Annotated in this window: 49 protein-coding genes and 1 riboswitch; of the genes, 18 read left to right on the forward strand and 31 right to left on the reverse strand. The window is 60.7% G+C overall.

Going from position 1 to position 57,612, the window contains the following annotated elements; translation table 11 throughout:
- Positions 1 to 82 precede the first annotated feature (82 nt).
- Positions 83 to 1,429, forward strand: a complete 1,347-nt coding sequence (locus AC3WQS_RS30200) for a T3SS (YopN, CesT) and YbjN peptide-binding chaperone 1 (protein WP_492712837.1) — start codon at positions 83 to 85, stop codon at positions 1,427 to 1,429.
- Positions 1,430 to 1,449: 20 nt separating this feature from the next.
- Here the strand turns inward: AC3WQS_RS30200 and AC3WQS_RS30205 are convergent, their stop codons facing one another.
- The 3 genes from AC3WQS_RS30205 to AC3WQS_RS30215 all read right to left on the reverse strand — a co-directional run bounded on the left by AC3WQS_RS30205 (position 1,450) and on the right by AC3WQS_RS30215 (position 5,294).
- On the reverse strand, positions 1,450 to 2,817 hold the full coding sequence (locus AC3WQS_RS30205; RefSeq protein ID WP_308370857.1) for an acetamidase/formamidase family protein: 1,368 nt from the start codon (positions 2,815 to 2,817) through the stop codon (positions 1,450 to 1,452).
- A 113-nt stretch (positions 2,818 to 2,930) separates the two neighbouring features.
- Positions 2,931 to 4,049, reverse strand: a complete 1,119-nt coding sequence (locus AC3WQS_RS30210; RefSeq protein WP_492712836.1) for a methyltransferase — start codon at positions 4,047 to 4,049, stop codon at positions 2,931 to 2,933.
- A 129-nt stretch (positions 4,050 to 4,178) separates the two neighbouring features.
- Entirely contained in the window at positions 4,179 to 5,294 is a 1,116-nt protein-coding gene (locus AC3WQS_RS30215; RefSeq protein WP_041815062.1) for a Glu/Leu/Phe/Val family dehydrogenase, read from the reverse strand.
- 219 nt (positions 5,295 to 5,513) lie between these two features.
- On the opposite strand from AC3WQS_RS30215, the gene AC3WQS_RS30220 reads away from it, so the two are divergent.
- Both AC3WQS_RS30220 and AC3WQS_RS30225 read left to right on the forward strand, forming a co-directional pair.
- The gene (locus tag AC3WQS_RS30220; protein WP_003941343.1) at positions 5,514 to 6,026 is read left to right on the forward strand and encodes an Lrp/AsnC family transcriptional regulator; all 513 of its coding nucleotides are present in this window, start codon (positions 5,514 to 5,516) and stop codon (positions 6,024 to 6,026) included.
- 46 nt (positions 6,027 to 6,072) lie between these two features.
- Complete coding sequence (locus tag AC3WQS_RS30225; protein ID WP_445388124.1) at positions 6,073 to 6,534, forward strand: 6,7-dimethyl-8-ribityllumazine synthase; 462 nt, start codon at positions 6,073 to 6,075, stop codon at positions 6,532 to 6,534.
- Between the two features lie 56 nt (positions 6,535 to 6,590).
- On the opposite strand, the gene AC3WQS_RS30230 is transcribed toward AC3WQS_RS30225, so the two are convergent.
- Together AC3WQS_RS30230 and AC3WQS_RS30235 are read right to left on the reverse strand one after the other, a co-directional pair.
- The gene (locus AC3WQS_RS30230) at positions 6,591 to 6,944 is read right to left on the reverse strand and encodes a hypothetical protein (RefSeq protein ID WP_492712835.1); all 354 of its coding nucleotides are present in this window, start codon (positions 6,942 to 6,944) and stop codon (positions 6,591 to 6,593) included.
- Positions 6,945 to 6,988: 44 nt separating this feature from the next.
- Positions 6,989 to 7,516, reverse strand: a complete 528-nt coding sequence (locus tag AC3WQS_RS30235) for a DUF3558 domain-containing protein (RefSeq protein WP_492741633.1) — start codon at positions 7,514 to 7,516, stop codon at positions 6,989 to 6,991.
- Positions 7,517 to 7,696: 180 nt separating this feature from the next.
- Here AC3WQS_RS30235 and AC3WQS_RS30240 point away from each other — a divergent pair, with 180 nt between their 5' ends.
- The 3 genes from AC3WQS_RS30240 to AC3WQS_RS30250 all read left to right on the forward strand — a co-directional run bounded on the left by AC3WQS_RS30240 (position 7,697) and on the right by AC3WQS_RS30250 (position 11,243).
- Positions 7,697 to 9,373, forward strand: coding sequence for an NAD(P)/FAD-dependent oxidoreductase (locus AC3WQS_RS30240; RefSeq protein ID WP_021334150.1), 1,677 nt, complete (start codon positions 7,697 to 7,699; stop codon positions 9,371 to 9,373).
- Between the two features lie 9 nt (positions 9,374 to 9,382).
- Positions 9,383 to 10,819, forward strand: a complete 1,437-nt coding sequence (locus tag AC3WQS_RS30245; protein WP_492713388.1) for an ATP-binding protein — start codon at positions 9,383 to 9,385, stop codon at positions 10,817 to 10,819.
- Positions 10,820 to 10,889: 70 nt separating this feature from the next.
- Positions 10,890 to 11,243, forward strand: a complete 354-nt coding sequence (locus AC3WQS_RS30250) for a UBP-type zinc finger domain-containing protein (RefSeq protein ID WP_492713387.1) — start codon at positions 10,890 to 10,892, stop codon at positions 11,241 to 11,243.
- Between the two features lies 1 nt (position 11,244).
- On the opposite strand, the gene AC3WQS_RS30255 is transcribed toward AC3WQS_RS30250, so the two are convergent.
- A complete protein-coding gene (locus AC3WQS_RS30255) occupies positions 11,245 to 11,571 on the reverse strand; it encodes a hypothetical protein (protein ID WP_007726060.1) in 327 nt (108 codons plus the stop codon).
- 41 nt (positions 11,572 to 11,612) lie between these two features.
- On the reverse strand, positions 11,613 to 12,107 hold the full coding sequence (locus tag AC3WQS_RS30260) for a DUF3558 family protein (RefSeq protein WP_397510539.1): 495 nt from the start codon (positions 12,105 to 12,107) through the stop codon (positions 11,613 to 11,615).
- A gap of 176 nt (positions 12,108 to 12,283) precedes the next feature.
- On the opposite strand from AC3WQS_RS30260, the gene AC3WQS_RS30265 reads away from it, so the two are divergent.
- Positions 12,284 to 13,339, forward strand: a complete 1,056-nt coding sequence (locus AC3WQS_RS30265) for a 2,3-butanediol dehydrogenase (protein WP_492713386.1) — start codon at positions 12,284 to 12,286, stop codon at positions 13,337 to 13,339.
- Here the strand turns inward: AC3WQS_RS30265 and AC3WQS_RS30270 are convergent.
- The 3 genes from AC3WQS_RS30270 to AC3WQS_RS30280 form a co-directional block, all read right to left on the reverse strand.
- Positions 13,329 to 13,652, reverse strand: a complete 324-nt coding sequence (locus AC3WQS_RS30270) for a 4Fe-4S dicluster domain-containing protein (RefSeq protein ID WP_020970114.1) — start codon at positions 13,650 to 13,652, stop codon at positions 13,329 to 13,331. The two genes, AC3WQS_RS30265 and AC3WQS_RS30270, sit on opposite strands and share 11 nt — an antisense overlap.
- Entirely contained in the window at positions 13,649 to 15,238 is a 1,590-nt protein-coding gene (locus AC3WQS_RS30275; RefSeq protein ID WP_042952358.1) for an FAD-dependent oxidoreductase, read from the reverse strand. Before AC3WQS_RS30275 ends, AC3WQS_RS30270 begins: the two co-directional genes overlap by 4 nt.
- 124 nt (positions 15,239 to 15,362) lie before the next feature.
- On the reverse strand, positions 15,363 to 15,608 hold the full coding sequence (locus tag AC3WQS_RS30280) for a hypothetical protein (RefSeq protein ID WP_020908376.1): 246 nt from the start codon (positions 15,606 to 15,608) through the stop codon (positions 15,363 to 15,365).
- A 223-nt stretch (positions 15,609 to 15,831) separates the two neighbouring features.
- On the opposite strand from AC3WQS_RS30280, the gene AC3WQS_RS30285 reads away from it, so the two are divergent.
- The gene (locus AC3WQS_RS30285) at positions 15,832 to 16,212 is read left to right on the forward strand and encodes a helix-turn-helix domain-containing protein (RefSeq protein WP_003941392.1); all 381 of its coding nucleotides are present in this window, start codon (positions 15,832 to 15,834) and stop codon (positions 16,210 to 16,212) included.
- Here the strand turns inward: AC3WQS_RS30285 and AC3WQS_RS30290 are convergent.
- From AC3WQS_RS30290 to AC3WQS_RS30310, 5 genes are all read right to left on the reverse strand, one after another.
- Complete coding sequence (locus AC3WQS_RS30290) at positions 16,209 to 18,002, reverse strand: AMP-dependent synthetase/ligase (RefSeq protein ID WP_492713385.1); 1,794 nt, start codon at positions 18,000 to 18,002, stop codon at positions 16,209 to 16,211. The genes AC3WQS_RS30285 and AC3WQS_RS30290 overlap by 4 nt on opposite strands.
- Positions 17,999 to 18,442, reverse strand: a complete 444-nt coding sequence (locus AC3WQS_RS30295) for a MarR family winged helix-turn-helix transcriptional regulator (RefSeq protein WP_007726042.1) — start codon at positions 18,440 to 18,442, stop codon at positions 17,999 to 18,001. Before AC3WQS_RS30295 ends, AC3WQS_RS30290 begins: the two co-directional genes overlap by 4 nt.
- 103 nt (positions 18,443 to 18,545) lie before the next feature.
- Positions 18,546 to 18,677, reverse strand: coding sequence for a putative transporter small subunit (locus tag AC3WQS_RS30300; RefSeq protein ID WP_492713384.1), 132 nt, complete (start codon positions 18,675 to 18,677; stop codon positions 18,546 to 18,548).
- Between the two features lie 27 nt (positions 18,678 to 18,704).
- A complete protein-coding gene (locus tag AC3WQS_RS30305; RefSeq protein WP_192804481.1) occupies positions 18,705 to 20,357 on the reverse strand; it encodes a sodium:solute symporter family protein in 1,653 nt (550 codons plus the stop codon).
- A 388-nt stretch (positions 20,358 to 20,745) separates the two neighbouring features.
- The gene (locus AC3WQS_RS30310) at positions 20,746 to 22,002 is read right to left on the reverse strand and encodes a plasmid pRiA4b ORF-3 family protein (RefSeq protein WP_492713389.1); all 1,257 of its coding nucleotides are present in this window, start codon (positions 22,000 to 22,002) and stop codon (positions 20,746 to 20,748) included.
- Positions 22,003 to 22,382: 380 nt separating this feature from the next.
- Between AC3WQS_RS30310 and AC3WQS_RS30315 the strand changes: the two genes are divergently transcribed.
- Positions 22,383 to 22,988 (forward strand): T3SS (YopN, CesT) and YbjN peptide-binding chaperone 1, encoded by a 606-nt coding sequence (locus AC3WQS_RS30315; protein WP_070385701.1) that lies wholly within the window; start codon positions 22,383 to 22,385, stop codon positions 22,986 to 22,988.
- A 414-nt stretch (positions 22,989 to 23,402) separates the two neighbouring features.
- On the opposite strand, the gene AC3WQS_RS30320 is transcribed toward AC3WQS_RS30315, so the two are convergent.
- From AC3WQS_RS30320 to AC3WQS_RS30330, 3 genes are all read right to left on the reverse strand, one after another.
- Positions 23,403 to 23,993: a hypothetical protein gene (locus tag AC3WQS_RS30320; RefSeq protein ID WP_225989302.1), complete on the reverse strand. Its 591-nt coding sequence runs from the start codon at positions 23,991 to 23,993 to the stop codon at positions 23,403 to 23,405.
- A 622-nt stretch (positions 23,994 to 24,615) separates the two neighbouring features.
- Positions 24,616 to 26,439, reverse strand: a complete 1,824-nt coding sequence (locus AC3WQS_RS30325; protein WP_492713383.1) for a lipase family protein — start codon at positions 26,437 to 26,439, stop codon at positions 24,616 to 24,618.
- 1,319 nt (positions 26,440 to 27,758) lie between these two features.
- A complete protein-coding gene (locus AC3WQS_RS30330; RefSeq protein ID WP_070385699.1) occupies positions 27,759 to 28,859 on the reverse strand; it encodes an LLM class flavin-dependent oxidoreductase in 1,101 nt (366 codons plus the stop codon).
- Between the two features lie 296 nt (positions 28,860 to 29,155).
- Between AC3WQS_RS30330 and AC3WQS_RS30335 the strand changes: the two genes are divergently transcribed.
- On the forward strand, positions 29,156 to 30,157 hold the full coding sequence (locus tag AC3WQS_RS30335) for an MBL fold metallo-hydrolase (RefSeq protein ID WP_124569539.1): 1,002 nt from the start codon (positions 29,156 to 29,158) through the stop codon (positions 30,155 to 30,157).
- Between the two features lie 42 nt (positions 30,158 to 30,199).
- Here AC3WQS_RS30335 and AC3WQS_RS30340 read toward each other — a convergent pair whose 3' ends face one another.
- Both AC3WQS_RS30340 and AC3WQS_RS30345 read right to left on the reverse strand, forming a co-directional pair.
- Positions 30,200 to 31,120, reverse strand: coding sequence for a universal stress protein (locus AC3WQS_RS30340; protein WP_021344934.1), 921 nt, complete (start codon positions 31,118 to 31,120; stop codon positions 30,200 to 30,202).
- Positions 31,117 to 32,562 carry an amino acid permease gene (locus AC3WQS_RS30345; protein ID WP_003940657.1) on the reverse strand — a complete coding sequence of 482 codons (1,446 nt, stop codon included), beginning with the start codon at positions 32,560 to 32,562 and terminating at the stop codon, positions 31,117 to 31,119. The genes AC3WQS_RS30340 and AC3WQS_RS30345 overlap by 4 nt, the downstream gene beginning before the upstream one ends.
- Before the next feature lie 160 nt (positions 32,563 to 32,722).
- Between AC3WQS_RS30345 and AC3WQS_RS30350 the strand changes: the two genes are divergently transcribed.
- Together AC3WQS_RS30350 and AC3WQS_RS30355 are read left to right on the forward strand one after the other, a co-directional pair.
- Entirely contained in the window at positions 32,723 to 34,516 is a 1,794-nt protein-coding gene (locus AC3WQS_RS30350; RefSeq protein WP_492713382.1) for an alanine racemase, read from the forward strand.
- 31 nt (positions 34,517 to 34,547) lie between these two features.
- The gene (locus AC3WQS_RS30355) at positions 34,548 to 35,390 is read left to right on the forward strand and encodes a hypothetical protein (protein WP_020970148.1); all 843 of its coding nucleotides are present in this window, start codon (positions 34,548 to 34,550) and stop codon (positions 35,388 to 35,390) included.
- On the opposite strand, the gene AC3WQS_RS30360 is transcribed toward AC3WQS_RS30355, so the two are convergent.
- The 5 genes from AC3WQS_RS30360 to AC3WQS_RS30380 all read right to left on the reverse strand — a co-directional run bounded on the left by AC3WQS_RS30360 (position 35,391) and on the right by AC3WQS_RS30380 (position 41,590).
- The gene (locus tag AC3WQS_RS30360) at positions 35,391 to 36,365 is read right to left on the reverse strand and encodes a TauD/TfdA dioxygenase family protein (protein ID WP_400823106.1); all 975 of its coding nucleotides are present in this window, start codon (positions 36,363 to 36,365) and stop codon (positions 35,391 to 35,393) included.
- A gap of 64 nt (positions 36,366 to 36,429) precedes the next feature.
- Complete coding sequence (locus AC3WQS_RS30365; protein ID WP_400823108.1) at positions 36,430 to 38,130, reverse strand: dipeptide ABC transporter ATP-binding protein; 1,701 nt, start codon at positions 38,128 to 38,130, stop codon at positions 36,430 to 36,432.
- A gap of 36 nt (positions 38,131 to 38,166) precedes the next feature.
- Positions 38,167 to 38,970 carry an ABC transporter permease gene (locus AC3WQS_RS30370; RefSeq protein ID WP_492713381.1) on the reverse strand — a complete coding sequence of 268 codons (804 nt, stop codon included), beginning with the start codon at positions 38,968 to 38,970 and terminating at the stop codon, positions 38,167 to 38,169.
- Positions 38,971 to 39,017: 47 nt separating this feature from the next.
- A complete protein-coding gene (locus AC3WQS_RS30375; RefSeq protein ID WP_020970152.1) occupies positions 39,018 to 39,977 on the reverse strand; it encodes an ABC transporter permease in 960 nt (319 codons plus the stop codon).
- A gap of 8 nt (positions 39,978 to 39,985) precedes the next feature.
- Positions 39,986 to 41,590, reverse strand: a complete 1,605-nt coding sequence (locus AC3WQS_RS30380; protein ID WP_492713380.1) for an ABC transporter substrate-binding protein — start codon at positions 41,588 to 41,590, stop codon at positions 39,986 to 39,988.
- A gap of 381 nt (positions 41,591 to 41,971) precedes the next feature.
- Here AC3WQS_RS30380 and AC3WQS_RS30385 point away from each other — a divergent pair, with 381 nt between their 5' ends.
- Positions 41,972 to 42,397: a nuclear transport factor 2 family protein gene (locus AC3WQS_RS30385; RefSeq protein ID WP_492713379.1), complete on the forward strand. Its 426-nt coding sequence runs from the start codon at positions 41,972 to 41,974 to the stop codon at positions 42,395 to 42,397.
- A 3-nt stretch (positions 42,398 to 42,400) separates the two neighbouring features.
- Here the strand turns inward: AC3WQS_RS30385 and AC3WQS_RS30390 are convergent, their stop codons facing one another.
- Entirely contained in the window at positions 42,401 to 42,634 is a 234-nt protein-coding gene (locus AC3WQS_RS30390; RefSeq protein ID WP_283385462.1) for a hypothetical protein, read from the reverse strand.
- Positions 42,635 to 42,914: 280 nt separating this feature from the next.
- Here AC3WQS_RS30390 and AC3WQS_RS30395 point away from each other — a divergent pair, with 280 nt between their 5' ends.
- Complete coding sequence (locus tag AC3WQS_RS30395) at positions 42,915 to 44,408, forward strand: stealth family protein (protein WP_020970156.1); 1,494 nt, start codon at positions 42,915 to 42,917, stop codon at positions 44,406 to 44,408.
- A gap of 51 nt (positions 44,409 to 44,459) precedes the next feature.
- On the opposite strand, the gene AC3WQS_RS30400 is transcribed toward AC3WQS_RS30395, so the two are convergent.
- From AC3WQS_RS30400 to AC3WQS_RS30410, 3 genes are all read right to left on the reverse strand, one after another.
- Positions 44,460 to 45,827 (reverse strand): NtaA/DmoA family FMN-dependent monooxygenase, encoded by a 1,368-nt coding sequence (locus AC3WQS_RS30400; protein WP_264613078.1) that lies wholly within the window; start codon positions 45,825 to 45,827, stop codon positions 44,460 to 44,462.
- Positions 45,828 to 45,847: 20 nt separating this feature from the next.
- A complete protein-coding gene (locus AC3WQS_RS30405) occupies positions 45,848 to 47,194 on the reverse strand; it encodes an LLM class flavin-dependent oxidoreductase (protein WP_151531919.1) in 1,347 nt (448 codons plus the stop codon).
- Positions 47,177 to 47,290, reverse strand: a riboswitch (SAM riboswitch). It overlaps the preceding gene by 18 nt.
- Before the next feature lie 78 nt (positions 47,291 to 47,368).
- Positions 47,369 to 48,274 carry a phosphodiesterase gene (locus AC3WQS_RS30410; RefSeq protein ID WP_020970159.1) on the reverse strand — a complete coding sequence of 302 codons (906 nt, stop codon included), beginning with the start codon at positions 48,272 to 48,274 and terminating at the stop codon, positions 47,369 to 47,371.
- A 339-nt stretch (positions 48,275 to 48,613) separates the two neighbouring features.
- On the opposite strand from AC3WQS_RS30410, the gene AC3WQS_RS30415 reads away from it, so the two are divergent.
- Both AC3WQS_RS30415 and AC3WQS_RS30420 read left to right on the forward strand, forming a co-directional pair.
- Positions 48,614 to 49,987 (forward strand): dicarboxylate/amino acid:cation symporter, encoded by a 1,374-nt coding sequence (locus AC3WQS_RS30415; protein ID WP_003940669.1) that lies wholly within the window; start codon positions 48,614 to 48,616, stop codon positions 49,985 to 49,987.
- A gap of 172 nt (positions 49,988 to 50,159) precedes the next feature.
- Positions 50,160 to 50,519: an excalibur calcium-binding domain-containing protein gene (locus tag AC3WQS_RS30420; protein ID WP_133729007.1), complete on the forward strand. Its 360-nt coding sequence runs from the start codon at positions 50,160 to 50,162 to the stop codon at positions 50,517 to 50,519.
- A gap of 52 nt (positions 50,520 to 50,571) precedes the next feature.
- Here the strand turns inward: AC3WQS_RS30420 and AC3WQS_RS30425 are convergent, their stop codons facing one another.
- Positions 50,572 to 51,690 (reverse strand): alpha/beta hydrolase, encoded by a 1,119-nt coding sequence (locus AC3WQS_RS30425; RefSeq protein ID WP_019749282.1) that lies wholly within the window; start codon positions 51,688 to 51,690, stop codon positions 50,572 to 50,574.
- Between the two features lie 111 nt (positions 51,691 to 51,801).
- On the opposite strand from AC3WQS_RS30425, the gene AC3WQS_RS30430 reads away from it, so the two are divergent.
- Both AC3WQS_RS30430 and AC3WQS_RS30435 read left to right on the forward strand, forming a co-directional pair.
- Entirely contained in the window at positions 51,802 to 54,984 is a 3,183-nt protein-coding gene (locus tag AC3WQS_RS30430; RefSeq protein ID WP_492713378.1) for a DEAD/DEAH box helicase, read from the forward strand.
- 113 nt (positions 54,985 to 55,097) lie between these two features.
- On the forward strand, positions 55,098 to 55,673 hold the full coding sequence (locus tag AC3WQS_RS30435; RefSeq protein ID WP_003940660.1) for a TerD family protein: 576 nt from the start codon (positions 55,098 to 55,100) through the stop codon (positions 55,671 to 55,673).
- Positions 55,674 to 55,755: 82 nt separating this feature from the next.
- Here AC3WQS_RS30435 and AC3WQS_RS30440 read toward each other — a convergent pair whose 3' ends face one another.
- Positions 55,756 to 57,024: a plasmid pRiA4b ORF-3 family protein gene (locus AC3WQS_RS30440; RefSeq protein ID WP_492713377.1), complete on the reverse strand. Its 1,269-nt coding sequence runs from the start codon at positions 57,022 to 57,024 to the stop codon at positions 55,756 to 55,758.
- Positions 57,025 to 57,612 lie beyond the last annotated feature (588 nt).

The raw sequence follows: 57,612 nt of genomic DNA on the forward strand, positions 1-57,612 counted from the left end.
CGGTCGACCGGAAAAGGACAGCAGCATTGTCGGGACCTCGCGATACCGTATAGGTCTGAGCTTTTGCGGAAGGAGGTGGCTGATGAGCGCAATGGGCTTCGATCTCGATGTCAGTGTCGACCGGGCATGGGCAGAATTTCAACGTCGCCTCGGCGATCACATTTCCATCATGGTCGACGGCGACGTGCTTGCCGTGGAATCGTCCACCGGCGACTTCGATCCAGCTGACGGCGCAGCGCCATGTGTTCAGTTCCTCGTGTGGGACGAGAACACAGTCCGCTGCGAGGTTCCTTCCAACGACTTCCTTCATCCGCGCTATCGACTCGAAGATGCCGACGAACAAAAGTTGATCGCACTCGGCTGGAATCCGCCTTCCGAGAATCTCGACGATCCGAACAACTCCCCCGCCTTCTGCGTCGACAAGGCGCAGAACTGGGCCGATCAGCTCGCAGCGATGACTGTCGCTGCGTTCCGTGATGTGTTCGGTGTGCAGCACCCGGCTTTTCTATCCAGCGATCTCACCGGCAACGAGCAGACTCCGGATTTCGATCCGTCGGTTGTCGAGTCGACAGAACTTCCGACACTCGACCCCACCGCGGCCTACATGCCCAACGACGTCGACCACCTCAAGGAGTTGGTCACTCTCGCTTTGCTTCCCATGCTCGGCACGCTTCCCGAGCGGGACAGCGACGGCGACATACCAATTCGGGTCGGTTCGACGGTCATGTTCGTCGGTCCGCTTTCCGAGTCCATGGACGTGCAGTTGTTCTCGCCGCTCGTTCAGGACATCAGCAACCGCACTCGTGCAGCCGAGGTCATCGCCGATCTCAACCGCAAATGGTCGCGCATCAAGTTCGTCTTGATCGACGACCGTCTGTCGGTGTTCCTCGAGGTGGCGGGCTCACCATTCGTTCCCAAACAACTCACCGATACGTGCGCAGCCTTGACGTCGTTCCTGCGTACCGTGGACGACGAGTTCGCCGCACGCGTCGGCGGAGACCTCTTCTTCGTGAACAAGAGCGGTGACTCCTCCTCGCTGCAGCCTGATCTGACGGCCGAGGACCTGCCTCCCGAACTCGAGACCCTGCTGCATCTCGATCTGGACGTGGCCGAGGATCTCGACGCGGTAGCCGATGTCTGCGGGCGCGATCGCGATCTGATTCTTCAGCTCCTCCACATCAGTAACGAATGGCAGATTCAGCTCCGCAGTCAGGCGGTGGACGCCCACAGTCGCGGGGACGCCGAAGAGGCTGCAGGATACGAGGATCAGGTCGGCGGGTGGGAACTCATGGTCGACCGTCTTCGGGGGGCTTTGCGACTGGTGGTCCTGCCCAATTCTCGAACCGAGACGCCGGCAAAGCCGCAACCTGAGCAGATGGGCCTGTTTGCCGATCCCTTGCAACAGAGTCTCTTCGACGATCCGTCCTGACACGACGGATCGCCTTCCCTCTATTCGAAGTGGGATTTGAAGATCTGTCCGTGGACGCCCACGGTTCGATCGACTACCTGTGAGACCGTGAAATCGGCTGCGGCAGAAAGATAGGCGTAGGCCGTCGCTCGATCCATACCGCGATCGTGCTCGAGGAAGTCGAGTGCGTTGACCACCGCGCGCCGCATGGCGCCGTTGAGGTCACTGTTCTGCCCATCGACCGAACCGTTGGGGTCGGACAGGCCGATCGGAATCCAGGCCTCCTCGGTCTCGGCGAACGGGTATCCGAATGCCACCGATGGGGCGTCACCGGAGTTCTTCTTGCACACGCTCAGTCGGAACGTGCCGCGCAGCGATCCTTCCATCGCCGTCAGCGCCGCCTCACCGTCGCCCATGGCCATGTGTGGGTCACCGACGTAGAAGAGGGCGCCTTCGGCAAAGACCGGCAGGTAAAAGGTTGATCCGACGCCGAGATGCCTGATGTCGATGTTTCCGCCGCCCAGCGCCGGAGGAATGGAGTTCGACGACGGGGACGTCGGGTCGGGATCCGAGGAATAGGCAACTCCCATCATTCCCATGAAGGGCCGCAGGGGAAACCGCACCTTCGACTGTCCGAAAGGCATCACGCCCTTGCCGTCTTCGATCGCCGTGAAAGTGGAAACACCGCCGTACTTCAGCGGGTCCTTTGTTGCGCGCCCGTCTGTGGCGACCGGCGGCATGACTTCGTCCAGAGTGATTCCCGCTGGAGCGGTTCCGTCTGCTGTGACGGCGAGAGCGCCCTTGCCATGTCTGCTCGACACAACGCCGTACGGCACGCGGGGAATGGCTTCGAGAGTCTCGATCTTGAGTACGTCTCCAGGCTGGGCGCCTTCGACGAAGACCGGGCCGGTGACGACGTGCGGTCCGTCCTTGTCGAAGTTTCGTTCGGTTCGGTTGTATTCGGCCGCAACGGCAATCGCATCTTCGAGCACGTCCTTCTCGGAAACGCCTTTGCTACCGAAGTATTCGAGAGGATTGCGCCCTTGATCCTCGAGAATTCCCTCGTGCGAGAGGGCGTCGATCGTGACGGTCTGGCCCGACTTCATCCGCATCACCTCGCGGGTGTGGATGTTGGGCACGTAACCCCACATGACGTCCGACGGATCCGAACTCAGATAGTGATCGCCACTGACGTTTCCACTGCCCGGTTGCAGAATCGGAATGCCATCGGCGAACGGTAGTGCAGAGGAGGACGATCCAGCCGGTGACGCGTTCGAGTGCGCGCATCCCGAAGCCACACCGGCAACTCCTACGCCCGCACCGAGGGCAGCGACTGCCCTCATGAATCCGCGTCGGCCAAGACCTTTCGTCAGGTCCTCGGCTGCGTTGCGGGCAAGAGTGTTTTCCATCGAGATTCCTCCGGAGTGCGTGACGATGTGCGACTGCGAAGAAAGCTAGACCCGATTTGTTACTCGTTCATTACCATTTCATGGCAAGGAAATACCGCTGACTGAGAATGAATTCAGCGACGGCGAAGCCGCCAGAGCGAGGTCGTCTCTCGTGCCCGGGCAGCGTGAAGCGCATCGGTTCGGTCACTGACCTTTGCGTGCGTCGGTTTGACGTCGATGCGATCGACAACAGTGAGCCCACCGGCCGCAATCAGGTCGTGTAGTTCGGATCGCGTTCGGAGACCGAGGTGTTCGGCAATGTCCGAGAGGATCAGCCACGCTTCTCCCCCATCGTCCAGATGCGCTGCGACACCAGTCAGGAAGCCCTTCAGCATCGCTCCAGCAGGGTCGTAGACGGCGTATTCGATGGGCGAGGTGGCCTTGGCCGGAATCCAGGGAGGATTGCAGACCACCAACGGAGCGGTGCCTTCGGGAAAGAGGTCTGCTTCCACCACATTCACCTGATCGCCGTAGCCAAGCCGCGACAGGTTGGTGCGCGCGCATTGCAATGCCCGGGGGTCCTGGTCGGTGGCCGTCACTGTCTGAACTCCACGCCGCGCCAGGACGGCAGCAAGAACGCCGGTACCTGTTCCGATATCGAAAGCAGATTCCGTCGACGGTAGCGGAGCAGACGCGACAAGATCGACATACTCCCCGCGGACGGGTGAGAACACTCCGAAGGCGGGATGCACTCGTGCGTCGAGAGCCTCGATGAAAACACCTTTGCGGTGCCACTCGTGAGCGCCGATCGCGCCGAGGATGTCACGCAACGAGCGGACCGAAGGCTCACCGGTAATCCCGAAGGCTTCGGTCAACGCTACTTGCGCGTCCGGGGCTCGCCGGAGTGGAATCGACAGATCTGCATCCAAGGGAATGAGCAGCATGCCGAGGATCTGCGCGCGGCGTCCTTGGGTCTGCCGGTGGAGATGGAAGGCTTTGGCTGGGTCGTCGGACGCTCGGCGCGGCTTGCGGTCGATGCGCGACGCGACGGCCTTCGACAGTTGGCGAGCGTTCTGAAAATCTCCGCGCCACAACAACGCCGTGCCTTCGCATGCCAAGCGATATGCGTCGTCGGCCTTCATCGTGTCGTCGGCGACGACGATGCGCTTGGGCACCGGGGCGTTGCTCGTCGAACCCCAACGGGCCGATTGCTCGCCGTCGTTCTCGGTCCACACTGCGAATTGTTCAGTCATGTAAGCCCTTCCGGCGTCCGACGCATAGCGGCCGGTCTACCGGCTGATGTGGTCCAGATCTGCAAAATCTGCTCGTCTGGTGTCCACACTAGTCGGGACCGGCCGCGCTACATGACTGCGAGAGGGATGTCAGCCCTTGGCTACGCGAGCTGCCTCGGCGATCCGAGCCTCGGCGACCGCGTCAGCAGCCTCGCCGGCGAGGATTCCGTCCTTCTTCGACTTCGCGAAAATCTCGCTGACCGTGTCGAAGATCTTCTCGACCTTGAGCTTGACCTCTTCGGCCGAGTTGCCCTTCAGCTCGCCGGCAACCTGGATGAGGCCGCCGCCGTTGGCGACGTAATCGGGGGTCCAGGTGATGCCGCGGTCGCGGAGGATGTTCTCGACCTCGGGCACGGTGAGCTGGTTGTTGGCAGCGCCGCAGACAACCTCGGCCTTGATCGAGCGTGCGGTCGTGTCGGTGAGGGTTGCGCCCATCGCGCAGGGTGCGTAAACGTCGAGATCGGCGTCGATGATGCTGTCGACGATGCTCACCTGCGGGAAGTCAGCCTTGACGCGGTCGAGCGCTGCGGCGTTGACGTCGGTCGCGAGAACGGTCGCGCCGTCTGCGAGGAGGAGCTTGATCAGCTCGTAGCCGACCTTGCCTGTGCCTTCGACACCAACAGTCTTGCCTGCGAGCGACGGAGTGCCCCAATGCGACTGTGCCGCGGCGCGCATCGACTGGAATACGCCGAGGGCCGTCATCGGAGCGCTGTCGCCGGAACCGCCGACCGTAGCGTTGCGGCCGACCACGAAGTCGGTGTTACGACCGATGATGTCAAGATCGTTGGAGTTGGTTCCGACGTCACCAGCGGTGATGTAGCGGCCGCCGAGGGTCTGGACGAATTTTGCGTAGGCGCCGAGCAATTCGTCGGTCTTGGCCGTTGCGGGGTCGCCGATGATGACGGCCTTGCCGCCGCCGAGGTCCACGCCGGCAACCGCAGCCTTGTAGGTCATTCCGCGCGAGAGACGCAAAACGTCTGTGACTGCGGCGGATTCGTCGGAGTACGGGTAGAAGCGCGTTCCGCCGAGCGCGGGGCCGAGCGTCGTGGAGTGGATGGCGACGATGGCCTTGAGGCCGCTCGCGGGATCCTGGAAGAAGCTCACCTGCTCGTGGGGGTAATCGCGCAGGTAGTCGGCGCGATCGAACACGCCCGCAGTGTCGTCATGGGAAACAACAGAGTTCACGGGCTCGGCGGTGAGAGTCATTGTGGGATAGACCTTTCCGAAGGATAAACGGGGTGCAGTCGAAATACTGGGACGAAATGGCCGTTGGGTACTATTGGGGACAAATAACCCAAAGAGAATCCCGCTGAGCAATTCGTGGAACCAATGCTCTGCCTGAGCTACGATTTGGTCAATGCAAATCTCTTGAACTAGTCAATTCGATCATCCAGTGACCCATATCACTGAGGAGAGGTTCACAAAGTGCTCAGCATCGACAAGCTCGACGTCCAGTTGCTCGGACTGCTCAGCAAGGACTCGAGGATGAGTGTGGCCGAGTTGGCCAACTCGTTGGGCGTCGCCCGCAACACCGTCCAGTCGCGAATGAAGCGCATGGAATCCAACGGACTTCTCACCGGGTTTCGGCCGAATCTCAATCTCCCCGAGGTCGGTATCCCGATTCAGGCATTTGTCGGTCTGGAACTCGAGCAGGGCAAGATCAGCGCAGTCGCTCGGAGTCTGACCGAGTTGCCCGAGGTGATCGAAATTCACGCCACAACCGGTCGCGAGGATTTGCTCGTTCGCGTCGCCACCTCGACGCACGCGGCGCTGCAGAAGTTGGCCGAGCAGATCGTGTCACTTCCAGGCGTCACGCATTCGACCACGACCATCGCTCTGACCAATCCCCTTCCATATCGAATTCAGCCTCTCCTCGAGCACCTCACCAATGACGCCGGCTGGGGTCGTTCGACCGCCTTCCCCCGTCAGCAGGACTAGGACGGGTGGTCGCGTCGATGCTTCCAAATGCGCTAGTTTCATGGTTATGAGTGAGATCCAGGGACAGCGCATCGCGTTCATTCAGGCGACGTGGCATCGCAACATCGTCGACCGTGCACGCGACGGATTCACCGACGCGATCGTCGAGCTCGGCTACCCCAAGGACACGGTTGATTTCTTCGAGGTACCGGGAGCCTTCGAGATCCCCCTGCACGCCCGGCGGTTGGCCAAGACCGGCCGCTACCAGGCGATCGTTGCCGCAGGTCTGGTCGTCGACGGCGGTATCTACCGGCATGACTTCGTGGCGACGGCTGTCATCGACGGTCTGATGCGCGTGCAGCTCGACACCGACATTCCGGTTTTCTCGGTGGTCTTGACGCCGCATCACTTCCACGAGCACGCCGAGCACGTCGACTACTTCAGCGCGCATTTCGTGAAAAAGGGCGCCGAGGCTGCTCGCGCGGTCGACGCCACCGTCAAGTCGTTGAAGGCCCTGCCAACCAGCTAGTCGTTACACAAGTCTCGCTGAGTCGAATGCCATCGACTCAGCGAGATTTTTTGTGTCTATCGAGGGGTGTCGACGCTTGCCAGTGCGGAGGCATTCGAGTCGTCGACTTCGCCGTAGCGGTCGACGCATTGCTGGAAGAAGTCCCGCATCTCGGTGACCACCTGGATGTGGCTGGTCAACGACTTCTCCAACGAATCTTCACCGCCGACGGCCTTCTTGGAGAATTTCGCGGCGAGGTCCTGCCCTGACTTGAGTGTTCCCATCGCATCGAGAAACTGGAGTGACGCTGCCTCTCGTTCGACGGCCCACAATTCGGTCAACAATTCAGAACACGACGCGACCAAACCTTGTGCCGCCTTGAAATCAACACTGATCTGATCTGCCTGCCAACCGCCAAAGAATCCGGTCATTTCGTTCCCCTCTAGTGTTCCGCTACCCGCAGTCAGTCCTCGCTCTAGCGTGGCAAGGCCCCCTCCAGCGCCTCGGCATATCTGGAAGCTATGGAACACATTGAATCCTCTTGTTGCTGAGAATTTTTTGCGTCGGCCGCTATCCAAATCGAACCAAGTGATACGTCCAGACCCACGTAACAACGATCGATATCTGGGTCACTGGCACTGTGAAACCGAAGCGCCGGCCGACCACCGATCGACAAAGTCTCAAACCCCGTAAAGCTTGCATTTGCCTTCGCATCGTCAAGAGAGTTCTCGCCGGAGAAGACGATCACGTAGTACCCGGACTGAGTCCACGAGCAAATCTTCCAACCCGGTTGCTCGACGCCGGCGATGTCAACTTCCTCGGTAGTCGGATCAAGCCCGACTTCTTCCAACACCGAGTCCGGAATGTCCTTGCACGGATCGAACAAGCCCTCTTGGCCGGATGCAGGCTCAGCCGCCCCCTCCACGACTGAGCTGCATCCTGCCGCAGCCCACACCAACATCCCAGCCATGAGCAGTCGCCCAACCCCCACCGACCCCCGCATGGCACCCCCTGTTGATGTGGACCCACTCTATTGGATGCATCGGAGGCCGGATCGGTTCCCGCAATCTTGAGATTCCCAGGTCACGATCGCTGGTTCACTCAGAGCGCATCTCCAGCGATTGACGCTCAGCTCAGCAGTCGCATACTGGAGAGGTTGACTACAACTTCGGGAAGGCAACGAGTGAGCGCACCGAAAGCCCCGGCCAAACCAGCGATCCTCAGCGTCGACGACGATCCTGGTGTTTCGCGTGCCGTCGTTCGAGACCTCCGCAAGCGGTACGGCGAGAAGTACCGAATCATTCGTGCGGAGTCCGGCGACCAGGCTCTCGAGACCTTGCGCGAAATGAAACTTCGCGGCGATGCAGTCGCTGTGATCGTCGCCGATTACCGCATGCCCGGTTTGAGTGGAATCGAGTTCCTCGAACAGGCAATGGACCTGTATCCCGTAGCTCGTCGCGTTCTCCTCACCGCGTACGCCGATACTGATGCTGCGATCGACGCCATCAACGTAGTCGACCTCGACCACTACCTCCTCAAGCCGTGGGATCCGCCGGAAGAGAAGCTGTACCCCGTCATCGATGCGCTGCTCGATGCCTGGGCAAGCTCGAGTCATCACCCCGCCGAGGAAACAAAGGTGATCGGCCATCGTTGGTCCGAGCGATCATCCGACGTTCGAGAGTTCTTGGCACGCAACCAACTTGCCTATCGCTGGTACATGTCGGACGAGCCGGAAGGCCAACGACTGCTCTCGGCTGCCGGTACCGACGAACTGCGGCTTCCCGTCGTTATCGCACCCAATGGAGATGTCCTCGTCGAGCCCACCGACGCCGAACTTGCCGACAAACTCGGGTTGAGTACCACTCTCTCCGAAGACTTTTACGATCTCGTTGTCATCGGCGGCGGCCCTGCGGGTCTGGGAGCTGCTCTGTACGGCGCTTCGGAGGGACTTCGGACGGTCCTCATCGAACGGCGGGCGACTGGCGGTCAGGCCGGCCAGAGTTCACGAATCGAGAACTACCTCGGCTTCCCCGACGGAGTTTCCGGCGCACAGTTGGCCGATCGCGCAAGACGCCAGGCAACCAAGTTCGGCGCCGAAGTCATCACCGCTCGCGACGTCACCGGTTTGGAAATCAACGGCTCGGCCCGCACAGTGCGTTTCGACGACGGTTCGTCGGTCGACGCCCATTCGGTCATCTTGGCGACCGGTGTTTCCTATCGCCAGCTTTCGGCGCCGGGACTCGATACATACACCGGTCGAGGGGTTTACTACGGCTCGGCCGTCACCGAAGCTGCACGGTGCAGCGAGCAGGATGTGTACATTGTCGGCGGCGCCAATTCGGCAGGCCAAGCTGCGGTCTATCTCTCCCGCGGAGCTAGGTCCGTCACCATTCTCATTCGCGGCAACTCGCTCGAAGCCTCGATGTCCTACTACCTGATTCAGCAGATCGAAAAGAATCCGAAGATCACCGTGCGCACGTGCACGGAGGTAATCGGCGCTGAGGGTGACGATCACCTCGAACGAATCACACTGCGTAACAGAGCCACCGGAGAAGAAGACACTGTCGATGCTCAGTGGTTGTTCATCTTCATCGGTGCCGCTCCCCTGACCGACTGGCTCGGAGACGTGGTGGTCCGCGACGGAAATGGCTTCGTTCTTGCCGGCCCGGACCTTCCGTCCGAAGGCGTCACACCGGACGGGTGGCCGCTCGACCGCGCACCACATCATCTCGAAACCAGTGTCCCCGGAGTATTTGTCGCCGGGGACGTACACGCCGAATCGGCCAAGCGCGTCGCGTCGGCCGTCGGAGAGGGCGCGATGGCCGTGATGTTCGTCCACCGCTATCTCGCTCAACAATAGGGAGATTCGATGTCCATTCCTGAATGCAGCCCAGACTTGCTTCGCACCCTGTTCCTGTTCGAGAAGCTCACCGACGATCAACTCGAATCACTGTGCCAGGCAGGCCATATCACCGAGATCGATCGAGGTCAGGTCTACCTCGAAGGTGAGCCTGCCACCTGCTTCTACGTCCTCATCGAGGGCGAGGTTGTGCTGTCCAAGCTGTCGGGCGGCGAAGACATCGAGATCAACAGGACCACCCAGCGCGGCGTCTACTCGGGAGGCTGGACGGCGTATCTCGGCGATCGTGTACCGCAGGTCTACGCGGGGTCGATGCGAGTGACGACTCCTTCGACGTTTTTCGTCCTGGACGCCGACAAGTTCGGCAACGCGATGCGCGAGTGGTTTCCAATGGCGGTCCATCTACTCGAAGGTGTTTTCTTCGGCAAGAAGAACACTCAGCAGATCATCGATCAGCGAGAGCGACTCCTTGCACTCGGATCACTGTCGGCCGGGTTGACTCACGAGCTCAATAACCCTGCAGCCGCAGCGGTTCGAGCGACAGCCTCTTTGCGCGAGCGTGTCGCAGGCATGCGTCACAAACTGGGGATGGTTGCATCGGGCACCTACGACCGCGATGCCCTCGTCACTCTCATGCGACTTCAAGAGGAAGTTGCAGAGGTTGTCGCCAAGGCGCCGACGCTCACTCCCCTCGAAGCCTCGGATCGAGAGGATTCGTTGGGTGAATGGTTCGAGGATCATTCGATTCGAGAGGGTTGGGATCTGGCTCCGACCTTCGTGCAGGCTGGTCTCGACACCGCTTGGCTCGAGAATGTTGCTGCAGCCGTTGACGAGTCCGTACTCGAAGGCGCAATTCGCTGGCTGAATTACACCATCGAATCCGAACTCCTGATGAACGAGATCGCCGACTCCACAACGAGGATTTCGACTCTCGTCGGTGCAGCGAAACAGTATTCACAGATGGACCGCGCTCCCTTCCAGACCATCGATGTCCACGAATTGCTCGACAGCACGTTGATCATGTTGGGGCAAAAGATCGGAAGCGGAATCGAAGTCGTCAAGGAATACGACCTCGCGCTGCCACCGATCGACGCCTACGCCGCCGAACTCAACCAGGTGTGGACCAACCTCATCGACAATGCGGTGTCTGCCATGGACGGATCGGGAACACTCACCGTTCGGACAAGCCGCGACGGTGACCGCGTGTGCATCGAGATCCGCGACACCGGCGCAGGGATTCCCGATGACGTTATCGACAGGATCTTCGAACCCTTCTTCACGACCAAGCCTGTCGGTGAGGGAACCGGTCTCGGCCTTGATATTTCATGGCGAATTGTGGTCGGCAAGCATCGTGGTGAGCTGCGGGTCACGTCGGAGCCCGGTAACACCCGGTTCAGAGTTTTGTTGCCCATCGCGGGCCCACCGCGGGATACGCGCGACGACTAGTCGCCCTTGCACGGCCGGTAGGCAAAGCGCACGATGAAATGACCGACTTCAGTCAGCGAGAGGGTGGACCATGACCGACGGACTTCCAGCGGGGATCGATCCGAGCGTGCCGCCCAGTGGCGCGGGATGCGTCGAATGCGATGCGAGCAGCGGTTGGTGGGTGCACCTGCGTCGATGCGCGCATTGCGGTCACGTGGGGTGTTGCGACTCCTCACCGTCACAGCACGCGAGCAAGCATGCGGCCTCGACAAAGCATCCGTTCATGCAGAGCTACGAACCCGGTGAGGATTGGTTCTGGAGCTTCGAAACCAACGAGGCGTACGACGGACCTGAATTGGCGGCGCCCACTTCACATCCCGTAGATCAGCCGACGCCGGGACCTAAGGGTCGTGTCCCAGCCGATTGGCAGCAACACATCCACTGACTCAGTTCGGTTGGTCGATCGACCTCAAAGTCGAGACGTTCGACGACTCCTGATCCAATGCGTTGTCGATGCAGGCTTGAAACTGAGCCTGCATTGCCTCCACGACCGCGATATGACTCGCCAACACATCGACGAGCGCATCCGGGCCGCCAACCGCCTTTTCCTCGAACTTAACCTGCAGTGCCCGGGCGGATCCGAGAGTGCCGAAGCCTCCCACTTGCCCGAGATAGTTCGCATCGTCCGACAGTGACCTGAACAGCGAAATTAGATCATCACACGCCTTCGCCAGATCCTCTGCGACCCTCTTCTCCAGATACAAACCGGACATCACATACTCCAATTCACTACGAGTCGAATCTCTTCCGAGCGTTATTCGGGAAGCAGCGGTAACACGGTCAGACCGACCCGCTCAACCAGTTCACACGAAGTTTCGGGGCGCTGGTCACCGACTTTCGCACCCACTCGAATCATCGCCGTGGACTGAGCAGTCGCGAAGGCGATATTGCACGCGGTGTCCGCCTTGTCATTGTGTTCCTGGAACATCAGGACCTCTCGGCCGGCAAGTTGAATTCGATGTAGATCGCGCATCACCGGATTTGCTTCGACGTCCGCAAGCGAGTGTGTTGTGGAAGTCAGACGGAGGAAGAACCAAGATCCTTCCCACTTGCATATATTGAACCCATCGATATGGGTGTTGACTATGTCAACCTCTTTTGTTGCCGGGTCAACTCCGACTCTCTCCAATTCCTCATTGCTGAGAACCTCACACGGATCAAACATCCCAATCACATCGACAGGGAAAGCCTCGCCCTCCACCGTCGAGGAACAACCCCCAACCACCAGCGCGGCCGCGACCAAGACCACTGCACCCCTCACTCCCACAGCACTCCCCCTCATTCGCGGCCCGCTCACAGTATTGGACGCTCCCCAGCACCGATCGGTTCCACCCCATTGCATTCCGTTGCAACCCTTCACCCACGCCGATAATCGGCCTAACGTCGATCTACCAGGGGATTCACAACGAAGTGAGGTGCGGATCAATGAAGGCAGCACGGTTCCACGGGCAGAAAGACATCCGGATCGAAGAGATCCCTGAGCCTGAATTGCGGCTAGGAACAGTCAAGCTGAAGGTCGCATGGTGCGGAATCTGCGGCACCGATCTCCACGAGTACCTCGAGGGACCGATCTTCATCTCCGCACCCGGACACCCACATCCTCTCTCACACGAGAATGCGCCGGTCACGATGGGCCACGAGTTCTCCGGCACCGTCGAAGAGGTCGGCGAAGGTGTCACGGACGTCGAGGTCGGTGAAAATGTTGTCGTCGAGCCGTACTTCGTCTGCAACGAGTGCGCCCCGTGCAAGGCGGGCAACTACCACCTGTGTACGAAGATGGGGTTCATCGGCTTGGCTGGCGGAGGTGGCGGGCTCAGCGAGAAGGTAGTCGTCGACCGTCGCTGGATCCACAAGATCGGCAACATCCCGCTCGACGAGGCAGCTCTCATCGAACCGTTGAGCGTCGCCCATCACGCAGTCGTACGCAGTGGAGCCGAAAGCGGCAACGTCGCCATCGTGGGCGGAGCCGGACCGATCGGACTCCTCGTTGCGGCAGTTCTCAAGGGTCTGGGTGTCACGACGATCGTCACCGAACTCAGCGAAGCCCGCAAGGCCAAGGCCCTCTCCAGTGGAGTCGCCGACTACGTCATCGATCCCACCACCGAAGACGTCAAGGCGCGCGTCCTCGAACTCAGCGGAGGCATCGGCGCAGACATCGGCTTCGAGTGCGCAGGCGTCAACGCGGTACTCGACACCATGCTCGACACGGTCCGGCCTGCCGGAGTTGTTGTCAACGTGTCGATTTGGGGCAAGCCCGCGACCATCGACTTGCAGAAGCTGGTCCTCAAGGAAATCGACCTACGCGGAACCATCGCGTACGTACGCGACCATGAAGCGGTCATCAAGATGGTCCAGGACGGTGTCGTCGATCTGGCGCCATTCATCACCGGTCGTATTCAGCTCGAAGAGTTGATCTCCGAAGGGTTCACCACTCTGATCGAGCACAACGACACTGCAGTCAAGATTCTCGTCAGGTCGTAACCGGACGGGGCACCTCGGGACCCACCGCAGTCAGCGACCCGGGCGCCCTCCCTTTGCCCCATCCGATTTTCTCTCGGTAGCGGCCGATGTGATCTTCCTCGATCACATCGGCCGTTTCCAGCGGTGTGGATTGCGGATGCACATACAGCGCATCCGTCGGGCAATATGCCTCACACATGAAGCAGGTCTGGCAAGCCGATTGGCGCGCAATCACCGGGACGCCCGACGGCGTCCGATCGAAAACATCTGTGGGACACACATCTACGCACTTGTCGCAGCCGATGCAGTCAGGCGCAGACACCAGCTCGATCATGACGCCACCAGTGCAGACCCGGCAGATTCAGAAGTTCGGGTCCACACCGAATCCAAACCGCCGGTAAGAACGTGATGGTGCTGTGTCACATCGAGTTCGGGATAATCGTCCCGCTTGCTCATTCCCCGAGTCTCGGTCCGCGCCAACGTCGAGTGATACATCCAGCGACCGACGGCCGTGATCGCGGCAGCCTGCCGCGCCGCCATCCGACCTGCTGGATCCGCGCCCAGATCCGCACTCACTGCACCCCACAGCGATTCGAGCTCAGCGAGCGCTGCGGATACCCGATCACCGCTGCGGAGGTAGTTCTTGTCGAAGGGAATCAGCTGCGCCTGAGCAGCTTTCACCACATAGTCGGCAGTAAACCCGGTTCGTGCCGGATTACGCAATGCGACGGTTCCGGCTCCGCGTAGACCACTGGTAGACCCACGTCCGACCGACAGCGCATAGCGCGCAGCACCGGTTCCCGCCCACGAACCAGAAGACATCGCCCACGCGGCGTTGTGACTTCCCCCGCCGGTAAACCCTCCGCAGATCCGCTCTCGGGTCGCAGCGTCCCCGGCGGCAAACAGACCTGGAACGGATGACGCGCAATCGTCATCGACGACGTTGATTCCCCCAGTCCCGCGCACCGTGCCTTCTGCGAGCATGCCGACCTCGAATTTGTCGGTGAAAGGATCGATTCCGCGGCGATCGAATTGCAGGAAGAAGTTGGGTTGCCCCAGCCTCATTCGACGCTGCACCTCAGCGTCGGCCCGATCGATCTGCGCGAAGACCGGCTCGTTCCGCAACGTGCTGGCGATGACGGACCTCCCCTTCGCCGAACCGGCACCTTCGAGCACGCTTCCGTCTGCGTGAAAGAACGTCGCGTACGCGTAGTAGGCAGTTTTGGTGATCGTCGATCCGGCCGCTGCGATTCCGTACGCGTTGGAGAACTCCATGCCGGAGAACTCGGCTCCGACTTCGGCTGCCATCAATGCACCGTCACCGGTATCGACATTGGTGCCCAGCGCACCGGACAGAAACGCACAACCTCCGCTGGCGACCACTACCGCGCCTGCCGAGACGCGGTAGTCCTGATGTTCGTGACGCTGGTATCCGGCGACTCCGCGAACTCGGCCCGCGCCGTCCACCAACAACTCCAGTGCCGGCGAATGGTCGAGGATCCGCACCCCGGCTCGACGAATCCAGGTGCGCATCCGCCGCATGTACTCAGGCCCCTGCAAGCCGGTGCGTATCTGCTTGCCCGTGCTGGGGTCGACGGGGAACGGATATCTACCCTCCACCGCGAGGAGATCCATGTTGGAGTAGGTCTGCTCGAGGACGCGGTCCATCCAATGGTGGTCGGCCAGATATCCGCCGAGCGCCTCACGACCGGCCTTTGCCCGCTCACGGGCAGTCGTATCCGGCTCGACGTACCAAACACCCGTTCCGGATGGGGCCGTCGCGCCACTCGTTCCGCAGTATCCCTTGTCGACCAGGACGACGTCTGCACCGGCCTTGGCCGCACGCAACGCCGCCCACGCGCCGGCGGGGCCACCACCGATCACCAATACATCGGTGGAGAGTTCGAGGACGTCCGTCACTGGCCAGCTCCTGTCAGAGGTCTACGCAACACTTCTGTTGCCGCAATATTCCTCGAACGAACTACCCAGCGCCACAGTCAGAATCACTGTGAACTCAACCAGTCACCGCCGCATCGGCAGAGCGCTACGACGCTTCCCTCTCCTCATCGGTGCACAACGCGGAGTACTTGGCGAAGGCTTCCTGCAAGGTCAGCGATTTGCGTCGCTCGGCGATGTCGCGGGGCTTTCCCTGTGCAACACATCGACGAGCATGCTCGATCACAGCTTCACGAATGACGCTGGAAATGTCCGCGCCCGTGAGCTCTTGGAGGGTCTCTAGGGCCCTCAGTTCCTCTACGTCGAATCTCACCGTTACCGATCGTCTAGCCACGCTCAGGATGTTACTTGCGGGTACACCAAATTTGGTGAGTTACATATGCGTCGAGTCCAATATCTTTGGGCGCCAAAACCTTCGAATTCCGATCTACGTGGGTAAATAGTTTTCCACTCACGGCACTCATGTAATGCAACGCACACGGCGCTAGCCAGCGTGCCGACGGACACTGTCGCTGTCTATGCTTGCGAAACACTGCCTTCGATCGGAGATATACCGCGTGAGCATCGACCACATCGTTTCCGCAGTCGACGGCGACGCTGCCGAGCGAATCAAAACGGCCCTGGCCGAGAGAGCCGCAACCTCGACGGACACGACCACGCTGGTGTTCGACGGCGTGAGCATCGAGATTCCGCCATCGGTCGGCGACGCCGTCGTGCAGCTCCTGACCTACCTCGCTGCCGGGGACAGCGTCGCCCTCGGGCCAGTTGCAGAACTCCTCACCACCTCGCAGGCAGCAGAGATCCTCGGCGTTTCGGACACGTATGTGCGCAAACTCGCCGACGCCGGGAAACTCCCGATCGAACTACGCGGCACCCACCGCAGGTTCCGCCTCGATGACGTGATGGCTTACCGCGAGCAGTTCCCCAAACGCGCCTAGCTCTTCGCGTACATTCCTTCGATCTCCTTCGAGAACCGATCGACGACGACATTGCGCTTGATCTTGAGCGTCGCTGTCATCTCACCGTCTTCCTCGGTCAGATCGCGATCGAGAATTACGAACTTCTTGATCGACTCCGCATGCGAGACAGCGGCATTGGCGTCGTCGACGGCCTTCTGCAGCTCCGCTCGAAGGTCCTTGTCATCACGTAGTTCGGCGACGGTGGCGCCGGAAGGCTTGCCGTTCTCCGCCTTCCACTTCTCGAACACCTCGGGGTCGACGGTCAGCAGCGCCGTGATGTAGGTCTTCCCGTCGCCGACGACAACTGCCTGCGAGACGATGGAATGCGAACGGATACGGTCTTCCATCGGGCCCGGCGAGACGTTCTTGCCACCCGCCGTCACCAGAAGATCCTTCTTGCGTCCGGTGATGGAAAGGTAACCGTCGCTGTCGAGTTCACCGAGATCCCCGGTTCGCATCCAGCCGTTGACGAATGTCTCTTCGGTGGCCTTGTCGTTCTTCCAGTAACCCTTGAAGACAACCCCGCCGTTGAGTTCGATCTCGCCATCCTCGGCGATGCGTACCCCGTTGCCGCCCATCGGCTGTCCGACGGTTCCGATCTTCTGAGCACCCGGCACGTTGACGCAGTGCGCTGCTGTGGTTTCGGTGAGGCCATAGCCTTCGTAGATCGGAACTCCGAGCCCACGGAAGAAGTGCCCCAACTCAGGAGTGAGGGCGCCGCCGCCGGAGATCGCGAACCAGCACTCGCCGCCGAGAGCCTCACGAAGCTTCGAGTACACGAGCTTGTCTGCCAGTGCGTGCTTCGCCTTCAAGATCAGCGAGGGACCGCCCTTGTCGAGGGCTTGGCTGTATTCCTTTGCAGTGACTTCTGCGAAAGCGAAGATCGCGCCCGGAATCTTTCCACCGGACTCCGCCTTGCGTGCTGCGCCGTCACGAACTTTTTCGAAGACACGCGGAACACCGAGGATGGTGTTGGGCTTGTAGCGCTCGAATTGAGTTGTAATGGTGGCGAAGTCGGACCAGTGTGCCTGCGAAGCGCCAGCTTCGAACGTCGCGAGGGACACCGCGCGAGCCAGCACGTGAGCGAGCGGCAGGAAGGTCAGGACTCGGTTTCCCGGAACCGCCACCTTGCCGATCGATGCCGTGAGAATCCCGCGCACCTCGGACAGGAAGTTGCGGTGCGTGAGGATGCATCCCTTGGGACGGCCTGTCGTGCCGGAGGTGTAGACGAGTGACGCAAGATCGTCGGCCTTGATGCCCGCGAGCCGCCTCTTCAGCTCGGTGTCGTCAACGTCGGCACCCTGTGCGGTCAGCTTTTCGACTGCTCCGTCGTTGATCTGCATGACGGCCTTGAGAGAGCTTGGCGCGTCCTGGAACAGCTGCTCGTGCGCGCCGGTTTCGACGATCGCGATGACGGCCTCGGAGTCTTCGAGGATCCAGCTGACCTGCCCCTGAGACGACGAGTCGTAGATCGGAACGGTAGCCGCGCCGGCGGCCCAGATGGCGAAGTCGAACAGCGTCCACTCGTATCGGGTCGCAGAGAGGAGTGCGACGCGGTCGCCTGCCTGCACGCCAGCGGCGATGAGCCCGTTTGCGACGCCGGTGACCTGCTCGGCGAACTCTTTAGCCGTTACATCTACCCAACCCTCGCCCTTGGGTCGGGAGAACACCGTCAGATCTGGCGTGCGCTCGGCGTGAGTGAAGACGGTGTGCACCACAGACTCGTTGTCGGAGATGGCGAACTGGGCTTTGGCGCTGTACTCACTCACAGGGTGTCATCTCCGTTGGTCTGCGATTCGATGCTGATTCTGAAGCGGTGGAGTGCGCGGGCGAAGTCTGCGACCTCGGACTCGGTCCAATCGTGCAGCCTGCCGGCGACTTGGTCGAGCCGACGCGCGTCGGCGGCGTCGAGGTATTTGCGGCCAGCCTCCGTGAGATGCAGCGGATTGCCCTGACGAACGGATCCCGGATCGGCATACACCCAGCCAGCCTCGATGCACCCGCGCACTTGGCGCGAGATGGTCGAACGATTGACGCCGAAGACTTCGGAGATCTCCGTGGCCTTACAGCCGTCGTTGCGGCCGATGAAGGAGAGGAAGGAATGTTGCGCGATCGACGGGTGGTCATCGGAATGCCGATCCCCCGTCATCAGCTGCCGCGTGAGGTGCACCAGCTCGTCATGAACGGCTGGTGGACCGGTGAGCGCCATTGCTCCGTCGTGTTGCACTGAGCAACTATAACGCCGACCCCTGTGTCCGACGCAATATGACCGCCGCCACCGACAAGAAGTCCGTCGGTGGCGGCGTGAAGAGTTAGACCAGATCCTCACCGTTGCGGCGAGCAGTTGCCCACTCCTTGAAGAATCCCTTGCTGATGACTCCCAGCACGACCAAGACCAACGCCGGCCAGATCAGAACATAAATGGTCAGTAGGGCTGTACTCATTCGTATTCCTTCTACTTGTCTCGACGGTTACTTTCCGGAAGCTCCGACAGCAGGAAACTCCTCCTCGTCGAAGTCTCCGGTCCGCTGCTTGATGAGTTCGAAATCGAACGTCTCACGCTGATTGACGGACATCGCAAAGCACACGACGGTACTGACGGCATAGGCCACCAAAGATCCGCTGAGCGTTGGGTAGTCGTGCAGGAAGCCGATCGCGAACGGCGCGGACAGCACGATCGCCAGGCCACCGACGATCTGCGCAACCTTCAGACCGAAGAATCCAAATGTCATGAGCCCCAGTACCACTCCGATACCGACAACGGCAACGATGTCGGAGAGAATCCCGAACATCCCATCCATCGGCACCCAACTGAATCGGACGGGCAAGAAGGCAGCAAGAGCCACCAGCACCGACACAGTGAAGGCCTTGTTGGTGACCTTTCCCCAATAGAAGCTCGCAATAACCGGGAACACCAGCGCGCCCCACAGCGCGCCGACGAACACCAACAGATCCAGAATGCTCAGTTGCAGACTTGCCAAGGAGATAGCCGCCGCCGTGGCAACTATCATCGTTACTCGGCCGATGAGCAGCATCCGGCGAGGGTTCGCATTAGCCTTGCCTGCGACGGCTTGTCCGTACACGTCGGTCATCACGATGGACGAGAGCGCAGCAAGGTCCGAGTCCGCCGTCGATGACAGCGCGCCGATGATCATGACAAAGAAGACAGCCAGCAAAATTCCGGGCAGGTACGACGCGGCCATCTGCGGAATCAGGTTGTTGACGTCACCATCCATCGGCTCGATTCCGAGGTATAGAGCGAGAACACCCAGCATTCCGACGCCGATGACCGTTGCGCCGTATCCCACGGTTGCGGTGATGAAGGTGGGCTTGATCAGGTCTTCGCGGACCGCGAACAGACGTTGGGCAATGGTCTGGTTGCCGATTGCGTAGGCAAGAACTGCCGCGATGTACGGCGCCCCCTGTTCGAAGAAGGCAACGCTCGAGAAGAAGTTGCCCTGCTCAGCAGTAAGGTTGCCTGCCCCGGATTCGAAGGCTGCCGGGAACCCCGCCGCAAAGAAGATGAACGGCACCAAAACCGCTACCGCACCGAGCATTCCGATCAGCTGAACGAAGTCGGTCAACACCGAAGCGCGGAAGCCCGACCACAGCGTGTACAGCAAAACGCCCAGCGCAACGATGAACACACCCTGGATGAAGTTGAACGGCGAAAGCAACGCGATCAGCAGACCACCAGCGAGGAAGTTCGACATCAAACTGATGAGACTACCGACGATATTGGAGCCCGCGAGCATCAGCTGACTCGAGCGTCCGTGCCGCGCGTACATGACCTCAGCCAGTGTGTGGGCTTTCGGCGCTACTTTGCGAATTCGCTGGCCAAACGGATAAATGAAGAGAATCATCAACGCGCCCCATAAACCGTAGTGAATGGGGCCGGAGATTCCGTAGGTGTAGCCAGAAGTGGCGGATGCATACATCGACGACGCCCAAATCCAGGTGGCCGTCATACTCGCGGCCGAAACACCAAATCCTAACTTGTTTCCGGCGGTCATAAAACCGTCGGCGTTTTCCTGCTTCTTACCAATACGAAGAGAAATCAGAAAAGTTCCACCATAAAAAGCAACAAGCAGTGAAACAATCACCAATGTACTGAACTGGACCATGTCGGACCCCGTCACATGCCACATCCTTCGCACATAATCGGCAGAACAAAGCACAAAACCCCTGTTCAGGATCCTTGCGCTTCGTTTCTGCACGCCCTAGGAGCGACCGTCATACCAACACCGGTCACATATTCAATTGACTAGCAACACGCACTTCGTCTTTTCGGAAACCCAACCTCCACAAAATATATCTTCTGCGCAAGCTTTTGGCTCGACCACGCAATTCAACAACTGAGAATGGACCATAGCATGATGGCAATTTCTAACAAAAACTCCAACATTTTTCCACCCGAAAATATTCATGTTTCCGCCGCAGGAAAATCATGCGCTTCCAGCACATATAACAACTCCGCATCGATTGAAATCGATGCTCGATTCGATCGCTTACCTACATCGACAGGACCATCCTGGCGAACCGTCGGCCCCACTCGGGATCGGCGGAAACATGCTGGTCCAGCGGATTGGAGACAATCGCCCCGATCATTCGCAGGTACAAGAGGGTGTCTCGCACCATCCACGTCCAATCGTCGTCGCCGAGGCGGGTTCCGTCCGTTGTCGACCAACCCAGTGCCGTGAGTCCTTCGATCATGACTTCACTACGTTCGGACTCCGACAAGCCGGCAGCCAACGTAAGGAACAGAATCCGGCCGGCTTCCTGTGCCAACTCACCCTTCCCCAACGGCATGGCCGTCACGATATGACGCCACAGCTCGCCTTCATATGCAAGCACTGACGCGCCGAGTCGAGTCAGAATCAATGTGCCTCGGAGTTTCCGGACAAATCCCAGTGTCTTTGCTGCTTCAACGAGTACTGCTAATTGCGAGCCGCTCCCTGCCGTGACACCGATCCACTCACTGTCCCAATCGAGTTCGTCTCGGGCAGACGCAACAAGGTCGGGAGGCAGTGACCCGAACGCCGTCAAAACAATCCCACCACCTCGCGCGGAGTTCAGCAGCCACAGCAGTTGACGGGTTGCTCCTTCACGCATCACCTCGAAGTAGTTGTCGTATCCGCCACGAAGCTCCGATTTGGCAACTGCGGCAAACAGTTTCGGTGCGGAATGAACCGACAGGCGGCGCAAGAACTTCTCGAACAACGAGCTTCCCACAGGTGGTGACTTATGCAGTGCCACTGCAATGGTGACCGCTGCATTGGACTCTGCGGGAACAAAACGTTCGGGATCGAACAGTCCATTACTCGCCTGCCCGTTCAGGAACTCGCGATACCCGATCGGACCGCCAGAATCCTCCGGCGGGCACGCCCTCGCACCGTCAAGACAAGATGGCTCAGAAATCGGCTGGTCTTCGACAATCTGCTCGAGAACCAACGTGTGACTCCACCTTGCGCGGGCGTTGTACTCATAACGGACGTACTCCCCGACCGCGGTAACTGCCTCGTCGATCCGGACTTCGTCCTCACCAAACTCGTCTTCCTGGTATCCGTCGCGCTCGATCACCTCTGGCGCGATATACCGATCTGGGCCATTGTCCGCTGAATGATGGACACTCACCCACTGATGAGCGTGTTGATCTCCCCATCCCATCACCGCCTGCACAATCGAATGAAGCTGGTCCAGTTCGATATTCGACGGAACCGAAAACCGTCTCCAAATAGGCGGCGTGATGCAATCGAGTTCGATCCGCATGACAAAGTTCGCCGCCGTCGGCCGTCGACGCTGATTCCGTATCTGCCTCGGCGTAAGGACCTTCATCTGGCTTTGCGCCGCTTGATATGCAGCTACCAAACGCAGATGTGAAGCTCGCCGAACTCGCTGACCCGTCATGCATGGAGGCTAGATCTACCTACCGACAGCCGAGATACTCACTGCCACAAGGTTGCCCGATTTGTCGGGGCTCGCATCTCTTCGCTGGTCGGCTGTCAAGTCCAGATCAACACGGACCTACCCAGGCATCTTTGATCATCCACTGCGCGGACAATAGTGTGCGCCGATTACCGTAGACCTGACAGCTACCGCACGAAACAGTGCCCGGCGCCTGCTCGGACTGGCACAGAACATGAGGATCCATGAGCGACCAAGACACGACCGCCGACCAGCCCCTCCATATCAACGGCGCAATTGCCTTGGTGACGGACGAGCGCGACGAGTTGGTTCGCCTGTGCGTCCAGACCCTCGCCGAACTACTGGGCAGTGAGCCTGCCACCGATGACGACGGCGACATCGTCGTGCCGGTTCACGGATTTGTCGTCTACGTGACCGTCGCCGACGACGGACCCCAGATCAACGTCTGGTCCTCGGTCCTGACGGGCCTCGGCAATCCCTCGCACGCTGCAACCCGGTTGATCGAACTCGCGCAGGAATGGCCGCGCCTGCGCTTCGCTTTCAGCGGCGACCACCTGCTGGTCTCCACGATGCTCGACGCGGACCCCTTCGCCCCGCAGCATCTGCTGAACTTGATCGACGAGGTTCACGACTTCACTCATGAACTCGACGACGATTTTGCTGAATCCTTCGGAGGGTCCCTCGACTGTGACGCGGATGACGACAGCTACGCCGGAGACTGCAATCCCGGCGGTTGCGGCGGAGACTGTGACTGTGCGTGCGGCGATGAAGCAGACGCCGTCGACGGCGAGCTCGTCATCAGGGCAGTCACCTCGACGTCCAACAAGTAGGCAACAAGCCACGGCCAGTACTGCGTGCGTGCATCTCTGCGATTGCTGAGATGCACGCACGCTTACGTTTGTCATCGCTTCTCGGGACGACCGAAAGCGACCGAATGAAATTCGACTGCGCGGCAGGAACGACGACGGAAAGATCGTCACTGCCGGTTTCGCTACTGTGCAGCGCAATGACCTTCGGCCTGGCAGCGAAACTCATCAATCAGACCACGACGGGCTGGCCTGCTATTCCTTTGTGCGGCTCGGCAGAGCGCTCATATCAGTCGCCGATTTAGACGCCGAACGCGCCTGAATCGCGAAAATCCCTCGCCTACAGCTACTTTCGTCGGTGTAATCCAACGACGCAACGCCCCTAGATGTCGCTGTACCAACCAGACGACTGGGATTGCGGGCGAGGCCACCCCAAGATCAGCCTGAGTACGGCTCGCAGGCAGGTCCGGTGATGTAGCCCTGCTCGCAGCCGTGCTGCGTTTGGATATCACCGCTGGTCGGCTCCTTGCCACACTTAACACCACAGCGTTCGTATCCGTTTACGACACCATCACCGTTCCGGTCTTCGTCAGGATCATATGGGTAACCGCCTCCGGGATTCGTGTTCGCCTCCGCACGCATCTCCGCACAGGCCGGATCGGTCGTGGAGTACGAGCCATCGGTGTAGACCGCAGTTCCCGGGTAATCGCAGTAGCGTAGAACCCTTTCCGAAGCTTGTGTAGTTGCCGGAGGCACATAGGTGTCGCAGGATGCCTCGTAGCCAGTGGTGCCATCGGAGTACAACGCGGTACCCGACTGGTACAGGGAGAGATCGCCGCATACGAAGGTGATCGGCGCGACCTCGGGTGTACTGCTTGGGGGAGGTACTACGGACTCAGTTGCCGGGACGGCTGTTGCCGATGAGCTTGATGGGGTTGTCGACGGCAAGTCTGTGCCTGGGCCGCCGCAAGCAGAAAGACCGAACGACGAGAGCAATGCGCCAACAGCGAGGATAAGCGCTCTCTTCATGTCAGTCTCCTGTGTGTTCCCGCACGCTGTTGTGTCGAACGAGCAATTCCGGCGATCATCGCCGTGAGCATTCTCCGCATCGTGCCGCCTTCACGCGGTAGCGATTCGACTCACATTGATAATCGGCAGACGAGAAAACTCGTTACGGAGTTGCGAGTTCTCTCGCCTGTGATCGACAACATCGCAGACGAGAAAACTCGTTACGGAGTTGCGAGTTCTCTCGCCTGTGATCGACAACATCGCGCCAGCACCGAGCCCCCGAACGACCGCCCGAACGAGAAGTTGAGCGCAGCCAGCTTTCCCGCTTCGGATTCGGCGTTCACCAGTTTTTTCGGTAGCACTCCTTTGTGTTTGCGGTACTCGCGACAGTGGTCGGCGTATCGACTAGTTCCGACGCTGATTGACCGATCGAGAGCCTTGACGGGAGGAAGCGAGTGCGCGTTACTGCGTATCCGTACTGACCAATGGCCCAGTGCGCTTCATTGATCTTTGCGCAGACCGACATTGGCTCCGCGACCTGTCCGCCGGTAATCGAAGCAAAAGTGTGGTCAATTCCGTATCACCAGTAAGTGAGGCAAGTACCCTCGCGACTGAAATGACGTTAACCAGCCACTGAAACGCATCACGTCAGCACTGTGAAGTTGACGAGTTCCTTTTCAATGTCAGCTAAGGGCTTCTCTCCAGTTGCTGCTTCGATGGCTCGCGGCGCCAATCCTCGATCGAGCATGAATGCCATCAGTTTCGTGATTGTCGACTTGGCCGCCTGCAGCTGAGCCAACTGCCCCGACTTCGGATCGCTGAACGCCGTCAGGCGGTTGATTCGGGCGGAGAGTTTCGTCTCCACATCCGCCAACTGGTACCAGAGCGCTTCATCATGAGGAAGGCCGAGCATCTTGCGTGCATGCTCGGTCGATACCCGCAGGATCAACGTGGTCGAATCCGTGATCGGCTGGTCGGGGGCACTGCCGCCTACCGCCGCGCCCGCGGCCACCGCCGCGCCCGCTCCGGCCAAACCACCAAGCATTCCGAGACCACCGATCATCCCTCCCGGCCCGAATGCTGCAAGCCCGCCGACGATAGCGGCGCCACCTGCCGCGGCAGCCGGCGCTGCGAGCATAAGCCCGACCGGTCCGGCCGCGACCAAGGCGAGACCGACTGCGGCTGTAATTACCCTGCCCCAGGGGACGCCACCGCGACTGTCCAAGCATTTTTGGACGTCTTCGAGGGCGGTGCTCACTGTCTTTCCGAGCTGACGAACGAACCCCAATTCGACGGCGATGTCGGCGAGTGCGTCGCGGGGGGCGTTGCCGATTTCGAGTTCATACGGATCGATGATGTTCGTCAGCGCGAGCACCACCAACTCGCCGACCACTTCGTGTATCTCCCATCGATGCGGAATCATCGGCAATTGACCATTGCTCAGTTGCTGTAATTCGACTGCGACGGGCTGTCCACTCACTGACGCGGCCTGCTCTATTTGAGCGACGATGTTGTCCTGGACGATGTCGAGTGCATGTCGGTAGCGTTCGGCCAGCGCTTTGTCTTTGAGGTTGCGGTGGACCGCATGCGCGTAGTGCAGCATCAACAACACCGAGGCCTCGTTGTCATTGAGACGAACCGCGATATCCGATGTGCGGATTGCGATTTCCTTCGAGGGGTACAGAAGATCTGCAACCAGCATGGCGAGGGCGCGATGTCCGAGATACGCACCGGAGGCATGGGATGCGCCGTTGTCGATGACGAAATCCTGGGCGCCGGGAAAGGTGGTCGCCAGCCCCCTGCCGCCGGTGACGACGTCGCCGACATCGAGGAAGTTCGACCAGTCGTCGACCCGGCCGTACGGAAACTTCTTGAGCAATCGCTCGCTGCTTTCGTGAACGGCCTGCACATTCGCCGGGCTACCGATGGTGATGAACCTGCGGACATGGACATTTTCAGGAAGGTGGTCGAGAAGATCGATCGCGATGACGCTGCCCAGGCTGTGGCCGATCAGAATGATCTCGCCAGAGGTGGGCAGATGGTCAAGGATGTGCCGCAGGATCGCTCCGCGGACCGGTTCCTCCCGAACGTACTTGCGTACTTGCTGCAGATCCAAGAGTGATAGCGATCCGATCGCGGCCTGCTGCAGTGGAGCGAGAACCTTCCCGGGCACACGATGGAAACCGAAGGTGCGGACCCCGCCCTCGAGACCCAGAATCCGCTGGACTCTCGCCTGACGCCGCTCAAAGCCGCGGCGACTGGCCGAGTCGTCGCGCGGTTTGTACGTCACCGGGGGCAGCTTCTCACCAATACCGTTTGTTGTGAGGAACGAACTGTAGTGAGGTGCGATGACCATATCCCGATTGACCACGCCGAAACCGGCCTGTTCGAGACCGCGGTCGAGACCGTCGAGCCAACTCGATTCCGGGTCGCCGTCACCGATTCCGTGCAGAAAAACAATCTTCACAACCATGTCCCTCTCGAAGGTCGAACCCTGGTATCACCTAAACCACTACTGTTATTCGCTACAAAGATTCGAAAAAGATGAGCACCGCCGAAAATCTCGAACGGGTTCTCTGCGCTAACTTCGCAATACCGTACAGAGGAGGACCGACACCTCCGCGACCAGCTTGCCAAATTTGGTTCGCGACCACAGCATTAGGTCAGCCAATTATCGAGATCGGCTTCGCTCGAATGGGGTCCTCGCGATTATTTGCGGGTATGTCGCGGCATCCGTCATGCGGCTACGTCAACGATCAAGTAATCGGGGATCGCAAACCATCCACAAGCATAAACTGTGACAATGGTTCGGATCGTGCGATCCGAACCTGAACATTCCCGAACGTATATGTGACAGCGCCCGATGCGGCGGATCTGAAGGCCGATGCAGAAAATCAGTACTGAATCTCGGGCAACCCTTGAGATCTGCGACGGCGAATTCTATACCGGCTGGTTATATCCGGCTTGCGGTGCCACTGGCAGTAACCGGGTAATCAACTCCATGCAACGTGACCGCTCCGGAACTGCTCTGAGCTTGCTCACCAAGACCCAACGGCACCGGCACCTGCCTGGTTCTCGCTTTGAGAGCCGAGGTTTCGGTGTACTTGCAGGCTCCGCAGTTGTCATCGTTGTCGTAACTTCAGTCGACGCGTTGTCAGTGTATGAGCCACGCTGTCAACGCCAGGGCCTCGATGCTGAGCGGCGCAGCCGGCTATTTTCGCATGGCGGTATATCGGCGAGCTCCGAGTCGTTTCGGCTGGCCCGCACTCGCTGCAATGCGGCTGGATCTCACTTCACTTTTCAGAGAACGAAATCGAGGTCAGTCGCCCACCTCGACACCGTAACCGGGACAGCAATAGCGCCAAGTCCGTGGTTATGCCCCTGACCTGCCGCCCGACGGCGCCAAACATCTGCGCGGCGGATAGATCGGCAAGAACCATCGTTCGTTCGACGGTCACGAGGCCGAGTACATAAATGGCAAGTTTCCGTCGGGACCCTAAGCCGACTGAGACTGCTCCTAAGTCGCCGAAAGAATTGTCGCCGTCGACTGCTGCTGCGGGGACAACAAGTTGGCGACCCGCAGGTAGAGCATCGAAATCTACGCGGACACTCGGCCCCTATCACTCGCACTGCCGACGGAGAGTTTGACTGCGCCGTCCTCATCCACGGTGTTGCTGTAGAAGACAGAATCCTGATCCGAAGCGGCTTTACTGCCTCCGCCCGGGAGGAAGACGACCATATGCCGCGCAAACTGAAGCACAAATGGCACAACCGAAATCTGACGGCTCAGGCGACGGCGGTAAAACCCTTCGCCCGATCTTTGTCGGCCGAGGTCCACAGCGTCGTCGACAGTTCGGCCTTCACCAGCGGCATGACCTCTTCCGCAAAGCGGCGCAGAGTGTCCTTCTGCTGCTCGAAGTCGAGCACGTGATTGACCGACACCGATTGGAAATCGTGGCCGTAGCTCTGGTGGTAATCGATGATCTTCTCGGCGACCCGCTCCGAAGACCCGACCAACGCCGGCCCGCGGTCGACGGCTTCCTCGATCGTCCGGAAGCTTGTCGACTTTCCGACCGCTTTGGGGTCGTGCTTGCGTTTGTCAGCTTGTGCAACGGCGCCCTCGTAGATCGGACGGAACTCTTCGATGGCCTGCTCGGTGGTATCGGCGAGGAACAATCCGCCCGAACCCGATCCGACGTACGCCTTGGACGGGTCGTGCCCGTACGCCAGGTACTGCTCGCGGTAGTGGTCGATCAGCACTTTGTAGTTCTCACGAGGCTGGAAGGCGTTGGCGGTGACGATGGGGTCGCCCCACTTCGCCGCGAGTTCGACGGCCTCGAACGAGGTAGCCGATCCATGCCAGATACGGAACGGTCCGTCGTAGGGACGCGGTAGCGTCGTCGCGTCCTCGAGCGATGGTCGGTGAGTCCCCACCCACTTGACGTTCTCCTCGCTGATCAGCAGTTTGAGGAGTTCGTAGTTCTCGGTGAGGTATTCGTACTGCTTGGCGATATCCAGGCCGAGGAGCGGGTATTGAAGGACCTCGTTGCCCTTGCCGATCACAATCTCGAGACGTCCCCGGCTCAGCTGATCGATGGTTCCGAAATCTTCGGCGACTCGAATCGGGTCGAGTAGCGACAGAACGGTGACACCCGTCGAGAGCAGGATTCTGTCTGTGGCCTGCGCAATTGCCCCCAAAACGACGGTTGGCGCCGACGAAAGAACCGGCCCGGCGTGGCGCTCACCCACCGAGAACGAATCGATACCCAGTTCTTCGGCGAGAACCGCCAGTTCGACGACGCGGTTGAGCCGATCGGACGGGGCAACTTCCTCGCCGGTCACTGGATGGGGTGGGTTGAAAATGATGTCCAGAACCTGAAAACGCATAACCCGTCTTTCTCGATAACCGCACAGCGCGCCTGTCCCTCGGAGGCTAGTGCGCGGCGGCTCGACGGATCTGCCATCCGAGGACGCGCCCAACGCAACGAACTCGCGAAACACTCTATTCAGCAACATTTTTCGCCTCAATGAGACCATTCAGTCGATAAAACTCTCACCGATCCGAAGTCGACCGAAAACATGCCGAACTCCCGCCAGGCAGGACCTGTGTCACCGACCAATCGAGCGCACGGTAAACATGAAGTACTAAGAGTGCGTTCCCTTATCGTTAAGAGGTACTTGTTATGAACGGTGCGGCAGCCATCGGTGATGGCATATTTCAGATTCCTGTCCCGATCACGGACAACCCGCTCGGCCACACGCTCGTCTACGCCATGGAATCCCCCGGCGGACTGATCTTGGTCGACGCCGGATGGGGTGACGACAACGGCTGGCAGGGCCTAAACGCAGGGCTCGCCGAGATCGGGCATTCGGTGACCGACATCGAGGGCGTCGTGGTCACGCACTTCCATCCGGACCACACTGGACTGTGCGGCCGGGTCCGCGAGGCATCCGGCGCCTGGATCGCCATGCATGAGGACGACCACTACCTGTTCGATCAGATGTCGACTGCACGCGACGACGAATGGATGGCCTACCAGCTCGAGAACATGGAACGCGCTGGAGCCCCCAAAGCCGACCGTGATGCATTCAAATTAACGGCCGCAGGCGAGTCTCCAGTAGGCCCCGAGTCGGCCCCCGACCGCCTTCTCGCGGACGACGAGATCATTGCACTCACCGGCCGCGGCCTCCGCGTTGTCTACACCCCCGGCCACACGCCTGGGCATGTCTGCTTCTACCTCGACGACGCCGACGTCATGTTCACCGGCGACCACGTCCTGCAGAAGACGACACCACACGTCGGCAACTTCGTGTACCCCCTCGACGAACGCGACGCCCTCGCCGATTTCCTCGACTCGCTCGCACGAGTGCAGAACATGAACATCACCCGCGGTCTCGGCGCTCACGGCATTCCGATCGACGACGTCGGAGGTCGCGCCGGCGAGCTGATCGAGCATCACCAGGAGCGACTCGATCACCTGCTCCAGGAGTTCGCCGACGACAAGCTCACGGTGTGGGACGTCGCGGCAAAGATGAAGTGGTACAAGCCGTGGGCCGAGATCTCCCCGATGGGAAAGACGATGGCGCTCTCCGAGGGCGCAGCTCACCTTCGCCATCTGGTTGCCCGAGAGCAGGTCTCTCAGGTTCCCGGCTCCGAGCCCGCGCTCTTCGCTCGCTCCGTCTGAAAGATCAGGGCCGACAAGCACTCCGCTCGTCGGCCCTGATCTCTATTCCGCTTCGGCCTGATCGACTATTCGGGTCGACGCCGATCGCGGGACCACCACCACCGGAACCGGTGAGTACCGCACGATCTTCGCTGCCCGACTGCCGAGGAAGACCCGGGCCAGTGGACCTGCCTTGCTCGAGCCGACTGTCAGAACGTCACCTCGATCCCACTCGACGCCCTCGAGCGCCTCGGCCCAGTTACGACCATGGCTGATAACCGATTCCATGACGTCGGGTATTTCGGGCAGTGCACGCACGCGCTCGAAGGCAGCGTTGGTCTCGCGCTCGACCACCTCGGCCCACTCGGAGATGACCGGTGAATCCCCCTCGGTCCCGAGCGTTGTCGTGTACTGCGTGTTCGCACGAACTGCAAACGCCGCCAATCTGAGTCCGGCATCGACACGCGCAGCCACGGTCGCGGCGGCGAGCACCAGATCGTCTTGATCGGGTGTGCCCGAGTATGCGGCAGTGACGCGGCGGACCACCTCACCGGGCTTGGTTCGAAATCCCCTCGGCGCCAGCGCGACCGGAACGTCGGAGCTGTGCAGCAAGCGTGAGGTGACACTGCCGAGAGCCACGTGACCGAACACCCCGGCTGTGGACGAATCCAGGACGATCATCTTGGCTTCGTGCTCGTGAACGAGATCGAGCAGGCCACTCGACGTCGACTGAGCCTCATGTACGACATAGGTCACGTCGACGTCGGAGGGCATGTCTGCCCGCGCTTTCGCCAGCGCCGCTTCGGCTTCTGCTCGCAACTGCTGGTGGTATTCGGCGTCGACACGCGCCATTCCGGGCGGTGGCGGCGAGGGAATCACCGCGCAGATCACCAGCGGTTCACCGGACGAGCGCGCCAACAGCGTTGCAAGATGGACGGTTCCGGAACTGTCACCGTCGGGTGCGTATCCCGCGAGCAGCGTCATGACTCGGACTCCGATCCCAATTCGGCGCGGTTCTTCGCACCGAGGCGCGAGTGCTTCATACCGTAGGCGAAGTACCAGATGATCGCGACGGTCACCCAGATGAGGAACACGTAGATCGTGACGGTTCGGAGGTCCTTGATGATCCACAGGCAGCCCAGGATCGAGAGGATCGGCGTCACCGGATAGCCGGGAACTTTGAAGCTGCGCGGCAGGTCCGGGTCACTGCGCCGTAGGATGATGACCCCGATCGAGACCACGAGGAAGGCCACCAGGGTTCCGATACTGGTCATTTCGGCGAGGAAGTTGATGGGAATGAAACCGGCCAGAATGCTGATGACGACGCAGACGATGATGGTGTTGGGCACCGGCGTCAGAGTCCGCGGGTTCACCTTGTGGAAGATCGACGGAATCATGCCGTCGCGTGACATCGCGAACAGAATGCGGGTCTGACCGTAGATGACCACGAGCGTGACGCTGCAGATCGAGATCACCGCACCGGCGGCCAGAAGTGTTCCCGGCCAGGTAGATCCGGTCACCTGTTCGAGGATGGCGGACAGCCCGGCTTCCTGACCTTCGAACGATGCGGAATCCTGTGCACCGATCGCCACGGCGACAACGGCGATGTAGATCGCGGTGACGGACACGAGCGCAATGAGGATCGCGAGAGGGAGATTGCGACGAGGGTTCTTCACTTCTTCGCCGGCAGTGGACACGGCGTCGAGGCCGATGTACGAGAAGAAGATGATTCCGGCGGCGGACATGACGCCGCTGAATCCGAACGGTGCGAAGTCGGCGAAGTGATTGCTGTTCCATCCGGCGATGCCGACCACGATGAAGAGCAACAGAATTGCGAGCTTGATCGAGACCATGATGGCGTTGGCCTTGGCCGATTCACTGGCGCCGCGGATGAGCAGAACACCGCACAGGCACACCAGGATCACTGCGGGCAGATTGATGATGCCGCCCTGCTCCGGCGCTTGTGACAACGCGTCGGGAATCTGGAACCCGAAGAGGTTGCCAAGCAGCTGGTTCAAGTATTGCGACCATCCGACGGACACCGCCGCGGCCGATACTCCGTACTCAAGAAGCAGACACGCTCCGACGGCCATCGCCGGAAGCTCTCCGAGCGTCGCGTAAGCGTAGGAATACGACGAGCCCGACGCCGGGACAGCTCCGGCCAACTCCGCGTAACAGATCGCCGTGAGTCCCGCGACGACACCGGCAACAACGAAGGAGATGATGACCGCCGGACCCGCAACCGGGACTGCCTGCGAGAGGACGAAGAAGATACCGGTGCCGATCGTGGCGCCGATGCCGAACATGGACAACTGCGCCAAACCGATACTGCGGGTCAGCTCGCCGCCGTTGGTATCTGCGCCGGTCTCCTGGTCTATCTGCAAAGCCGGCTTGCGCCGAAGTACGTGTTTGACGAGAGTAGCCATCGACGCTCCTCTAGAGTGCCTGGTAGGAAACTGTTGTATCCTCATACTGCACGCAAGTGTCCTGCGACACAACTGTTGGAGCAAAGTTGTCCAGCTCACGCCAACCGTCCGGTCTGGAAAGCCCGGATCGTGAACCGCCTTCGGAGAAAACGGGGAGATCATGACCGGACCGACCATCACCGTCGACCTGCGTCGTATCGAACAGAATGCGCGCGTCCTCGTCGAGGCGTCCAGCGCTCACGGTATATCGGTGGCCGGTGTCAGCAAATCTACGTGCGGATCCCCCAAGGTGGCACGAGCAATGGTCCGCGGCGGCGTCACGCAGATCGCCGACTCCCGCCTGGACAACCTGGCCCGCATTCGCCGCGACGGCATCACCGTTCCCCTGATGCTGATCCGCGCACCGTCGCTGAACGAGATCGACGACACGATCCGCTACGCGGACATCAGCCTCAACTCCGAGTTGACGACGATTGCTGCTCTGGGCAGAGCAGCACAAACGCGAGGCGTAGTCCACGACATCGTGCTGATGATCGACCTCGGAGATCTCCGCGAAGGAATCCTGCCGGCGGAGGCGCTGGACGTAGTCGCTGAAATCCTTCCTATCGAGGGCATCAGACTGATCGGAATCGGCGCGAACCTCGCGTGCGTCGGTGGCATCCAACCGACCGTCGACAACCTGACGAATCTGGTCTACCTAGCCGACGAAATCACGAAGCGGTTCTCGATCGAACTGCCGATCGTTTCCGGCGGCAATACGTTCTCGCTGCCACTACTCGAGACGGGCACGATGCCCGAGGGGATCAACCATCTGCGTTTGGGCGCCAGCATCGTACTGGCCGAATCACCCACTCCCCCCGGACTGTACGAACTGCTGAACAACGATGCCTTCACTCTCACCGCGGACATCATCGAGGCCAAGGTCAAGCCGTCGCGGCCGTATGGAGTCTCAGGGGAAGACGCATTCGGCCGACGCCCCGTCTTCGACAACGAGGACAAGCCGAGCCGACGCCTGATCTTGTCCATCGGCCGCGAAGACATCTCGCCGGAAGGCTTGACCCCGATCGATCCGCGCCTGAAGGTGATCAGCGCCAGTAGCGATCACCTCCTCGTCGACGCCGGAGAAACAGGCGACGAATACCGACTGGGTGGCACCGTCGACTTCACGATCGATTACGGCGCGCTCTTGATGGCGATGACATCGCCCTACGTCGAAAAGCACTACGTCCTGGGCACCGAACCGATCGATGCCAATGCGAGCGTCGAATTGATCGACCTCGAAACTAGCGGGCTGGCAAGCCATCTCCTGGATCACGGTCTGCGCGAGGACATGTCCGGAATCGGTTTCAGCTGCATTCAAGGAGAGAACGCCGCCGCGGATCTCACGACGTTGCCGCTGTGGCTCACTGCCGAGGCCTGGCAGAACACCAAAATTCCGATCGCCACCGAACCCGGAACTGATTTGGGTGCAATTATTTTCGCCTCCCACGGCGATATCGAACAATTGCTGTCGTCGGCGGTGGTTCTGCACGGCCCCAGCTTGGAGAACACCGTCTTGGTGGGCGTCAAGAACGCCACGGTCGATCACAAGCGCGCACTCGACGAGTACGGGGTATTGCTGGTGACGATCGACGAGATCGATCGCCGTGGCATGGCGGCCTTGATGCCTCGCGTCCTCGCCGCGGCGGGTCAGGGTGTGAACGGCGTCCACGTCCACTTCGACCTGGACATCATCGACGGGCGTGTTCTCGGCGTCGACGACACGACGCATCTGGGCGGCCTCACATTCCGAGAAGCGCACCTCGCCGCCGAATTCATCAGCGAGACCGGCCTGACGAGATCGATTTCGATCGGCAGCGTTGCGGGAGCGGATTCCGATCCTCTCGGCCGTCAGGCGACCTTCGTCGACGGACTGGTTGCATCGCTGCTCGGGCGCAAGGTGGTCAAAGCCTGACGTTGTCGGCAGCCCTTGCGAGAATCGTTCGATGATCACGCGGAGCTCCGGTCAGCACGTATTCATCGCACTCGGCACGCCGTGGCTCGATGCCGTGGTCGCGTTTCTCGAACCCCGTGCCCGTGTCGATCCCTGGATCATGCGCGGAAAGATGGCCATCGGCGACCTGCTGATCACTGTTCTCGACACCACTCCTCGCACGCTGCTCTGCATCGAGACCGTGGCTGCGCCCTTCGACGGCACGTCGCGGATGGAAGTCGATGAACGCCCGTACGAACTCCACGGTTTGCCCACCGTTCCAGAACTCGAACAACGATGGTCCATCACATTTCCCACGGATCCAGGGCCGGTCGACGACGCACTGGCCGACCGGATTCTCACGGCCGGCCAGTCACACTATGCGCACTACTTCGGCGACATCGACACGCTGGATCCGACGTCCACAGCTGCCCACGCCCGAACGTTGATGAACGAGCGGGGCAACTGCACAGGTTGCAGCTCACCGATGCCGTTGCGAAAGTTCAACAGCGGCGATCGCCTTCACTTTCATTCCGCATCACGGATCTTCAGGCAGGCTGAACCTGGTGACGACTACCCAGCCGTCCTGTGCCGCAAATGCACCGGAAGGATGGCCACGTCCGGGCACACCAACTTCATCGACTACATGCTGTCGAAGAATCCGTCGTGCCCACTCTGCGGTGCACACAGAACCGCTCAGTGTTCCCCGGGGATGCCGGTCCATCCATTCGATCACCTACCGTGGCTCGCCGGAACAGGCTGCGTCGTGGGACCGGACACCCCGGAATGGACGTGCCGAGCATGCAATCACTCATGGGGACAGATGTTCCCGCCGGATCACCCGCAGCAGGACTGATCAGTTCGCGGCAAAGCCGGGAAGCCGGTCGATGTCTGCAACGATCGAGAACTCGGATGCATCGCCCTTGATGATGCGGCTCTGCTCACCGTGGACATCGACGGGAACGTCACCGGCCAACGTCACGCGATGCACGCTGCGCGCCTGTGTCCCGTAATCGGAAATCCCGTAATGCTGGGTTGCCTGGTTGTCCCAGATCGCCAGATCACCGGGAGCCCATGACCACCGAACGGTGTTTTCCAACTTGATGATTCGTGCCTGCAGAAGCTGGTAGAGAGCAACCGACTCCGACGACTTCAGTCCGACGAACTCCTTGACGAAGTGACCGAGAAGCAGAGTCTTCTCCCCTGTCGCAGGATGGACCCGAACCACCGGATGCTCCGTCTCGTAGATTTCGCGAGTGAATTCGGAGTAGTTCGTCACGCGCTGAGCGTCGCCTTGCTTCACCTTGTCGATAATCTCGGCGTAGTCGTATGCATTGGTGTGGACAGCGCGCAGATTCTCGACCAATACCTTGAGCGAATGCGGCAGTTGGTTGTACGCAGCCGTGGTAGACGCCCACGTGGTGGCTCCGCCGTACTCGGGAATTGTGGTCGCGCGCAGGATCGATGCCTTCGGGATGCGATCGATGAAAGTGACGTCGGTGTGCCAGCTGCTGGCAGCGCCGTCGAGCACCAACAGCTTGTTGTCCTTGGACTTGAGAGTGGGATGCGTGGTGGTCTGGCTGCCGAGGGTTCCGGCGAATTCGTACTGCGACGTGTCGTCGAGATGCTGCTGCCCACGGAAGAACACAACCTTGTGCGCTGCCAGCGCATAGTTGATCGCGTAGGCGGTCTCTTCGGACAGATCCCCAGAGAGGTGTACGCCGTCGATGCGGGCGCCGATCAGCTCACCGACCTTGTGGACAGTGATTCCGCCGGCAGCGTAGATCTGCTCCGGGGTCTGAGTGACGCGTTCGAGTTCGGTGATGGACATGTCAAGCTCCTATGAGTCTGCAAAAGGTTGAGGTGGTGGTAATGCTGTTTGATGTCGAGACGGGTCAAACGGCAACAGTCAGGTCGGGTACCAGTGATTCCCGTTCCCGCCCGGCGCGCTGACGACGCGGATCTGGAACAGGCACCGCGGCAACCAACTGTTGTGTGTAGTCCTGCCGTGGCGAGTTGAATACCTCTGCAGCGGGGCCCTCTTCGACCAACTCCCCGCTGCGAAGTACCGCTACCCGGTCGGCTACCTGATTGACGACTGCAAGATCGTGGCTGATGAACAGACATGCGAAGTTGTATTCCTCCCTGAGATCGGCAAAGAGTGAAAGAACATCGGCTTGGACGGAAACATCCAGAGCGCTGGTCGGCTCATCGGCCACCAGCAGTCTCGGTCCGAGGGCAAGTGCTCGGGCCAGCGCAACACGCTGGCGTTGACCACCGGAAAGTTCTCCTGGTGCCCGGTGAGCAAAAGACTTCGGTAGGCGAACTGATTCGAGTAACTCCCCCACCCGGTTTCGCAGCAGGGCTCCGGTGGCAAAGCGATGGACTTCGAGTGGCTCGCCGACGCTTTGTCCGACCGTCCGACGCGGATCGAGAGATGCCGCAGGGTCCTGATGAATCAAGGCCATTCCCTTGCGGAGGCCCCGAAGATTCGCGGCGGAGATCTTTCCGAGATCGGTTCCGTCGAAAGCAACGATGCCGCTACTGGCCCTGATAACACCGAGCGCGGCCCGGCCGAGAGTTGTCTTCCCTGATCCCGATTCACCGACCAGTCCGACAACCTCGCCGGCCTGAACCGTCAGGCTCACCTGATCGACCGCACGAAACTCTTTGTTGCCCAGCCTCGCCGGGTACACGATGGAGGCCGCGTCGAACCGCAGGATCGGCGGGACTTGCGCGTCGCCTTCGCTATCGACCAGAGCAACCACAGGCTTCGGCTGGTCGGCCTCCGGCAGACGTGGCACGGCCGCAAGCAACGCCTGTGTGTACGACTCACGCGGCGTCGCAAAGAGATCGAAAACGGACTGCTGCTCGACTACCCTGCCCGATCGCATCACCAGCACGCGATCTGCGATGTCCGCAACGACACCCATGTTGTGTGTGATGAGCAGTATTGCAGTGCCCGAACGATCACGCAGATTACGCAGGAGTTGCAGAATCTCGGCCTGCACGGTGACGTCGAGCGCAGTAGTCGGTTCGTCGGCGATGAGTAAATCAGGAGAACCCGACAACGCCAGCGCGATGACAACCCGCTGCTTCTGTCCACCCGAGAGTTGATGCGGATACCAGTCGACCCGACGCTCCGGTTCCGGAATCTCCACCATCCGTAGAAGATCGATTGCGCGAACTCTGGCGTCGGCACGCGAGATCTTGCCGTGTGCCCGCAGCGCCTGCGCGATCTGCCAACCCACCTTCTGCACTGGATTCAGTGCAGTCTGAGGCTCCTGGAAAACCATCGCGGCCCGAGTCCCCCGCAATTGATTGAGCGTCGCCTCGTCGGCACCGAGCACCTGCTGGCCACCGAGTTGGATCAACCCGCGGGCCTGCGCGCCGTCCGGTAACAACCCGAGAACAGCGCGAGCGGTCAACGACTTACCGGATCCGGACTCGCCGACCAACGCCAATATCTCACCGAAACCCAATTCGAGGTTGACGTGGTCGACCACAGTTGTCGACGAGCCACGGGAACCGTCGGCATCGAACTCGATCACCAGATCCCGGATGGCGAGAACTGCCTGTGCGGGTGTTGTATTCATGACTACGTCCTTGAAGTGGTGGTGGCGGTGTCGATTTCAGATTCGGCGGGCCTTGCCCAGTCCCTGGGCGATCAGCAGGAAGCTCAGGACCAGCGCCGAGACGATCACCAACGGTCCGATCGCGTAGGCCGGATTGGCATCGAGGTTCGGAATGGCGCCCGCGATGATCGAACCGAGAGACGGATCCGGCGGGCGCACGCCGATTCCGAGAAAGCTCATCGCACTTTCGGCGAACACCGCAACCGACATGGAGAGCGCAATCTGCACACCCAGCGGTTCTACGGCGTTGGGCAGCACATGCTTACGCAGTACCCACCACCGCCCCGCACCGATTACCTCGGCCGACTCCACGAACGGGAGTTCGCGCACCTTCAACACCGTCGTTCGCACCAGGCGCCCGAACAAGGGTATTTCAGCAGCCACGATCACCGCGATCACCGGCGCTACTCCCGGCCCCGTGATCGCGACCAACGTGATCGCCAGAATCAACAGCGGGAAGGCAAGAATCACATCGAAGATCCGCTGTGCGATGACATCTGCCACCGAATTGATACTCGACACCAGGCCTGCGAGCGAACCGATGATCGCGCCCACTGGCACCGCGACGAGCACGATTACGAGGTTGATCCGGATTCCGTAAAGAGAACGGGCGAAGACGTCACGGTTGACCTGATCTGTTCCGAACCAGTGCTGTGCACTGGCCCCCAGCAGATTTGCACCCTCGATCTGCTCGTTGGGCCCGTAGTGGGTCAACAGTGGAGCAGCAATTCCCGCTACTGCGATGACCACCAGGATCAACACACCCGCCAGCCCCTGACCGTGCGCCAGAGCAGCGCCCACAGGACGAGATCGCCGAACCCTTTCGTCAACAGACTGATCGGCCACCGTCATTGCTGCCCTCCGATTCGGATGCGTGGGTCGAGGTAGGCATGCACGATGTCGGTCAGAAGTTGGATCAGAACGAAGATCGTGACCGACAGCAGGAGCAGCACCTGCACCACCGGGTAATCCCGCCGACCGATTCCCTGCTCGATCAATTGGCCGATGCCAGGCCAGGCAAAGATCGCCTCAACCAGTACGGCTCCGCCGAGAAGGTGCCCGGTCTGAATTCCGAGCACGGTGAGCATGGTTGGCAGTGCATTGCGTAATGCACTGCGTGTAACCAAGTTCCACCGTGGCACACCGGCTGCGCGAGCGGTTATCACGTACTGCTGCGCCATCTCGGTGCGCAGCGCTTCGGACAGGAACCTGGTGAGAGCGGCCGCGACAGGAAGTGCGAGGCACAGTGACGGCAGCAGCAGGTACTGGAACGTGATGTCGGGACGAGCGAGATACCCACCTGGTGGAACACCACCGGATGGCAGAACCGGAATCAGCACCGCGAAGACGAGAACCAGGAGGACACCGGTCACGAAGTTGGGCAGAGCAACCGAGAGAGTGTTGAGAAGGTTCACCACCGAGGTCAGCCATTTCTTCGGCCACACCACCACCGCAACACTGAGCACCAGACTCAACACGACGGCCAGCAGCAACGCACTTCCCGCCAGAACTGCGGTGTTCCCCAACCCCGCCAGCACCAGATCGGAAATCTGGCCCCCGAGAACGAACGAACGCCCGAGATCCAATGTCAGTACGTCGCCGATCCAGGTCAGGTACTGCGCGGGAATCGACTTGTCGAGACCGAGCGAATGACGAATGGCTGCAATCGCTTCCGGAGTTGCATCGGGGCCGGCGAGAGCCAACGCGGGGTCGCCAGGCACCAGACGCATCACCGAGAAGATCAATATCGACGCGAGGAAGAGAACCACCACCGCCGACGGTAGTCGCCCCGCAATGTAACGAATCATCGAATCCCCTACGCCAGGAATGTGTTGGCGAATTGTGGCTGGCGACCCTTTGTCCAGGCCAGACCACGAACGGTCTCGGCCGCCGATACCTGCGGCACGACAACACCGATCTCGATCAAGAACAACTCGTTCAACAGTTGCGTGCCCAATTCGGCATACAGTTTCTTTGCCTCATCGCTCGAACCGTCGGGAACCTGCCACGCACCCTCCGCTGCGGCGGAATACGCCGGCGAACTGAACTTCGAGGCATTGTGTGCAGCGTTGAACGGGTAGGCGCTGACCGTCAGGGTTGACGGAACATATTGCGCAAAAGTGTGATTGGTCAGCCAAAGTCCTTTGAACTCAGCGCCGATCAACTGCTTGACGAAGATGGATGCCTCGACAGGATCCAATTCGACGCGGATCCCTGCCTCGGCGAGATTGGCCTGCACGATCTGCGCGGCGGCTTCGAAATCCGGGCTCGCTCCTGTGTAGGTCAACGGAATGGTCGGCAGTGCACCCAGATCGCCGACCAGGGCGCGCGCCTTGTCGACATCGCGAGCGTAGGTCGCGTTCTTGGCAGCGTCGTAGGCGGGCGACGACTTCGGCCACGGCAGATTGACCGCATACCCCGTATCGCGATACACCTCACTCATGATGCGGTCACGATCGATCGCGTAGGCCAACGCCTTTCGTGCCCGCACATCGGTCAGCCCGTCGGCGGTGACGTTTGCGCCCAGGTATATCTGTAGTTCCGCACCCTCGATCGAGGTTGTCACGAACCCGCTGGTCTTGGCCAAGTTCTGTGAGTCACGGAAGGGCAACGACGCCGGAGCAACAAGAGAGACCTGTCCGGACTTCAGCGATGTCAGGCGCGCTTGGGCGTCCGGAACGATCCGCGCTTCCACGTGATCGAGGTACGGCCGCTCGGCGACCCAGTAGTTCGGGTTCCGATCGAAGGAGATGGAACTGTTCGGGGTGCGTGAGGTGAATACGAAAGGGCCCGTACCAACGAAGGATTCACCGGTCACCGCCTTGTCGAACGTTTCGGGGTCGAAGATCGGCGCTAGATCGAGAAGATCGAAGATGTTCCCGGTTCGGTGTGCGAGGGTGAGAACCAGCGTATTGGGATCCGAAGAGTCGAAGCCGGCGATGGCGGCCGCAGTACTCCTGAGCTGGGCCGAGAATTTCGGGTCCGCATAGGTGCGCAGCGAGAACTCCGCATCAGCGGAGGTGAAGCGCCGGCCGGAGTGGAAGGTGACGTCATCGCGCAGATTGAGCGTGAGCGTCAGCCCGTCGTCGGACAGCTTCCAGGCCTTGGCCAGAACTGGCTGTGGCACTACCGAATCGAGTGGATAGCGGGTCAGGGTCTCGTACACGAGCCCGGATATCGTGACACCGGCAACGGTGGTGCTGGTCAAAAGTGCCGCAGGGCTGACGTCGTCCGGTATCGCCAGTGTGAGCGTCCCACCTCGAACCGGCTCAACTGATTCACCTGCGTCCGAGCGTTGTTCGCCGACTGCAGAGGAGCACGCGGCCAGTGAGCCGCTACCGAAGATGGCGAATGCGGCGATCGCACTGCCACGGAAGAAGGCACGGCGGTCGAGACCGGCCGTCGAAAGAGACGAGTTCACGGAGGTGTTGCCCTTCGTAATAGGTGCGCAGCTGTGCACTCTCAGGGCACACGCTTGCGAGAATGGGAAAGAGTGTCGTTCCGACATGCTCACTCCCGGGAATTCAGAAAAGCGAGCTGCTACGACAGTCGTTGTGGCGCTGAAGAAGTCAGAGCCGACATCGAGGAGCGACGGACACGGTGTGAAACCTCCCGGTCGGAATTAAGGCTTTTGCCTTCAGGGGATACTCAACCATTTCCCCTGATATCGGGGAAATAGTTGAACTCACGGTGATCTGAATTTCTCTCAACTGCTGCCACTGACTGGGACGCCTCGGTGTTCGGTCAGTCCACGGGCAATATCCTGCGATCCACCACAGCACTCACACGTACGGAGAACAGCATGCAACCCGAGAGCCTTGCCGAACAGATTCGTTCAACGCTCGCTCGGATCGCCCATCTGGCTGACACCGGCTCTGTCGAGGACTACGTCGAGCAGTTCACCCGCGAGGCCGAATGGAACATGCCGGCCAATCCCGATCGCGGTATCCCCGCACAGGTACGACGTGGCCGCGAAGAAATTGCTGCTGGAGTAATCGAGCGTCGAGCCGCCGGCATACAAGGCCCGGGCACGTTCACACGTCACGTCACCACAGCGATCGCCGTGGACGTGACGTCGGAAACTACAGCCCGCGCGGATGCGGTGTGGACGTTCTACGTCGACACGACCACAACTCCCAAGCTCAGCGGCGTCGGGAGCTACGCCGACGAGTTCGAACTCGAAGACGGGCGGTGGCGACTGTCGCGACGAGTGATCTCGCGCGGCTGACGTTCAGTCTTCTTCGCCGGTGATCAACTCACACCAGTCTTCGACCTGATCGATCCCCTCTTCCGCCCATTCCGGGCTCATGTCTTCCAGTGCATCGAAGACCACCTCGCAGGTCAGCATCTCCGGTGAACCCTCCGACCCCGCCGTCTCGGCGCCTTCAGCAGAAGCTGTGGCAACTGGGCCGGCGGCCAGCGCAACAGCCATCGCGCCTGTTCCGACCATCGCTTTCACACGCATCGGTTCTCCTCCTTCACTCTCGCTTCGGTCCTCGGGGTACCCGACTCGCCCCGCCCTACCCATCGCTGTCACTCATGTCCGACTTTCGGCGCCGACGGCATAGACTGAGCTCGTCGCCACCACGCTCTCGCAGCGTCGGGGGCGACAGATACACAGCTGGATCAGAATCGGAAGGCATCCCATTACAGAATCTCCCGCTCCGCACGACATCTACTTCGTACCCCCGGAGCAGGACAGCCCCAATCCCGTGGAACCGGCGTCGGCCGCGTCACGCGCACGGATGGGCGAGCTACCCGAGACCGTCCGATTCAAGAATCGTTTTGCCCTCGCGATCACGACCACCACGCCGCTCGAAGCGATGGTCGAAGATCTCCTCTTCATCCGCGACATCCTCGACGCCGCAGGAATCGAGTATCTACTCGTCCGCGGAAACGACGAGCGCCCCGTGATCGCGGTGAGCTGGACCGAGCGCAAAAACCTGCGGCAGGCGCTTGTCGAGGGATGCGCCAACGCACCCTTCTATTCCAAAACCGTCGACGCGAAGAAGAGCCCAGCGCTCCTTGTCGCGGACGGTGCCCTGTCGAAAACCAACAAGTCACGGATCTTCCGCTTGTTCCGTCCGCGGGTTCACGTCGCAAGCGGCATGAACTACGGCGCGAACATCGGCGTTCAAATCGAATTGTGGTCGATTTCCGACGAAGAAATCGTCCTACCCGTCGAGAACTCACTGACACGACGAACCGTCCTCCCCGAAGAAGCTGTCCGGGGAACCGTCGAGCGATTCGGCCGGATCTGGCCGACTATCGAGAACATGTTCGCCGATCATGCCTCCGATATCAGCTTCGATATCGATCTGGTCTTTTCCTGGGTCGACGGCTCTTCCAAGGAGTTTCAGGCTCAGCGCGCCAAGCGCATGCAGAACTACATCGTCGGAGAGGGCGACGAATCAGAAGCGCGCTTCCGTCAGATCGACGAGCTCAAATACGCGCTTCGATCCATCCACATGTACGCGCCGTGGATCCGGCGGATCTTCGTCGCAACCGATTCCGATCGTCCGGACTGGCTTGCCGACGATCCGCGAGTCACGTTCATGCCCAGCGAAAAGTTCTTCGCCGATCCAAGTGTGTTGCCCACCCACAATTCTCAAGCTGTCGAGTGCCAGCTGCACCATATTCCGGGTCTGGCAGAGCATTTCCTCTACTCCAATGACGACATGTTCTTCGGTCGCCCCGTCGGCCCGGACATGTTCTTCTCCCCCGGTGGGATCAGCATGTTCATCGAGGCCGACACCAGAATCGGATTGGGACACAACGACAACGACCGCAGCGGGTTCGAGAATGCGGCCCGCGTCAACCGCCGTCTGCTGCAGGACCGCTTCGGTCTGATGACCACCAGGCATCTGGAGCACGCAGCGACGCCACTACGCAAGAGCGTGATGGCCGAGATGGAACGCGAGTTCGCCGAAGACTTCGCGGCCACTGCAGCAAGCACCTTCCGCGCGAGTTCCAATATCTCGGTGACCAATTCGCTGTATCACTACTACACACTGATGAGTGGACGGTCGGTGGTACAGAAGTCCGCAGCCGTCAAGTACGTCGATACGACGGTCAAAGCCGGTTTGCGCGACATGGACTCACTGCTCGCCAAGCGCTCCATGGACTTCTTCTGCCTCAACGACGGCAGCGCTCCGGAGATCGATCTGGAACTTCGCACACGCAAGATCACGGAGTTTCTGGAGAGCTATTACCCCATCCCGGCGCCCTGGGAAGCCTAGACGAAACAAGGGCCCAGCCGATTTCGGCTGGGCCCTTGCTACTTCGGTCGATCAGCGTGCTGTCGCGCGCTCCCGCTGCACAGGGATGGGCAGTCCGAGATTTTCACGCAACGTCGTTCCTTCGTAGTCACTGCGGAGAACACCCCGATCCTGCAGCAGCGGCACCACGTCGTCGACGAACTCGTCGAGGCCGGTTGGCACGAGGTGCGACCCGAGGATGAATCCGTCCGAACCGTCGTTGCTGACAAACGAATCTATTTTCTCGGCAACCTGCTGCGGTGTACCGACGATCGGTCCACGCTCGAACTGATCGATCACCACTTCGCGCAGATTCAACTTCTTGCTCTCGGCTACCGCGCGAAGTTTTGCGACGGTCGCGAAACGATCTTGGTGAATGAAGGCGCGGCCCTGGATGATCGGCGGAGCCTCGGGATCCGGAGCGATGTCGGGTAGTGGTCCTTCGGGGTCGTACTTCGACAGATCGAGATTCCAGATCTGTTCGAGCAGAACCAAAGCGGTCTGGCCGGTGACCTGCTGGTCGCGAATCTCTCGGTATTTCTCGATCGCATCTGCCTCCGAGGTGCCGAGAACAAAACTCGCCGACGGCAGGATCTTGATGTCACCCGGGTCACGTCCGGCCGCGACGGCACGTGCTTTGATATCGCGATAGAAATCGGCCGCCTCGGGCAACTGACCGTACGGTGAGAAGATCGCGTCGGCATTGCCGGCAGCAAAATCGCGCCCCTGCGGCGACACCCCGGCCTGCAGAATAACCGGGCGCCCTTGCGGGCTACGCGGCACGGTGAATCGGCCGTTCACGTCGAAATGCGATCCATGAAAAGCGAATTCACCGGCATCCGGTCTCGCGAGAAAGCGCCCTGATGCCTTGTCGGCCACGATGTCGTCGCTTCGCCACGAATCCCACAGTTCACGCACCAGCGCTACGGTCTCCTCCGCACGCTCGTATCGTTGCGCGCGGTCGAGGTATCCGCCGCGGCGAAAGTTCTGGCCGGTGAATGCGTCGAACGAGGTGACGACGTTCCAGGCGGCACGCCCTCCGGACAACTGATCGAGCGTCGCGAATTGGCGGGCCAGTTCGTACGGCTCGTTGAACGTGGCATTGATAGTGCCGGCCAATCCGAGGTGTTCGGTTACCGCCGCCAACGATGCAAGGACCGTGAAGGTGTCCGGCCTACCGATGATATCTTGGTCGAAAATCTGTCCCGCACGCTCACGAAGGGCGAGGCCTTCGGCGAGGAAGAAGAAGTCGAACTTCCCACGCTCGGCGGTTCGAGCGGTGTGCTCGAAAGAATCGAACTCTATCTGGCTGCCCGCCTGCGGATCCCACCATGCAGTGTGATGGTTGACGCCGCCGAGGTAGGCACCCAGGATGACCTGCTTACGCTTCTGAGAACTCATGAAAATCTATTCCTCGTCTGTCAGGCGGCCGGAGTGCCGGCGGCGTAGCGGTTGGGAACGTCGATGGGTAGACCAAGGAGTCCGCGAAGATTCGTCTGCGGATATTCGGTGCGGAATACGCTGCGTCGCTGCAGTTCAGGCACCAGCTCACCTGCGATGGCGTCGAGGTCGTCCACGAGGACGCCCGGCCGCAACCGGAAGCCTTCGATTCCCAACTGCTGCCACCGGAGCAGGAGATCCGCCAACTCCGCAGCAGAGCCGGTGAAGGTCAGCGCGTCCGAACGGTATTCGGCGCCGGCCTGCGCGTCGAGGCGCGCGAGCCGTTCCTTTCCGGTTTCTTCCGGCGCATCGAAGAAGACGACGATGTCGGTGAAGACCCGAAGAGGTTCGCCGGTGCGCTGCACGTGTTCTTCGGCGGCTCGCACTTCACCCAGGATTGCCGTGACCTGCTCGTCGTCGAACGGCGTCACGAACACCAGATCGGCCGTCCGCGCCGCCAGCTCGTACGCGACCCGCTGATGTGCCAACGCGGTAACGACGGGATGCCCCTGCGGCGGGCGCGGAGTCACCGACGGTCCACGGACCGAGAGGTACTTTCCCTCGAAGTCGATGTAGTGCAACTTGTCTCGGTCGATGAACCGGCGCTGCTCCACATCGCGGATCTCGGCGCCGTCCTCCCAGCTGTCCCAGAGTCGCCGGATTACGTCAGCCGCCTCCGCAGCTTCGTCGAACAGGTCGCGCACGAAGTCCGGGAGGACGCCTGAAACGATCGACTGACGGTCGGCATCGGTGAGCGCTGGGATGTCGCGACGCCCGAACTGTGCTGCCTCGGATTCCGACGCCGAAACCTTCACCTGCCATCCGGCGCGACCGCGCGAGGTGTAATCCAGCGTGGCAACGGCTTTGGACACGTGAAACGGCTCGGTGTGAATGGTGGTGATGGTCGGGATCAAGCCGATGTTGCTCGTGATCGGTGCCAGTCGGGCGGCCACGAGATGTGCGTCGAGCCGAGCGCGCACCCGATCAACCGCGTCGTCGACGGGCTCGAGTGGGTTGGCCGGCACCGAGAGACTGTCCTCGATGGTGACGAAATCGAGCAGACCACGCTCGGCGGTCGTCACCACGTCAGTCCAATACGACGCGCTGAACAGCTCACTCGGGCGCGAGTGTGGCTCTCGCCAGGCTGCAGGGTGCCAACCGGCACCGTCCAGCGCTACGGCGAGATGCAACGGAGCAAGATGAGAAGAGGGGGTGGAGGTCATCGGCGCATACTCCTGTTCGAGAACTACTCGGGAGCGCACAGTGCCGACCGCAGAAACCGTCAGCACCCGACTGACGGTTCTCGTGGCGACTGCCGCTTGCGACACGCACCGCGCGTATCGCCAGGTGTGATTCCGGGGCACCCCATCGGCATGAAGGGTTGCCGTCCAGCTAGCCGGTCCTTGTTGCTGGAGCTCTGCACCTACCTCGACGGTAATGAGTACGCGACAGCCCGGCAATCGCCCAGAACTGCGCCGGGGTGCCGGAAACCGCCTGCCACCTCAGATGATCGAGCGTGCAGCCTTTTCGCTCTCGAGGATTCGAATACCGGCAGCGCTGAGCCTCCGGGCTCCCTCGGCCGCGTCGACAGGCTCACCGACCGTCACGTGCGCGCCGAGTGGAACGACCGAATGAACAATTGTCTCGTCGTAGACGTGCACCAGGTTGCACCCCTGAGCCCCGTCACGACCACGCTGACCACCGACTTCCACGTTCAAGTCCTGGGTGTAACACGTCGACGACGCCACGGAAACCGGAATGCCGGCGAACGTCGCCGTCGTCGAATAGTGCAGATGCCCGGCAAGAATCGCCCGGACGTCGCTGCCACGCAAGACGTCTGCCAACCGGGACTGATCGCGCAACTCCACCAGAACCGCGAGATCCTGAATGCACGGAACCGGCGGATGATGCAGCGCCAGAATTGTTCCGTCGGGCGCGGGCACCGCCAATTCTGAGCGTAGCCAATCCAATTGACGATCCGAGATCTCACCGTAGTGGTGACCGGGAACCGACGAATCCAGGGTGATCACCCGCAGTCCGTCAAGGTCGTAGACGTTGTCGACGGGATGATCGGTGGCGTCCTCGCCCAACAGCAGAGACCTGAAAGTAGAGCGGTCGTCGTGGTTGCCCATCGCCCAGATGACCTGCGCATCGATCTCGGCCGCCACGGGTTCCACGATGGCTTTCAATTCCGCGTATGCGTCGGGGTGTCCCTGGTCGGTCAGGTCGCCGGTGAATATCAGTGCATCCGGGCGTGCGCCCGAGGCCACGATCCCGCTGAGCACTTCCCGCAATCTCGTCGACGCATCCACGGCGTCGTACAACTCCCCCTGAGCCACCAGATGCGTGTCACTGAGGTGCACCAGGAAATGCTTCGGACGCGGGTACTCGGCATTCCGAACGCTCATCGGTCTCTCGCTTCCGCTTGCCGACGCGTAGGCGCCGGTGCGGCACCTACTGATCGTCGAGACTAGTCAACCGACCAACAGTGACTGATCGGGGCACGCCCGACGAACACCAAGCGAACTCCCGCGGCGACCCTCGGGATCGAGTAGTTGAAGCTGCGAGTAGTGTGTGGACAGTGTTGTTCCTGACCAGTCGGCGTTACGTCGACCTTCGCCTGCAGGCGAGCGCAATGTGTACGCGCTCGCTCTGACCTGACGCGTACCAGGAAACATTTCTTCGAATCTGCCCGGCCTCTGGTGCCGCGCTGCGTTTCGCTCCCTTGATTTTCGAAAGGCATAGTCATGCCCAGCTCCACCTCCACCGGCGTGCCGGAAAAGTCCACGTCCCGTTTTCCGTCCTGGGCGACGGCATTCGGACCGCAGATCGTCGCCGGTCTCGTACTCGGTGTCATCATCGGTCTCGTCGCCCGGGCCATGCCTGACGCAGCCGACGGCAACGTCAACTGGTTGGTCGGCACCGTACAGACCATCGGTTCGAGTTACGTCAAGCTGCTCACCGTTGCGGTGATCCCGCTGGTGTTCACCGCCATTGTCAGCTCCATCGCCAACCTGCGCCAGGTCGCCAATGCAGCTCGCCTGGCCGTGCAGACCTTGCTCTGGTTCGCGATCACCGCTTTCATCGCTGTGATCATCGGCATCATCGTCGGCCTGATCACCGATCCCGGTTCACGGACCGACGTCGCCGCCGAAGCCGCGAAGGAACCCAAGAGCTCCGGCTCGTGGTGGGCGTTCATCACCGGACTGGTTCCGAACAACTTCCTGGGGCTGGGCGCAAAGACTTCCGTCGCCGAAGGCGTGGCGACTACATCGCTGAGCTTCAACGTCCTGCAGTTGCTCGTCATCGCCGGCGCAATCGGCATTGCTGCGCTCAAGATCGGTCCCAAGGCTGCGCCGTTCCTCGAGTTCAACGCTTCGCTGCTCGCGATCGTCCAGAAGGTCCTGTGGTGGATCATCCGCCTCGCCCCGATCGGTACGGCCGCACTGATCGCCAACGCTGTCGCCACCTACGGCTGGGATGCGATCGGGTCGCTGGGCGTCTTCACCGCCGCCATCTACATCGGTCTGGCCATTGTCTTCTTCGTGGTCTACCCCATCCTGATTGCCGCACACGGCCTCTCGGTTCGAAGCTTCTTCTCCGGTGTCTGGCCCGCAACTCAGCTCGGATTCGTCTCGCGCTCGTCGATCGGCACCCTGCCGCTGACCGAACGCGTCACCGAACGCAACCTCGGCGTTCCTCGTGAGTACGCCTCGTTCGCAGTTCCGCTCGGTGCCACCACGAAGATGGACGGTTGCGCCGCAATCTATCCCGCGATCGCGGCAATCTTCGTCGCCGGCTTCTACGACGTCCCGCTGACCTTCACCGATTACCTGCTGATCGTCGTCGTTTCGGTCATCGGCTCGGCAGCAACGGCCGGAACTACGGGTGCGACAGTCATGCTCACACTCACACTCTCCACCCTGGGTCTTCCCTTGGCCGGCGTCGGACTGCTCCTCGCAGTCGAACCGATCGTCGACATGGGCCGTACCGCAGTCAACGTCACCGGCCAGGCACTGGTCCCGGTCATCGTCGCAAAGCGTGAGGGAATCCTCGACAAGGAGCGCTTCGACGCTCCCCGCAACGGTGATCCCTTCGCCGAGGAACTTGTCGACGCGTAACCCTCGCTGACAGCAGCAGCGTCCCCGCACCCGAGCAATACGGTGCGGGGACGCTGCTTTTCACCCCAGGTTTCACCCTTACCGAAATAAACCATTTGGTCGTTATGACCAGTATGCTCAGCCGGCACAGCCCTCCGAAGTGGAAGGGCTGCCCATTTGAACACGAGGTCACATGAAGCTCCGCCGTCTGGCATTCAGCATCGCAGGTTGCGCCGCAATCACTCTGGTTGCCGCACCCGCCGCTCAGGCATCCACGGTTTTCGATTTCCTACCGATCGAGATCGCACGCATGATTCCGACTGGCTCTGCCGACGCAGTCCAGCCGTTCCTTCCCCCGGTCTTCGCACCGCCTGCACCGCCCGCTCCGCAAGCGCCCCAGAACCCGCCGGCGCCGCAGAACACTCCCGCACCGGCGCGGTATTACCAGAACTGCACTGCCGTGCGTAACGCCGGCGCAGCTCCGTTGTACCGGGGCCAGAACGGATATGCCCCGCATCTCGACCGGGACAACGACGGCATCGCCTGCGAGTGATCCAACGCTCGGGTTGTGGTGCACCCACAACCCGAGCACTGTTGTCGAACCGTCAGACGCCCAATGCCCGGGACAGAGTCGGCCACGCCTTCGGCAATCGTTCACGCCAATACGCCCACGCGTGTGTGCCATTTGGCTCGTAATCCACCTGCGCCGGAATCTTCAGCTCCTGCAACCGCGCGTCGAACATCTTGGTGCAGGCGTGCGCAGCAACCTCGATGCCGCCGCCGATCACCAGGCGCTCGAGCAGTTCAGGAGTCTGCAGCGTCTCGTCAGATCCGGGACGACCATTTGCCGTCGACACGTAGATTTCCTTGCCACGCAACTTCTCTGCGTTGATCAACGAATCGTGTGCCTCCCACTCCGGGCCCCCTGGCACACCCCAGATGTTGGCTGGATCTCCGCTTCGAGAAGAAATCGTGGCCTGCACGGCGGTTCGGCCGAGCGGATCCATCGTGGAATAACAGCCGCTGAACACGGCAACGCCGCGGTACATGTCCGGAAAGCGTTGGGCGAGCATCATTGCACCCATTGCGCCCATGGAATTGCCGGCAATCGCGTTGATTCCGTTGGTCTTGAGTCGCGCGTCGATCAGCGGTGGCAACTCCTCGGTGATGAAGGTTTCCCACTTGTGCAGTCCCAGCCGCGGATCCGGATTCTCCCAGTCCGAGTACAGGCTCGCGATTCCGCCATTAAGCATCACGACGTTGACGTTCTTGTCGGCGAAGAACGCCGGGGCGCCGCCGATCGTCATCCATCCGCTGCTCTTCTCTCCGGCGTCGACGCCCTCGAGCATGTACAGCGCTGGGCGCGGAACCGAATTGTCCGCGGGTAGCAAGATCTCGACGCCGACCTCGCGTCGAAGTGCAGGCGACGCCACCGTCAGCCTGACTGCCTGCGGTGCGGTCACCTTCTCGCCGACGATGGCCGGGACGACGATGTCGTCGCGCAGCTCCGGCTTGGGGCCCGGATCCTCCTGAAGCGGTCCTGGGATCGTCGACCCCGAACTCACGCTGCCCTCGACGCTGCCCAGACTTCCCGAGCTTCCCGAGCTCCCGGAACTCGGCGCTGCCGTCGACAGTCCGCCCAACTGCAAAGAAAGTGCACAAACGGCCAAACACACCGCACCTGTGCGCGCAGATCGGATCCACGCACGCCGCTCAGTCCTCATGAAACTCCCAAACCAGTCAAAGATGTTTCCGTGAACATACCGTGCAGTTCGGACTTTCTTGGACAAACGACCACGACAAGATCTGTCGGTCACCGCTACTAGGCTTGCCCCGTGCAACCGGATTCAGTCAGGGCCCTCGACCTCGACCGAATTCGCGCTGTCGTGGGCACAACCACCTACGAACGCGGACTTACCTACCTGCGGCAGAATGCAGTCGAATCCATCGCATGGAACGACACCGCTGACACCTTGATCGGCGCTGTATCGGGAACTGCGCGAGAGCCGTACACCTGCACGATTTCGGTAAGTCGCAGCGCGGCCGGTACAGCAACGTTCACGCGTGGCCTCTGCACGTGTCCCGTGCGGATGAACTGCAAGCACGTAGTCGCGTTGGTGCTCGCAGCGGTGGCCGAGGCGAACAAGACTCCACAACACCTCGGATGGGACAGCGCGCTCGAGGAGTTGCTCCGACCAGACCCGGCCGGCCGCACTACACGTGGACTTGGCATTCAATTCACCACCCGAACCAAGGGCGCATCGACAAGGCTCATCATCAAACCCGTACAACCAGGAGCGAGAGGGTGGATCTCCGGCGGGCTCGCCTGGAACAAACTCGGAAGCACTTTTCAGTTCCCCGCAGATCACCTCCGGGTTCTACGCGACATACATCTCCTCCACAGCGCCGGCAACTACTACCGAAATCAAAATGCCGCGGAAATCGATCTTGCCGGGTTCGCGAGCCCGCAACTCTGGTCGCTTCTTCGTGAGGCCATCAGCGTCGGCGTTTCACTCGTTCACTCGAAGGCCGGCCTCGGCAACATCTCCCTACTCGACGATGCCAGCATCTGCCTCGACGTCCACGGTGCAGAAGACAACAACCTCCGCCTGACGCCCCGAATTCAGGCCGGTGGGCACATCGTGACTCATTCCGACTGGGGACTGGTCGGCACGCCGGCACATGGCGTCTTCGCGCTCGACGACGCCAACGCGATCACTCTCGCACCACTGCACATGCCGATAACCCACCAACTGAGGCAGTTGATCGACTCCGGAAAATCGGTCGACATACCCGCCGAGCATCGGGATGCATTCACTTCGCGGTTCGTGTTCAAACTCGGAAACCTCGCTCCCGTCATATCTTCCGACGGCGCCTACAACCCGCCGACTGTGTCCGGTCCTCGGCTACAACTGATGGCCACTTACGCGGACAACCACCGCATCGACATCGAATCAGCATGGAAGTACACAGTCGATGCCGACGAACTGATCATTTCTACCGCAGACACAACCACCGACGAGTCCGAGATCCGCAACCACGTTGCCGAAGATGCCATTGCCAAGAGCCTCGGTGCGGCCGCGGCGAAGGCCACTCTCGCGGGAACGTTGGCCGGCCTCGATTCCATGCAGTTCACACTCGACCTCCTCCCCCAACTCGACGCGAACGACGACGTCGACCTCACCGTCGTGGGCACTCCCGCCGACTATCGGCCCGCAGACGACGCTGTCGTGATCGGCCTCAGCACGTCAGCCCCCGACGGGAGCAGCGGATCCGACTGGTTCGACCTCGACGTCACCGTCGACGTTGCGGGACAAGGCGTTCCGTTCACCACGCTGTTCTCCGCCCTGAGCAAGGGTGAGACTCACATACTGCTGCCGGACGGCGCCTTCTTCCGACTCGACGCACCTGACCTTCTCGGTCTACACCGACTCATCACCGAAGCGCGGTCGCTGCTCGATCGACCAACCGGCAAACTCGCGATCAGCAAGTTTCAAGCCGGGCTGTGGGAAGAATTGACGGCACTGGGAAGAGTCGAACATCAGGCAGCAGCTTGGAAGAAGCAGATCGCAGGATTGCTCGGCGGTTCCGGGATCGATCCCGTCGACGTCCCCGCCACGTTGACGGCAACACTGCGCCCCTATCAGGTCGACGGATTCCGCTGGCTCAACTTCCTCCGGCAGCACAGCCTGGGCGGCATACTCGCCGACGACATGGGCCTGGGCAAGACCCTGCAAACTCTCGCAATGATCTGCACTGCACGGCAATCGAATCCAGCGGCGCCGCCCTTTCTGATCGTTGCTCCCACCAGCGTGGTCTCCAATTGGAAATCCGAGGTGGCCAAGTTTGCACCAACCCTCCACACCGCTGTCATCACGGATACTCTGCGGCGCAGAAGAACCGACCTGGCAACACTCGTCGACGGGACGGACATCGTCGTGACGTCGTACGCTCTCTTTCGCCTCGACACCGATGCGTATTCGGCGGGCGTCTGGTCCGGACTGGTACTCGACGAAGCCCAATTCGCCAAGAACCACAAGTCCAAGGTCCACAAGTGTGCGACGGCAGTGAACACACCCTTCAAACTCGCGATCACCGGCACTCCCATGGAAAACAATCTCATGGAGTTGTGGTCGCTCCTCGCGATCACTGCACCAGGACTGTTCCCCAGTCCCACCACCTTCACCGACGTCTACCGCAACCCCATCGAAAAGGAAGGCGACACAGAGCGATTGGCGCAACTTCGGCGGCGCGTCAAACCGCTGATGGTTCGGCGCACCAAGGAACAGGTGGCTGCAGACTTGCCGCCGAAGCAGGAACAGATACTCGAGATCGAGTTGCATCCGAGCCATCGCGCGATCTACGACACCCACCTGCAACGCGAACGGCAGAAGATTCTCGGACTGCTCGACGACGTCGACAAGAACCGATTCACGATCCTGCAATCGCTGACGGTGCTACGCCAACTCAGTCTCGACGTCTCGCTGGTCGACGAGGAAAGCGGACCTGTCCCCTCAGCCAAGGTCGACGCTCTCGTCGAGCAATTGGACGACGTCATTGCGGGCGGACACCGTGCGTTGATCTTCAGCCAATTCACCGGGTTCCTCGGTTCGATCCGCAACCGACTCGACACGGAAAAAATCCCGTACAGCTACCTCGACGGTTCGACGCGCAATCGCGGTGAAGTGTTGGAGGAGTTCAAGTCTGGCGTAGCCCCCGTATTCCTGATCAGCCTCAAGGCTGGTGGCTTCGGCCTCAATCTCACCGAGGCCGACTACTGCTTCATTCTCGACCCTTGGTGGAACCCGGCCGCCGAGGCACAAGCGGTCGATCGCACTCACCGCATCGGGCAGACACGAAACGTCATGGTCTACCGTCTCATTGCCAAAGACACGATCGAAGAGAAGGTCATGGCGCTCAAAGCCAAGAAGTCGGCATTGTTCTCGAATGTCATGGACGCCGAAGGGACACTCGGCACCGGACTCGACGCCGAGGATCTTCGCGCGCTGTTCGGGTGAGGTAGCTATTCGGTCGAACCGCACCTACCCGCTCACGGTAATGTGAGTCGAGAACGGACAACACAGAACTCCCGAACGAAGAAATCCACTTCGTTCGAACGAGAGGAACCTGAATGGGCGTCACACTTGCCAAGGGCGGCAACGTATCTCTGTCGAAAGCCGCACCCAACCTCACCAAGGTCGCAGTCGGTCTCGGCTGGGATGCACGCAGCACCAGTGGTGCCGACTTCGACCTCGACGCCAGCGCGTTGGTCACCGGCCCGGAACGCAAGGTTCTTTCCGACCTGCACTTCGTCTTCTACAACAACCTTCGCTCGCCCGACGGATCCATCGAGCACACCGGCGACAACCTCACCGGTGAAGGTGACGGCGACGACGAAGTCATCAACGTCGACCTCCCGGCTGTACCGCCCAACGTCACCAACATCTTCTTCCCCGTCTCGATTCACGACGCCGATGCCCGACTCCAGTCCTTCGGGCAGGTCACCAACGCCTACATCCGCGTCGTAGATCTGTCGAATGGATCCGAACTGGCACGATACGACCTCTCGGAAGACGCTTCCACCGAGACCGCCATGCTTTTCGGTGAGCTCTACCGCCACAACGGCGAGTGGAAGTTCCGCGCAGTCGGACAGGGCTACGCATCCGGACTCGCCGGCATCGCCCGCGACTACGGCGTCAACATCTGATCTCTACCAGGACACGAAACGGGGTTCGATTCGGCATTGCCGGATCGAACCCCGTTTCGGTTGTCTGCATCGAACGCGCGAGTTAACGCTGCAGGATCGCCCTCGCGAGGTGAGCTGCCCAGGGAGAGTCCTCTTTGGTGCCGAACTTCCCCAGCTCGTACCCCGTAGCGCCGATCAAACCGAGCACCTCTACGGTGCTCCCGGACGTGTCACGTTTGGAAGTCTGAGCGCCGGACATGAGGATGCTTGACGACCGAATCGACTCCAGTGCTCCCGCGACGAAGCGATGACGATCTGCCGGCGACAAACCAGCGGCTACGGCGAGGAGGACAAGAAGTTCCACTGCTCGCTGCGAGCCGCCCGGCGCAACCGGAACGCTGTCGACGATCACCGACCACATGATTGATGCGTCCCGCTGCGCTGACTGTCCCCGCTTCGTCAGCACAATCTGCCCTTTGTGCTTTCGCACCAGGCCAAACCTCTTGAGTACTGCGAAGAGTGATCGCCCCTTGGGAAGGTTGACAGGTCCCAGTTCGGGTTCGTCGAGCATCGCGTCGACCGTCGTGAAGAAGTCATCAGCGTCGACCCCTTCGACACCGATCAGCGTCAAGACCGCTTGAAGGCGTTGGCCCGCCTCGACGTGGACCAACTCTCCGATTGCCGACTCATCGTCAATGCCGGCTCGGGCGAGGACCGCGCGCAGTTCCGGGACTCGCGAGGGTTCCAGGCATTCGACGAGCATTGCGGTGTCGTACGGCGCAACGATCTCGTCCGGTCGAGGTATATGAAGCCGATTGTTGACCTCAGCGATCTCGAATCGTGTCGGCTCGAATTCGGTTTGCGGCCATTCGAGGGTCCATTCGTGGGAGCGCAACTTCTCCGAAGCGAGGACACCGAGGAGCTGCTCGTACTCGTCAGGCCCGACGCATTCCTCCGGCGGACACGCACCGCGACCCGCGGCACACACAATTTGGAATCCGTCGGGCAGTACTTCCGAAGATTCAAGTGTCAGCGTGTGACTCCAGTTTCCGAAGCGTCCATAGCGATATCTAAGTTCATCGCCGGGCGAGGCCATGACCTCGTCCAGACGTACCGCAGACTCTACGATCGCCACTCGTCCGGCGAGGCGCTGCTCGGCGTTGCTTCCGGAAGCTACATACTCTTCGACCTCGCCGGGAAATCGGGTTCCTGACTTGGACCACGCGTGCGAATGACGGTCACTCCACCCCATTGCCCGTTGAACGACCGAATGCAGGTCATCCAGATTCAGATCCGACGCGACGAGGATTCGTCGCCAGATCTGAGTGGATACATTGTCGACGCTGATACGTATCGCGTATTGCGCCGGCACCGCGCGCCTCTTCGAACGCAACGATCGCGCAATCTGAAGGCCCCCACGCCCTCCGTCAGCTTCTTGTACAAACCTTCGCAGTTCTTCAGGTTCCGTCGGAACGAGTCGCAAATGCGACACCCGCGAGCTGCTCAACCCCACCATGACACTCAGCCTAGGCCAAAGTACTAGGGACAAAGGCACAAAATCGGAGAGTACTTCGCACCTATGAGAGGGTTCACAATCTGTACCTTGGCTAACCAGTCGCTACGTGCGTCGGCGCTGGCATCTTCCTCACCCAATTCCTGCCCTGATCGTGCCCTGATCGTGCGAACGGTACGTCCATCTCGTTAGAGGCGGTGAGAGTGTCGTTCACTCGATCCCGGACGCGGTGGTCAGTCGGCGGCGTGCCCGCCCCTTGATCGTGCGAACGGTACGTTGGGTCGGTCTGAGGCGACGGACGTGCCGTTCGCTCGAAGTCGGGGGTGCCGGCGGGGGTGCCGGCGGGGGTGCTTTCGGGGGGTGTTTTGGTGGGGTGTTTTGGGTACGAGAAAGCCCCCCAACCATCACTGGTTGGGGGGCTTCTCTACATTGTGTTCGGCGGTGTCC

The organism is Rhodococcus sp. FW305-130, assembly GCF_058788335.1.

Excerpts from the sequence above, each read along its gene's own strand:
- AC3WQS_RS30210 (WP_492712836.1), bottom strand. The coding sequence starts at position 4,049 with ATGACTGAACAATTCGCAGTGTGGACCGAGAACGACGGCGAGCAATCG.
- AC3WQS_RS30225 (WP_445388124.1), top strand. The coding sequence starts at position 6,073 with ATGAGTGAGATCCAGGGACAGCGCATCGCGTTCATTCAGGCGACGTGG.
- AC3WQS_RS30350 (WP_492713382.1), top strand. The coding sequence starts at position 32,723 with ATGACCGGACCGACCATCACCGTCGACCTGCGTCGTATCGAACAGAAT.
- AC3WQS_RS30255 (WP_007726060.1), bottom strand. The coding sequence starts at position 11,571 with ATGTCCGGTTTGTATCTGGAGAAGAGGGTCGCAGAGGATCTGGCGAAG.
- AC3WQS_RS30245 (WP_492713388.1), top strand. The coding sequence starts at position 9,383 with ATGTCCATTCCTGAATGCAGCCCAGACTTGCTTCGCACCCTGTTCCTG.
- AC3WQS_RS30305 (WP_192804481.1), bottom strand. The coding sequence starts at position 20,357 with ATGGTCCAGTTCAGTACATTGGTGATTGTTTCACTGCTTGTTGCTTTT.
- AC3WQS_RS30200 (WP_492712837.1), top strand. The coding sequence starts at position 83 with ATGAGCGCAATGGGCTTCGATCTCGATGTCAGTGTCGACCGGGCATGG.
- AC3WQS_RS30310 (WP_492713389.1), bottom strand. The coding sequence starts at position 22,002 with ATGCGGATCGAACTCGATTGCATCACGCCGCCTATTTGGAGACGGTTT.
- AC3WQS_RS30400 (WP_264613078.1), bottom strand. The coding sequence starts at position 45,827 with ATGAGTTCTCAGAAGCGTAAGCAGGTCATCCTGGGTGCCTACCTCGGC.
- AC3WQS_RS30345 (WP_003940657.1), bottom strand. The coding sequence starts at position 32,562 with ATGGCTACTCTCGTCAAACACGTACTTCGGCGCAAGCCGGCTTTGCAG.
- AC3WQS_RS30360 (WP_400823106.1), bottom strand. The coding sequence starts at position 36,365 with ATGTCCATCACCGAACTCGAACGCGTCACTCAGACCCCGGAGCAGATC.
- AC3WQS_RS30215 (WP_041815062.1), bottom strand. The coding sequence starts at position 5,294 with ATGACTCTCACCGCCGAGCCCGTGAACTCTGTTGTTTCCCATGACGAC.
- AC3WQS_RS30205 (WP_308370857.1), bottom strand. The coding sequence starts at position 2,817 with ATGGAAAACACTCTTGCCCGCAACGCAGCCGAGGACCTGACGAAAGGT.
- AC3WQS_RS30320 (WP_225989302.1), bottom strand. The coding sequence starts at position 23,993 with ATGAAGAGAGCGCTTATCCTCGCTGTTGGCGCATTGCTCTCGTCGTTC.
- AC3WQS_RS30390 (WP_283385462.1), bottom strand. The coding sequence starts at position 42,634 with ATGCGTGTGAAAGCGATGGTCGGAACAGGCGCGATGGCTGTTGCGCTG.
- AC3WQS_RS30235 (WP_492741633.1), bottom strand. The coding sequence starts at position 7,516 with ATGCGGGGGTCGGTGGGGGTTGGGCGACTGCTCATGGCTGGGATGTTG.
- AC3WQS_RS30340 (WP_021344934.1), bottom strand. The coding sequence starts at position 31,120 with ATGACGCTGCTCGCGGGATACGCACCCGACGGTGACAGTTCCGGAACC.
- AC3WQS_RS30395 (WP_020970156.1), top strand. The coding sequence starts at position 42,915 with ATGGGCGAGCTACCCGAGACCGTCCGATTCAAGAATCGTTTTGCCCTC.
- AC3WQS_RS30315 (WP_070385701.1), top strand. The coding sequence starts at position 22,383 with ATGAGCGACCAAGACACGACCGCCGACCAGCCCCTCCATATCAACGGC.
- AC3WQS_RS30265 (WP_492713386.1), top strand. The coding sequence starts at position 12,284 with ATGAAGGCAGCACGGTTCCACGGGCAGAAAGACATCCGGATCGAAGAG.
- AC3WQS_RS30425 (WP_019749282.1), bottom strand. The coding sequence starts at position 51,690 with ATGAGGACTGAGCGGCGTGCGTGGATCCGATCTGCGCGCACAGGTGCG.
- AC3WQS_RS30385 (WP_492713379.1), top strand. The coding sequence starts at position 41,972 with ATGCAACCCGAGAGCCTTGCCGAACAGATTCGTTCAACGCTCGCTCGG.
- AC3WQS_RS30410 (WP_020970159.1), bottom strand. The coding sequence starts at position 48,274 with ATGAGCGTTCGGAATGCCGAGTACCCGCGTCCGAAGCATTTCCTGGTG.
- AC3WQS_RS30270 (WP_020970114.1), bottom strand. The coding sequence starts at position 13,652 with ATGATCGAGCTGGTGTCTGCGCCTGACTGCATCGGCTGCGACAAGTGC.
- AC3WQS_RS30355 (WP_020970148.1), top strand. The coding sequence starts at position 34,548 with ATGATCACGCGGAGCTCCGGTCAGCACGTATTCATCGCACTCGGCACG.
- AC3WQS_RS30375 (WP_020970152.1), bottom strand. The coding sequence starts at position 39,977 with ATGATTCGTTACATTGCGGGGCGACTACCGTCGGCGGTGGTGGTTCTC.
- AC3WQS_RS30295 (WP_007726042.1), bottom strand. The coding sequence starts at position 18,442 with ATGGCGCTCACCGGTCCACCAGCCGTTCATGACGAGCTGGTGCACCTC.
- AC3WQS_RS30420 (WP_133729007.1), top strand. The coding sequence starts at position 50,160 with ATGAAGCTCCGCCGTCTGGCATTCAGCATCGCAGGTTGCGCCGCAATC.
- AC3WQS_RS30330 (WP_070385699.1), bottom strand. The coding sequence starts at position 28,859 with ATGCGTTTTCAGGTTCTGGACATCATTTTCAACCCACCCCATCCAGTG.
- AC3WQS_RS30250 (WP_492713387.1), top strand. The coding sequence starts at position 10,890 with ATGACCGACGGACTTCCAGCGGGGATCGATCCGAGCGTGCCGCCCAGT.
- AC3WQS_RS30415 (WP_003940669.1), top strand. The coding sequence starts at position 48,614 with ATGCCCAGCTCCACCTCCACCGGCGTGCCGGAAAAGTCCACGTCCCGT.
- AC3WQS_RS30365 (WP_400823108.1), bottom strand. The coding sequence starts at position 38,130 with ATGAATACAACACCCGCACAGGCAGTTCTCGCCATCCGGGATCTGGTG.
- AC3WQS_RS30230 (WP_492712835.1), bottom strand. The coding sequence starts at position 6,944 with ATGACCGGATTCTTTGGCGGTTGGCAGGCAGATCAGATCAGTGTTGAT.
- AC3WQS_RS30300 (WP_492713384.1), bottom strand. The coding sequence starts at position 18,677 with ATGAGTACAGCCCTACTGACCATTTATGTTCTGATCTGGCCGGCGTTG.
- AC3WQS_RS30335 (WP_124569539.1), top strand. The coding sequence starts at position 29,156 with ATGAACGGTGCGGCAGCCATCGGTGATGGCATATTTCAGATTCCTGTC.
- AC3WQS_RS30435 (WP_003940660.1), top strand. The coding sequence starts at position 55,098 with ATGGGCGTCACACTTGCCAAGGGCGGCAACGTATCTCTGTCGAAAGCC.